The sequence below is a fragment of the Alloacidobacterium dinghuense genome (assembly GCF_014274465.1).
Taxonomy (GTDB): Bacteria; Acidobacteriota; Terriglobia; order Terriglobales; family Acidobacteriaceae; genus Alloacidobacterium; species Alloacidobacterium dinghuense.
Genome location: NZ_CP060394.1, coordinates 4,378,025 through 4,435,695, shown reverse-complemented (window position 1 = coordinate 4,435,695; position 57,671 = coordinate 4,378,025). Strand labels below are relative to the sequence as shown.

Sequence of the window (57,671 nt, the reverse complement as noted above, 5' to 3'; positions counted from 1 at the left end):
GGGTGGATGCCGTAAGCATGCTGCTCTATGACGATTTAGTGATTCAGGAATCGCGCGGCGCCGCGCCTGCGCCCGAAGTGGCTGCCGAATTGCTGGCACAGAAGGCGATCGAAGCGGGGATGGGACGCTTTGTCGATCAAGACAAGCTTGATCTCTTCTTGTCGCGGGTTGAGTTTGCCGGTCTTGAGCCGCCGGATGTACTGCAAACGCTTCGGGAGTTGTGCGTTGGATTGCTGAGCTTTGCGGAACTGAGAACCGCATCACAAACCTTCATCCAAATGCTGGAGCGGAAGGTCGGTGTCCGTCAACTCAATCAGATCGCGCCCGAATCGCTGCGATTGCAGAGTGGACGGCAAGCGAAGATTCACTACGAACGCGGCAAGGCACCCTGGATTGCTTCGCGATTGCAGGACTTCTTCGGCATGCGAGAAACTCTGCGAATCGGGCAAGCCCATACACCGGTGGTCGTTCACCTGCTTGCGCCGAATCATCGACCGGTGCAGACCACCACGGATCTGGCCGGATTTTGGGAAAGGCTCTATCCCCAGGTTCGCCGCGAGCTGATGCGGCGATATCCAAAGCAATCATGGCCTGAGCGACCCTAGAAGCCTGTCGCGCAACGAAGGGATGGTCGGTACGGTATTCTTCTCACGCCGTTTGGCAAGGCCCAGGAGTGAGCATGGAAATATATCGACGCCTGTTCGGTCGCATCGCGCCTGTTTTGATTCTTTGGATTGGCTGCACGGCTCCGCGCGCGGAGGACAGTGCGGGGCGCATGGACCAGGTTGTGCAGTCTTATGTAACGGGCAAGCAGTTTATGGGATCCGTTCTTGTGGCGCGGGATGGACAGATGCTTCTCGACAAAGGCTATGGTTACGCCAATCTGGAGTGGCAAATACCGGACTCACCGGAAGCGAAATTCAGGCTGGGATCCATCACAAAACAGTTCACTGCCGCTTCCATTTTGCTGCTTGAGGAACGCGGCAAGCTGAAAACTGAGGATCCGGTGAAGAAGTACATGCCCGATGCGCCACCGGCTTGGGACAAAATCACGATCTACAACCTGTTGACGCATACTTCCGGAATTCCGAGCTTCACTGGCTTTCCGGACTATCACTCGAGTGAGGCCACGCCGACTACGCCTGAGAAACTGGTCGCCCGTTTTCGCGACAAACCTCTGGAGTTCCAGCCGGGAGAAAAGTGGAACTACAGCAACTCCGGATATGTGCTTCTGGGATACTTAATCGAAAAGATCAGCGGCAAGAGCTACAAGGACTTCGTTGAAGAGAACATCTTCAAGCCGCTGGGCATGAACGATTCCGGGTACGACTCGAATACCGCAATCATTCTGCATCGCGCCTACGGCTACTCCCCTGGAACGAACGGTCCGGAGAAAGCGGGCTACATTGATATGAGCATTCCTTTTTCGGCGGGTGCTCTCTACTCCACGACTCACGATTTGCTGCGCTGGGAAGAAGGGCTGTTCGGGGGTAAGCTTCTTTCTGCTGTGTCATTGAAGAAAATGACCACGCCCTTTAAAGAGAACTATGCATGCGGGCTCATGGTGCGAAGCGTGAACGGGCACAAAGAGATTGACCATGGCGGCGGCATCGAGGGATTCAATACCGAACTCGCTTACTATCCAGATGAGAAATTGACTGTCGTGGTGCTTGGAAATCTTAATGGGGGTGCACCGGGAGATATTGCTGCAAAGCTCGCGGCGGTTGTTCACGGCGAAAAGGTCGTACTGCCTTCGGAGCGCAAAGAAGTCACTGTGCCTTCGGCCGTCCTTGCCAAGTATGTCGGCACCTATGAACTAGCGCCGACGTTCAGCATGGTGATTACCCTCGAAGGCAATCAATTGATGGAGCAGGCTACGAATCAGCCCAAGTTCCCGATCTTCGCAGAATCCGAGACCGAGTTCTTCCTGAAAGTGGTGGATGCACGGATCGAATTTTTCAAGAACGATAAAGGTGAGGTCACACACTTGGTGCTACACCAGGGTGGAAGGGACACTAAGGGTGTGAAGAAATAGCGTGCGGAATACTCTTTATACGCTTAAAAAGGCATTGATTTAGAAGGGCTTGGAGCCGACGACCGGACTTGAACCGGTGACCTGCCGATTACGAATCGGCTGCTCTACCAACTGAGCTACGTCGGCCTGTTCTTTGAATTTTATCGTAAAGCAAGGGATGCGTACACTCACGGGGAGGGTATGCCGCTATGCCTGATCGGATGAATTCTGACGCCGGTAAGCACTGACTAATATCGCAACGGTGATCGCGACATAGAGAACACCCGTGATGCCTTCCAGTGCAGCCAGCATCCGTGCCTCGCTCTGAAGCGGAACCACATCGCCGTAACCGACGGTTGAAAGAGTGATCAGGCTGAAGTACAACAACTCGCTCTGACGATCGGAAACGGTGTTGTTGGGATGCCCAAAGGAGCCGGGGTAGACGACATCCATCGCGCAGTAAACAGCGAACCAGGCCATCCCGAGCAACAGATAAATGCTCATCGCGGTATAGAGATGCTCACTGGTAACGGAACCAGCATTCCTCAGGTATGAGAAGAGCCCTATAACAGCAAGGCAAAAGAATACAGCCAGCAATCCCCATTTGATTCCGAGTAGAGTTCGATTCGGCCAGATCACACTTGCCACGCCCAAGGCCAGGACGCCGAGCATCAAAAGAACCGATACCCTCATCCATCGCTTTGTTTGCGATAACTTCACTGTCGACAGAATGACGGGCACGAACATCAATGCACTGAGGAACATTCTCCGCAGGTCGCCCTGATCCAGGAGGGGATACAGCAGAATAACGAGCAAGAGGGATATCGGGAGCAAGATGTCGGGTCGTGATTGAATTCGTGTGGGCACCTGGACAGTGTCAGTTCGAACGTCAAAAATTGAGGCCTGAGAATGAAAGAAGCCGCCCGGCAACAGGGCGGCTTCCTTCTTTAGGGAGAATAGTTCCAACGGAGGCAAAGCCATCAGAACTTTCTGGCGAAATACTATGGGTGCACCAAAGGGGTGTCAAGGCAAAATCAGGAGCAATATAATCCATTAAAAATGAATAGGTTACAGAACTCGTCCTGTTTCAGTCGGAAATTCACAGAATTTCGCCCTCTGTTCGCCATGAGCGAGGTCTTGATCTGTAACGGGTTTAATTTCTGATACTTAAATTAGTTCTGCACTGCGTTTGGTGCAAATCCGTTCTTCTTCGCATTTATCGCAGCTTCAGGCTGATGAACTCCTCATCGTTCAGGGTGGAAATTGGCTTGCCGCGCAATCGTCGAAGTGCGGCGCGCCCACCCCCGAAGAACAGACCTAAGATGATGGCTGCCGCCCCGAGAATTCCTGTGAGATAGGCGATGCCCAGCAAGAGGCGCGCTGTCTTCGAGGCTTCACTGACGTATCCTTCGGGATGGTTCCAGGTGATGTCGGCGCTGTAATTGATGGAGTTCAGCAGCTTACGTGCTTCGTCGACAGAGAAGCTTCCACTGGTGATGGCGATGAGCGGCCCACTGCGGCGAACCAGCAGGCTCGCTTCATTGCTGTCCGCGAGTGCTTGCGGCCATGCGGCTTGTGGTGAGTTCCCGGTTTTCAGCAGCGTCTGTATCGTCTGCTGCTGATGGATCGCCATCTGCGGCGTGGGATACATGAGAAGCGTCAGCGTGCCATCGCTGCTCTGTGTGGTGTAATTCGCCGTTACCGCTTCGGCTTCTCGGTCGAAGTCAATCACATTTGGGGGCAGGACCCCTCCGCTGCGCGCATACGCCACTGGGCCAACAGCGTAGTGCACCGTATTTGGATTAAGCGATGTGATGGGCAGATATTTTGGAAGTGGCGGCGCGACTGATGTGGGGCCGCTGGTTTTTGGAAGATCGTTTGCCAGTTCACGCAGTTGTGCGGCGGACATGGCGGTCAGGTGATCGAAGGTTGCATCGATCACAATGGTTCCGGTCCAGAAAAGAACGTGGGCACCATCGAATGCTCCATCGCTGCCGATGTCTTCCTTCAACATGCCCGGACGTCGGTAAAAAGTGAAAGCTCCGTATGCGCCGGTTGCATCCTGGAAACGGATGGCGCGCACGTTCAGTTTGTTGTCGGGTTGCGTGTAGTTCGCTGCAGCGAATTCCGCGAAGCCGTATTCGTGCAGCACTGCGGCATTGGCCTGGTCGGCTGCTTCGGGTGCGGTGCTTCGCTGTGGAGCGACTGCCTGGCGCCATCCTGCGAAGTCAGCAGGCAAAATCGGGGGTGGCGGGAGCTTGTCAGGTGGAAACGGGACCCCAGGAGGCCCCGCTGCACAATTACAAGTGGAGACTGCGGCGAGGACTGCGATGGAAAACAAGCGGCGAAACATAACGGCTTGTTGTTGAGACTACCACCGCAAGCGTTTCGTTGCAGAGTCCAGGTGCCGCAGTTTTTTTCACTATCACGGCGCATCATGCGGCTAGCCAGCGAAAGATGGCGGTTCGCCCAATCCAGATCGCGCGAATTCGAGACATAAGCAAGATGCTTTCAAGGCACGTCCGAGGAGGATTCCGTGAAAGCCTTTCGCATATTACTTGCACTAGTATGGTTGATGCCTCTCCAGGCTCTGCAGGCTCAGATCGAGGAGCGCGCGCTCTTGTCCGTCAATATTCCTTTTGCCTTCACTGTTGAAAATACCCACCTGCCTGCCGGGCACTACCTGATTTACGCGGATTTTGCCGTCACGATGGATCAGGCCCAGGCTCGTCCAGGCCGGGCGCGATTGATCTTCAATCGCTATAACACGGAATACGTGCTGCACCAGATCGATAACAGTGCTGGGAGGACCACGGCGACACTGCATGTCACGAAGCGGGAACGACAACTTGCAAACGGCAATGCTCGGCCCGACATGGCAATGGTCTACGCCGAGACCAGGACCCAGCGCGAATAAGTCTCCCAAATGCGAAGAGGCGTCGATCCAACCCTCGACACCCTCTTCGCTCTTTTTTATTTGGTACTTGTTACTGCAGCAGCGTACCGTTTTCCGCTTCCTGCTTGGCTTCTTCCGGCGGAATGACGACCGCCGCCGCCACCTTGTCATCTTCTTCAAGGTTCAGAAGCTTGACGCCTTGCGTGGAGCGTCCGGCTGCGCGGATGGTCTTGGTATCGATGCGGATGATCTTGCCGTACTGACTGATGACCATCAGCTCCGAAGTCTCATCGACTAGTTGGATCGACGAAACCTTGCCGTTGCGCGCCGTCGTTTTGACGTTAATGACGCCCTTGCCGCCACGGGTCTGCAGGCGATATTCGTCTACATCCGTGCGCTTGCCGAAGCCTTGCTCGGTGATGCTGAGGATGAGGCAGTCGCAGTTGGCTCCCACTTCATCTTTGCGGCGCTCACGCGGCGTTACGGCACTACCGACAACATAATCCTTCTTGCCGAGGTCGATGCCACGCACACCGTAAGCCGGACGGCCCATAGAGCGCACATCGTTCTCGTCGAAGCGGATAGCCATGCCTTCATGCGTGGCGAGGAAGACGATCTGGTTGCCATCGGTGATGCGCACGCCGATCAGCTCATCGTCTTCTTCAATGCCGATGGCTATGATGCCGCGTGCCATGACGTTCGAGAAGTCCTTGAGCGGAGTCTTCTTCACAGTTCCGTTGCGCGTGGCGAAGAAGACGAACTTGCCTTCTTCTTCGAGATCGCGCACGGGCAGGATGGTGCGGACAGTTTCGCCTGCCTGCAGGTTAAGCAGGCTCTGCATCGACTTGCCCTTGCCCGCCGCGCCCACGTCGGGGATTTCGTAGACCTTGAGCCAGTAGACGCGGCCCGTGTTGGTGAAGCAGAGCAGATAGGCGTGCGTCGAATCGACAATGAGCTGCGAGACGAAATCTTCCTCGCGTGTCTTCATGCCGGTGCGGCCCTGTCCGCCGCGGCGTTGCTGGCGGTAGGTGGAGATCGGCGTGCGCTTCAGGTAGCCCTGATGCGAGACGGTGACGGCAACCTGCTCGTCGGCGATAAGGTCTTCGAGTTGCAACTCGGCTGTCTCGTCAATGATCTGCGTGCGGCGCTCGTCGCCGTAGTCCTTGCGGATGGCTTCGAGCTCCTTGACGATGACGGCGCGCAGCTTCTTTTCGGAGCCGAGAATCGATTCGTACTCCTCAATGCGGCTGCGCACGTCGGCGAGTTCCTTGAGCAGCTCGTCGATCGAGAGCTGCGTGAGGCGATAGAGCTGCAGTTCGAGGATCGCATCGATCTGGCGGTAGCTGAGCGTCAGCGTCGGCGAGATGAGGGTTGCCGGGTCGATGGCGTAGCGGGCCGGGTCGAGCTTGACGCCAGCGAGCGCCTGATCGCGAACGGTGATTGTTTTTCCGGAGAAGAACTGGAAGAGATTCTCACGGGCATCGGTGCGGGAGGATGATCCGCGGATGATCTTGATGACGTTGTCGAGATGATCGAGCGCAATCTGGTAGCCGAGCAGGATGTGCTCGCGCTCGCGCGCCTTGCGCAGCAGGAAGGCGGTGCGGCGGCGGACGACATCGATGCGGTGATCGAGGAAGTGGCGGATCGCGTCAGGCAGCGCGAGTTCACGCGGCTGACCGTTGACCACGGCCAGGAAGATCATCGAGAAGCTCTCCTGCATCTGGGAGTGCTTGTAGAGCTGGTTGAGAATGATCTGCGGTTCCGCGCCGCGCTTGAGTTCGATGACGATGCGCATGCCGTCGCGGTCGCTCTCGTCGCGAACGTCGGATATGTCGTCGATGACCTTCTCGTTGACCAGCTCGGCGATGCGCTTGATGAGCGTGTTCTTGTTGACCTGATAGGGGATCTCGCTGACAATGATCGCCTGGCGGCCCTGGTTCATGTTTTCGATGGCGCACTTGGCGCGCATGAGGAAGCGCCCGCGGCCTGTCTGGTAGGCATTCCTGATGCCGCTGCGTCCATAGATGAAGCCGCCGGTCGGGAAGTCCGGACCTTGTACGTGCTTGAGCACTTCATCAAGCCCGGCATTCGGGTTGTTGACCATTTCAATGGCGGCGTTGACGACTTCAGTCAGGTTGTGCGGCGGGATGTTTGTCGCCATGCCGACGGCGATGCCGTTCGCACCGTTGATGATGAGGTTCGGCACACGCGCTGGCAGCACTGAGGGCTCAAAGGTGGACTCGTCGTAGTTCGGAGTAAAGTCCACCGTCTCCTGATCGATGTCGGCGAGCAATTCACCTGCGAGCCTAGTCATGCGGGCTTCGGTGTAACGCATGGCCGCGGGCATGTCGCCGTCGACGGAGCCGAAGTTGCCCTGACCGTCGACGAGCACGTAGCGCATACTGAAGGGCTGCGCGAGACGGACCATCGTGTCATAGATCGCCGAATCACCGTGCGGATGGTAGTTGCCCATCACGTGGCCGACAACCTTGGCGCACTTGGTATACTTCTTGTTATGCTGCAGCCCCATGTCGTGCATGCCGTAAAGGATGCGGCGATGCACCGGCTTCAGTCCGTCGCGCACGTCGGGAAGAGCGCGCCCGATGATGACCGACATGGAATAGGCGAGATACGACTGTTTCATCTCCTCTTCAATGTTGATCGGGATAAGGTTGGCTGCGCCGGGTCCGGTGGGTCCGTTTTCACCGCCGCCATTGCCGAGGGGAAGCTGAGGGTTCTGATCGTCTGCCATAAATTAGATTTCGAGTCTCAAACGGCCCGGGTGGAATGCGTGGTGAGGATCGGGCGGAATGAATCTATCTTTATGATACTAAAATAGTTATGCCCCAGCAATGCGGCTTTAGTCTATTGGATTCAGGGGTTTGCAGCCGTTGAAATTCTGGCCTCGGAGAATGTCCGGTACACTGAGGTCAGAACGCCACGAAAAGATGCCGCCTTCGACCGCCCACAGCATCCGTAAATTCCGCTTTAATCGTCCCCAACAGATCGCGGCCGTACTGCTTCTCATGCTGTTGGCGCAGTGTCTCTGGGTTGTGAAACATCAGACGCTCAGTGAAAGTGACTATGAATTTGCGCGCTGCGGACGGGAGATGTGGGAGAAGCCTTCGCCTCTCGCGGGATATTTCACGAGTTGCGGAAATATTCACGACGGAACGCTTGCGTATCGTGCTGCCGGACTGCCGCTGACCATTCAGAGAATCCTGGCCGGGCAAGCTTCTTCGACTTCGACGTGGGAAATGCGGCATGAAGTGAGCTATGTGAAGCTGCTGATGCGGCTTCCATTTATCTTCGCCGGGCTGGCTCTTGGAGCCTGTATCTGGTGGGTCACGCGGCGACTGTACGGCAACACCGGCGGCTACATTGCGCTCTCGCTTTATTGCTTTGCGCCGCCGATCGTGCGTGCCTGTACGTATCCCAATAACGAGATATTGGCGGCCTTCGGCTTGTTTGCTGTTGTGTACACGGCAATTGGTGTGGCACATGCCATGCAGGGTCCGAAGAAAAAGTGGCGGCCTCGGATCGTTCTGCTGACGCTGGCCTTTGGTTTTACGGCTGCGGCGCACGTGTCGGCATTTTTGTTGGGCCTCATTTTGACGATTGCCTTCATGGCCTATGTCGCTGAGGGCCGACGCGCTTATCTTCCTACGCTGGCCATAGTTTGGGTTCTAGGTGCATTATTCTTACTGTTTGCTTCGTATGCGTTTCGTCCCGATGCCTTTAGCTATGTTTTTCGCAGCGAATCGGCGAAGATGTGGTTTTCACTCGGTCAGGCTGGGGCGCTATTTGCATCGCTGATCAACTCCGGGATCACAATCGCTGCGGCGGGTGCGCTCGGGCTGTATCTCGCATTTCGGCGGTCGCGATACTTTGGAAATACCACCCCTTTGCTGGTTGCAGCTTTTCTGCTGTTGCTGGTGACACCTGGAGTGCAGAGCGAGCCGTGGCTGTGGGCGCTTCCATTTCTACTTGCGTTCATCGGTGGCGTCTTTGCCGATGTGCTGGAGACGCGTTATCGCAAGCCGTTTCTCTGGGTAACGGGCGCGATCGTTCTGGCTCAGGTTTCGTTGTGCGTTGCCGGGCTGCCTCTGCTCTGACAGTAAGTCAGTTTGAAGCTGCAGTGAAGTTACGCTTCAACGGGTGTGCCTCAGTATTGAAGACGATGGAATCGAAATCGAGCGTCGACGGCGGCGCAAAGAGCAGATAGAGATATTTCATCGTCTCAGCAAAGAAAAAACTCTCCATGCTGTCAGCCTTCTGCTTGGTGCGGACGTCACTGAGTGCGGCGAAGCCGACGTCGTTGCGGCAATACTTCATCAGTGAGTCAAAAAATGTCTGCCCCATCACGAGATATTTAGGATCGTGTGTGTAGTGATACAGATAGTAGGCCGACTCGATGATCTCCGGCCGTAGCGGATAGTTCGCGTCTTTGATCTGCATGGCCGCGTAGTTCAGTGAGTCAGGCTCTATACCGGCGAGATTCCACATAAGGTAGCTTGAGTCTTGAAGTTTTGCCGCTCGCTCGCGGTCGCCGCCAAGTGCCAGCACTGCGGGAAAGAAAGCATCGAGCGCTCCGTAGTAGGTTGCAATGCGTTTTCCGGTGCCCATATTTGCCTGTCCGTACCACAGACCGTTGGGGCGCTGGTCGGCAAGGTATTTGTTGATTGCTGCCGCGCTCTCGTTCCACATGCGCTCGCAGTCCTTGTCGTTGAAGAGGATGGCGCACTTCAGCAGGTATTCGTAGTAAGAATCGATGCCGCCCATGATTCCTGCCGTGCGGTCTGTCCATTTGCCGGTTTCGACGTTGATGCCAAGGCCGACGAGTCCGATTTTTGACTGACGCTTGTACATCGCGACGACAGCCCGCTTTGCTTTGTCGTAGTAAACCTGCTTGCCGGTGAGCCGTGCCAATGTGCCGTATTCCAAGAGCAGGCTGCCAACTTCCGCAGGATTGCTGTTGGGTCCGCGCACCGCCCCCGTGTGCAGGTTGACGTACTCGTATGGCATGCCGGTCGGCGAATTGAACATGGGGAGCATACGACGGCCAAGATCGTCGGCCAGTTCGAGCAGCCGTTTGTCGCCAGTCAGCTGATAGCTCGAAAGCAGACCGCCCATCATGCGGATGGTGATCTCGAAATCCTTTACGTACATGTCCTGATCGAAATTGAGCTGGGTGTCGATCAGCTTGCGCGCTTCGTCGGCCTGGGGCGTCAAGCCCATCAGGATCATCGTGTCCAGTCCATCGACGGGTGTCATCAGAAGCGAATGCGCATACCAGTCGTGCGGTTTCTTGCTCAGCGGTTTTAATGCGTCGTGTCCCCATGCGTATTGGCGGTAGCCGTCCCACGCGTGCAGGAACTCCTGGCGAACGCGCCGGGCCATCTCCGCCTTTTGCTGATCCGTCATCGAGAGAGGCTGGGGAGCAGCCTGAGCGAATGCGAGCGGCATCGGCGTGGAGAACAGAACACAGCCGAGAAAGACGAGCACAGAAAGGCGACGCATGATACTTACACTTTAATGCAAATGCTCGTCGTGGGAACGATTCCATTGTCGGGTTGCGCATGTGTTTCTGCAAGCTGCTACACTCCGAGTGAATGGCAGGCAAAGACGATCCGGAACGGCTTGTAAGTGCGGCGCGCGCCGAGGATGAGAGCTCTTTTGAACTGAAGTTGCGGCCGCGCTGGCTGAAGGAATTCATCGGCCAGCCAAAGGCCAAGGAGCAGCTGGCGATTGCCCTCGAAGCAGCGAAGAGCCGTGGCGAAGCGCTTGATCACGTTTTGCTTTTTGGGCCTCCGGGGCTAGGTAAAACGACGCTTGCCTCAATCATTGCGAATGAGATGGACGTAGGCTTCCAGCAGACCTCGGGCCCGGCGCTGCAGATTCAGGGTGACTTGACGGCAATTCTGACCAACCTGCGCGAGCGCCAGGTGCTCTTCCTCGACGAGATCCATCGCCTGCAACCGGTGCTCGAAGAAAAGCTCTACACCGCGCTTGAAGACTACAAACTCGACATCATCATCGGGCAGGGCCCGGCTGCACGCACGCACGTGATGGACATCAAGCCCTTTACTTTTGTCGCCGCCACCACACGCCCCGGGCTCCTCTCATCGCCGCTGCGCTCGCGCTTCGGCATCCTGCTGCGGCTGGAGTTTTACACCGATGACGACCTGCGCTTTATCGTCGAGCGGTCCGCGGAAGTTCTCAACGTACCCATCGATGAAGATGGAGCCGCCGAAATCGCCATGCGCTCGCGCGGAACGCCGCGCATCGCCAACCGCCTGCTGCGGCGCGTGCGCGACTTTGCCCAGGTGCGCGGATCGGGAAAGATTGACCGCAGCACCGCAGAGCAGGCGCTGAAGATGCTCGAAGTGGATGCGCATGGCTTCGACGAGCTTGACCGGCGGCTGATGATGACGATCATCGAAAAGTATGACGGCGGTCCCGTAGGCCTGAACACGCTGGCTGCGACACTCGCCGAAGAAGAAGACGCGCTCGAAGAAGTCTACGAGCCGTTCCTGATCCAGATTGGTTTTCTCGACCGCACGCCCCGCGGACGCGTGGCCACGCGGCTGGCCTATGAACATTTCGGGCTGCCGCTGCCACGAAAACAGAATCAGCTTTTCTAAGGAGACACTGCGATGGCCAGAACCGAATCCGCCATGCTTGCTCTGGGCACGCATGCCCCGGAGTTTTCACTGCCCGATGTTGTCAGCGGCGGCATGGTTGATCTGCAATCCGCCTCAGGCCCGAAAGGGCTGCTCGTCATGTTCATCTGCCGTCATTGCCCTTTCGTAAAGCACGTTGAAAAAGAACTGGCAAAACTGGGCCGCGACTACGAAGGCAAAGGCATCGGCATCATCGCCATCAGCAGCAACGACGCAGCTAATTATCCGGATGACGCACCAGCGAGTCTCGCTGAGCAGGCTCGCGCTGTGGGCTTTTCATTTTCCTACCTCTACGACGAAACGCAGGAAGTCGCCCGGGCATACGCCGCCGCCTGCACTCCTGATTTCTTCCTCTTCGATGGGAACTTGAAACTCGCCTATCGGGGGCAACTCGACGACAGCCGTCCGGGAAGCGGTATTCCCGTTACAGGCGAAGATTTGCGCACTGCCATGAACACGGTGTTAGCCGGCGAGCCAGTGCATCCGATCCAGAAGCCGAGCCTCGGTTGCAACATCAAGTGGAAATAAAAAGCCCGGTGTAAGATCCGGGCTTTTTATTTCCATTTAGAACAGATCACAGTACCAGGGACTTCAGATATTCGCGGAACTGCGGCCCCATGTCTTCGCGTTTGAGCGCGAAGTCGACCGTGGCTTTCAGCATGCCGAATTTATCACCAGCGTCGTGGCGAATTCCGTCGAATGTGTAGCCGTAGACCTTCTCGGTCTCAAGCAGGGTCTTGATGCCATCGGTGAGCTGTAGTTCTCCACCAGCACCGAGAGGGGTCCTCTCCAGCAACTCAAAGATTTTCGGCGTGAGAATGTAACGGCCGATAATTGCGTTCTTCGAGGGCGCGTCAGGCGGCTTGGGCTTTTCGACCATGCCCTTCACATTCATTACGCGCGGATTCTTTGCCGGTGTTCCATCGAGCACTCCGTAGGCTGAAATTGCCGGTCCTTCCACGATCTGTGTTGCGAGCACGGATCCCTGCAACTCATCGAAGACGTCGATCATCTGCTTCAGGCATGGCACGGGCGCGTCGATCACATCATCGGGCAGGATGACAGCGAACGGCTCGTCGCCAACCAGATCGCGCGCCATGAGAACTGCGTGGCCAAGTCCGCGCGCTTCCTTCTGACGAACGTAGGCAAGCTCCACCAAGTTGGAGACATTGCGTGTAACAGCAAGCAGTTCTTTCTTGCCGCGACGTTCAAGGGTTGCTTCCAATTCAAAGCTCACATCAAAGTGGTCTTCGATCGCCGACTTTCCCCGGCCGGTGACGATGATGATCTGCTCGACGCCCGCCGCGAGCGCCTCTTCCACGCCGTACTGGATGATCGGCTTGTCGACGAGCGCCAGCATTTCTTTAGGAATGGCCTTGGTGGCTGGAAGAAAACGGGTTCCAAGACCCGCAGCCGGGAATACTGCCTTTCGCACCTTCTTGTTCATTCGCTTCGTTGCTTCTTTCTAATCGAAATGTGCAGTTCGTGGGCGTGGCAAATGCCACCGAAGTATGATGCAGATTTATGCTTCAGAGTGTTGGCGAATTATCGCCCAATAATGCCTGTCGCACAATCTTGATCGGAGCCCCTCCTTGCCGCATAAAGTTGTCATGGAATCTCTGCAGCGAGAAGTCTGAGCCCTGCTTCTTTTCGAGATCGGCGCGCAGTTTCATAATCTGCAGCTTGCCAAGTGTGTAGTAAAGGTAGGTCGGGTCCGCGGTGCCGCGCTTTGTCTCGACCGTTCCCACAGACCTTGACTGATAGCCTTCCTTCACGAAAAAGTCGACGGCCTGATCGAAGGTGATTTCGCCGGTATGCATCTTGATGCCGACGATGAAGCGCGCGTCGCGCAGCAGCGCATCCTGCAACTGGCCCAGCCGAATCAGGTGCGCCTCGCGCTCGTCCTTCGCGCCAGTGCCCGGCTGTCCATAGCCCGCATCCAGCATCATCTGCTCGCAATAATGGGCCCAGCCTTCGATATTCGTGTTAGCGCCGATCAACTTTCGTACCTTGCTCAACGGCGCGTAATTGGTCCAAAGAAACTGCACGTAGTGCCCCGGATAAGCCTCATGCACGGACGTGCTGATGACCGTTCCAACGTTAAAGGCGGCCATGTGCTCAGCGATATGTTCCGCGGTCCAGCCCTTTTCCGGCAATGTAACGTTGAAGTATGCCGTGGTCGAGTGCGTCTCGAATGGTCCCGGCGGATCCATCGACGCCTGCGTCGTCGCCCGCATGAACGGCGGAGTTTCTTCGAGCGTTGGCCGCACATCAGAAGGAATGGTGATGATGCGGTTTGTCTGGATGAATGCGATCAGTCCGCTGAACGTGTCGCGGAAGGTCTGCAGCAGCTGATCGGGAGCCGGATGAATCGACCCGAGTTCCTCCACCACTTCCTGTGGTGTCTTCGAAGGGTCTACCTCTTTGCCTACACGCGCAAACTCTGCCTGGTTTTTGTGCATGTCGTCGTAGGCGATGTCGAGCAGCTTCGACAGCGGCGTATCGACCATCTCGTCATATTCAAGCTTCTTTGAGAAGGTCTCGGCGCCCAGGCGAAAATCGCCATTCGAGCGCGGCAACAGGTCCTGCTTCAGCCATGATTCGTAGCTCTTGAGCGCAGCGATCACTCCGGCATTCGTCTTTTTGAATTCGGCCTTAGTTGCCGGATCGGTTGCGTCCTTGAATGCCTCTGGCACATCGCTTTCGAAGAAGCTGATGATGCCCGGCAGCTGTTCGAGAGCGATCTCTGTGTAGATGTGGGGAGGATTCTTCAGGTTCTGCCGCGCTGCGGCAAAAACTGCGGGCATTTGCTTTTCGCGAGCAATCAGAGATCGGAGTCTTTCGTCCGACGGTGCAAAATTGCGCTCCATCAGAACGAACGCGCTGTTGGTGATGCCGCTTGAATAGTTGTCAGGGTTCTTCTCCCATGGCTTGATGGTCTGCAGCGTGAGCAGCTTGCTGCGAATATCGTCGAGCACCAGTTCGCGGTCGGCCTGAGTAGAAGTATCCATCTGGAACGCCGGCAAATCGTCGAACTTCTTCTCGAAATCCTCAAGCGTTGCAATTTGCGCATCGACCGTGGCATGGCTGTAGTTCTCGAGCTTCGAGTCGTACTGGTGCAGCCCCGCCATCGTGCCGAATGTGGGGTTATAGGCAAAGGTCGCGCGTTCAAAGTACTGATCGGCAAGATCGCGGAATTTGGCATTGACATCCAGCGTCTGTGCTGCAACGGTTGCGGCCATCACGCCTCCAAAAGCTAACGAAAGGAAAACTAGTTTCTTGCTCACTGCAGCCTCATTTCAATTTGTGACTACGAATGATCTCATTTTGCTGCCACCGGTTCCACCATCAGCTCATCCAGCAGCAAACGTATTTCCATCAGCACTTCATCGGGCCTGGTTTGTGACAGCGGATACCGCAAAACTCCCTGCGGCGTAAACTGCGCGCCGCGCTTGGCATTCTTCGCCACCAACTTCATCAGCCGGCCAGGGTCGACGTTGGCTTGCTCAGTAAAGCGAATATGCAGCTGGTCGCGCTTGCGATCAATCTGAGCTACTCCGACGCGCTCGCACTCGGCGCGGAGCAGCGCTGCTTCAAGCAGAAGCTTTACCCCGTCGGGCAGCGGGCCGTAGCGGTCTTCAAGCTCGGCCTGAACGTCGGCCACGGCACCCTCGGTCTGCGCCCCGGCAATGCGCTTGTAGATGCGCAGCCGCTGATTCTCTTCGGTAATGTAACTCTCGTCGATCCGCAGGCTGATACCAAGATTCAGCTGCGTCACTGGAACCTCGACGCGCTCTTCGCCCTTTAGTTTGGCCACGGCTTCCTCGAGCATGCCGGTGTACATTTCAAAGCCGACGGCTTCGATGTGGCCGCTCTGCTCGCCGCCGAGCATGTTGCCAGCGCCGCGCAATTCAAGATCGAGCGCCGCAATCTTGAACCCTGCGCCGAGGTCGGAAAATTCCTTCAAAGCTGCAAGCCGGCGCCGGGCTACATCCGTCAGCTCCTGCTCCGGCGGAATCAGTAGATATGCATAGGCGCGGCGATTCGAGCGGCCGACGCGCCCGCGCAACTGGTACAGCTCAGACAAGCCGTGGCGATCAGCACGGTTGATGATGATCGTGTTCGCCAGCGGGATGTCGAGGCCATTCTCGATGATCGTTGTCGCCACCAGCACGTCGTGCTCGTGATGCATGAACGAGAGCATCACCTTCTCGAGTTCGCTCTCGCCCATCTGTCCGTGGCCGACGGTGATGCGCGCCATCGGCACCAGCTCCTGAATTTTCGCAGCAATCTCGTAGATCGTCTCTACGCGGTTGTGCACGAAATAGATCTGCCCGCCGCGCTCCAGTTCCACTTCGACCGCAGATCGGATCAGCTTCTCGTCAAACTTCGCAACGACTGTCTGAATCGCCATGCGGTCCTTCGGCGGCGTTTCGATCACGCTCATGTCACGCAACCCAACTAACGACATATGCAGCGTGCGTGGGATCGGCGTTGCCGACATTGCCAGGACATCGATCGACTGCCGCATCTGCTTCAGCCGCTCTTTATGGCGCACGCCGAAGCGCTGTTCCTCGTCAACGACCAGCAAACCGAGATCATGGAACTTGATGTCCTTCGAAAGCAGCCGATGCGTGCCGATCAGAATGTCTACCTGACCCACTTCGACTTTTTCAAGAATCTGTTTCTGCTCCTTTGGGGTGCGGAAGCGCGAGATCATCTCGATGGAAATGGGAAAGAGACTGAAACGTTTCTTGAATGTCTCGAAATGCTGAAAGCTGAGGACGGTCGTCGGCGTCAGCACGGCTACCTGCTTGCCATCCTGCACCACCTTGAAGGCCGCCCGCATGGCCACTTCCGTTTTGCCGTAACCAACGTCGCCGCAGAGCAGGCGATCCATCGGCATCTGCGATTCCATGTCACGCTTGATGTCGTTGATCGCCGACATCTGATCGTCGGTCTCGTTGTAGTCGAATGCGTCTTCAAATTCGTGCTGGAATTCGTTGTCTGGCGAGAAGGCGTTTCCTTGCGCGGCCTTACGCTGCGCGTACAGCTTGAGCAGCTCGTCGGCCATGTCCTGCATGGCCTTCTTCACGCGCGCCTTGGTCTTGGCCCATTGCTGCGAGCCGAGTTTGTTGAGCACAGGCGCAGTCCCGGCTTCGCTCGAACGGTATTTTTGAATCAGGTCGAGTCGCGTAAGCGGCACGTATAGCCGCGCCTGCTCCGCGAACTCTAGGATCATGAATTCGATGTTGACGCCGTCCTGCGCAATCTCCTTGAGGCCCATATAGCAGGCAATGCCGTGCTCGACGTGGACAACGTAGTCCCCAACCGCGAGATCGCGAAAATCGGAAACAAAAGCAGCTGTTTTCGATTTCTTTGGCGCGGGCCGAGCGGCAATATCCGCTTCGTCAGAGAAATCATTCGCACCGAAGACGATAAGATTCGCATCCGGCAGGCTTACGCCGTTGGTCAGCAGACTGCGCACCAGAATCGGCGTGCGCAGATCGCCCGCCAGATAGCTCGACTCGTCATAAATCGTCTCGCTGCCCGCGTGCTGGATACGGCTGCCAAGCCGGTAGGGAATCTCGTATTCGCGCAGCAAGCTCGCCAGCCGTTCCACCTCGCCCTGGTTAGGTGCGGCCAGCAGCATGCGCGTCTCCTGTTGCATAAGTGTGCGCACTTGTTCGACGAATGCCGGAATCGATCCGTGAAAACGCAGCGTTGGGCGCGAATGGATTTCTATCTCGCCCAACGTCTCATCTTCTTCGAGCACATCGACGGCGCCGAGTTGATCGATATCGAGACCAGGATGCGAGGCAAGTTGCCCCTGCAACAACTCAGGACGCATGTAAATGTCGTCCGGCTGAATCAGCGAGCCGATGCCGCTGCGGTCGTGCCGCTGCTCCACCTTGTTCCACCAGCGATCAAGCTGATTCTTGATCATCGCCGGCTCTTCCACAAAAAGTGTCGCGCGCGGAAAAAGATCGAGCAGAGTTTTGCCTGCTCCGGCAACCGTTGAGAAAAACTCCCATCCGGGAAAAACAGTAACACCGCTCGCCGCAACTGCTTCGGCCACCAGATTCGGGTCATCCGCCGACTCGAGGTGCGCTCCGCTCAGCCGCGCATGCACCGCTGCCAGCAAGCGCTCAGTAATAGGCGTCTCGGTGAGCGGTAGCAACACCGCTTCATCTAATGGCGTTGAAGACCGCTGCGACTCCGGATCGAACTTGCGGATGGAATCGATCTCATCACCAAAGAACTCGACGCGCACCGGTCGGTCGGCCTCCGGCGAATACACATCGAGAATGCCCCCGCGCCGCGTGAACTGCCCCGGCATCTCCACTATGTCTGCCGCACTGTAACCCACGCTGGTCAGGTGCGTGATCAGTTCATCGATGTCGATCTCTTCGCCACGACGCAATGTGCGCGCCAGATCGGCATAGTACTCCGCCGCAAAAAATCGCATCGCCGACGCTTCAACTGGCGCAATCACAATCGACGCCGCCCCGGTGGCAATCTTCCATAGGGTCGCCGCGCGCTGCTCTTGCACTTCAGGGTGCGGCGAAAGATTTTCGAAAGGCAGCACGTCATGCGCTGGAAGCTTCAAAACGCGCTCGGGAGCGATAGCACCTGTTAATTCGCAGCCGGCGCGCAACGCGATCTGCAGCGTGTCAGCAGCCTTGTTGTCGGCAACAACGACGACAACAGGAACATTCGCCGCCCGCGCGAAGAGCGGAAGATACAAAGAGCGAGCTGTCGAAGTCAGTCCAGAGACACGACGACGCCCACGGGCAAGGGCGAGGTGCCTTCGTGCCTGTTCAAAAGATGAGGAATGCTCCAGATCCGCCAATAACTCGCGGACGAACGGGAGGATCATGCAAATCCAGTTTACCAGCCGAGGACACGCGGGCCGGTGGACCTCCGCACGTGACCCTTCAGTTCTGCCAGTTCACATTCACGTTTCCGGTCCCGCTGCTCGGAACAATCGCCGGCAGCATAAATATGCTACGGCCCGCTTCGATTCTTTTGCTCAATATCTAGTGGCAGCCGGCTTTCCCGCGTTTCAGCCGCTGCTAAAATTGGACTATCTATGGCTACCACAGTGAGCGTGCCACCAGACGTTCTGGCGAAGTACGAACCGGTCATCGGACTTGAAGTGCACGTCCAGTTGCTGACGGCAACTAAAGCCTTCTGCGGCTGCTCGAACCAGTTCGGCGCGCCTCCCAATACGAATGTTTGCCCAGTGTGCCTTGGCCTGCCGGGCGCCCTTCCCGTTTTGAATGAGCGAGCCGTCGAGTTCGCCACACTGGCCGCTCTGGCGCTGAACTGCACAGTGAACGACCGCTCCGTCTTCGCGCGCAAGAACTACTTCTATCCCGACCTGCCCAAGGGCTACCAGATCTCGCAGTTCGACAAGCCGCTCGCCGAGCACGGATGGATCGAAGTTCCGACGCCGAACGGCATCAAGCGCATTGGCATCACGCGGCTGCACATGGAAGAGGACGCAGGCAAGAGCCTGCACGACGGCTTCCCTGACTCCGCTACGCGCACCTATGTCGACCTGAACCGCTGCGGCACGCCGCTCATTGAAATCGTCAGCGAGCCGGACATTCGCACGCCCGACGAAGCCTACGAATACCTCACGCGCCTCAAGGAAATCTTGCTCTACACCGCCGTCAGCGATTGCAACATGGAAGAAGGCTCCCTGCGCTGCGACGCCAACGTGAGTGTGCGCCCGCGCGGACAGGAAAAATTCGGCACCAAGGCCGAAGTCAAGAACGTGAACAGCTTTCGGTTCATCCGCTCCGCGCTCGAATACGAAATCGAGCGCCAGGTGGAAGTCATCGAATCCGGCGGCCGCGTGGTGCAGGAAACACGCCTGTGGAACGCGAACGAAGGCCGCACCTACTCCATGCGCTCGAAGGAACAGGCGCACGACTACCGCTACTTTCCCGAGCCCGATCTTCCGCCGCTGATCCTCACGCCACATCTCAAGGCTGAAGTGGCCAAGCGCATGCCCGAACTCCCGGAAGCGCGCCGCAAGCGAATGATCGCCGAATACGAAATCAGCGAGCAGGACGCCCAGACTTTGACGGCCACGCGTGCTCTCGCCGATCAGTTTGAGGCTGCTGCCAAGGCCGCGAAGAGCCCGAAGCGCGTCGCAAATATTTTTCAGAGCGAGTTGACCAGCCGCCTCAAAGCAAAGGGCCTCGAACTCGAACAGTCGCCGATCACGATGAAGGGCATCTCCCTTGCCGCCGATCTCGCCGAAGACGGCAAGCTCTCCAGTAAGCAGCTCAAGCAGCTCTTCGATACAGCATTCGAGACCGGCGAAGATTTCGGCTTGGTTTATGAACGGGAAAAACCGCAGCAGATCACCGATCCCGCGGCTATCGAGAAGATGATCGACGAAGTCATCGCCGCCAACCCGAAACAGGTAGAGCAGTACCGCGGCGGCAAGAAGACGGTGGCGGCATTCTTCGTTGGTCAGGTGATGAAGCTATCGAAGGGACAGGCAAATCCTGCCCTGCTGAACGAACTGGTAACGAAGAAGCTGGACAGCTAAGCAATCGCCTCGCTGTACCAGATATCCTGTCCCCAGTCCGGCGGATATCCCCCGATTCGCACGAGCGTCCCAATCTGAGCCCAGTGCCGGATGGCGTGTACCAGCACATGCAGGCAGAGCTTGCGCCTGCTTCCGTAACTGACGCGCCCGGTGATGCGCGACTTGAATTCGAGCTGCTCGTCGAGGGACGCCTCAGATGTATTCGCCAGAAACTGCAGTAGCTTCGCCACCGCCGCATCCTTGAGCGCAAAGGCCGAAGCGATATCGCGAACCGTCACCGTTCCTTCAAGGTCTGTCACTTGCTCGCCAAGCAATCTCTGCGCATGCCGGAACGACGCAGCATAGATGTGCCACACCAACTCGCCAATATTCTGCGATTTGGCAATGTCCGTCGGCACTAGCGACGCGCCCGGATTGGCCTCGAAAAATTTTGCCCAGCGAGCAGCAGTTGCTTCGTAATCGGCGAGCAGAGCCTCAAGCGTAACGGCTGAGTGTTCCATCCTGTCCCCTACAAGTAGAGCCGTCGGTGCAGCAGCGAAAGCACCAGCCCCTTGCACTGATACTCAAGTTCCGGATCGTAACGATAGCCCTCGTCGCGCATAAAAGCATGCGCTCCGTTCACTTCCATCCATTGATAATTCGCGCCCACCTCATCCAGCCGCGCTTTAATCTTGATGCGTCCTTCGAGCGGAACATGCGGGTCCTGCCGTCCCCAGATGTGAAACAGCTCGCCCTTGATCTCACCTGCGCGCGCCAGCGAATTATCGTTCTTGCCTTTGCCCAGCGATCCGCTGTGAAGGTCCGTCGCGTAAAAGCATGCAGCAGCGCTGATCTCCGGATTCATCGCAGTACGAAACGCAAGGTGACCACCCAGACAAATGCCAATCGTCCCGAGGCGCCCGTTGCACTGCGCCATCGTCGGCATGTGCTCAATCAGCGCCTTGGCATCGCCGTCATACGAAGACAACTCCTTCGCATACTTGTCCTCGTTGCCCTTGTCCGCGCCTGCCTGATCGTAAGCCAGAACAGTCCCCGCAGTCTCCAGTTCGTGATACACCTCTGGCACCGCGACTAAATATCGATGGCCCGCAATGAACGAAGCAAAGCGCCGGATCGGTGCCGTAAGCTGAAAAATCTCCGAATAGAGAATCACGCCGGGATAGCGTCCCTCCGATGCGGGATGAAAGAAGTACGTCCGCATCGGCCCAGTCGGCGCAGCGACGTCAACAACCAGATCGTCTTTAATGACCATAGTTAACCTTCGACTTCAGCGCCCTGTGCCCGATATCTCGCCGATAATACATGCCCTCAAAGTGAATCCTGCTAATACCCTCATAGGCCAGTCCCAGCGCACTTTCCAGCGAATCGGCCGCAGCCGTAACCCCCAGCACACGCCCGCCGTTCGTCAGATAGCTGCCATCAAGGAGAGAAGTCCCCGCATGAAAGACCTCGACGCCGCCAGTCTTCGCGGCGTCGTCGAGACCAGTGATCACATGGCCGTTCGTATAGCTGCCCGGATATCCCTGCGACGCTGCAACCACGCATGCCGACGCGCCTGGTCGCCAGCGAAACTCCGTATTGCTCAATCGGCCCTCGACGCACGCCTCGATCCCGTCGAGCAGATCGCTTTCAATCCGCACCAGAATTGCCTGCGTCTCCGGATCGCCGAAGCGCGCATTGTATTCAAGCACCATCGGACCGCGCGCCGTCATCATCAGGCCGCAGTAAAGCACGCCGACGAAAGGCGTATCCTCGGCAGCCATACCGTCAATCGTGGGCTGCACGATGTGATGCATGATCCACTCACGCATCTGCGGGTCGAGCATGGTATCGGTCGAATAGACCCCCATGCCCCCGGTATTTGGTCCCGTGTCGCCTTCGCCAATGCGCTTGTGATCCTGCGCCGGCACCAGCGGAACCGCATTGTGGCCATCGCTCAAAACAAGAAACGAAAGCTCCTCGCCCTGGAGGAATTCCTCAATCACCACGCTGGTTTCCACCGAGCCCAGCAGCTTGCCGCTGAACAGTCCGGCAATTGCGTCCTGCGCTTCCTTCTTCGTGTTCGCAATCACCACGCCCTTGCCTGCGGCGAGTCCATCGGCCTTGATCACGACCGGCAGATGGAAAAGCTCCAGCGCCTTCAACGCCTCTTCCTGCGTAGCGCATACAGCGTAGTTTGCCGTTGGAATCTTGTATCGCTGCATGAAGCGCTTGGCGAAGGCCTTGCTCGTTTCCAGCGCCGCCGCCGCCCGTGTCGGGCCGAAAACAGCAAGACTGCGCCGCTGCATCTCGTCCACCAACCCGAGCGCGAGCGGAACTTCCGGCCCTACCACGGTCAAATCCGGATTCTCCGCCACAACCGCGCGCAGCAGATCATTTACGTCTTTCTGGTTGGCATTCACCAGCCGCGCAATTTGCGCGATGCCGCCGTTACCCGGCGCGCAAACCACCTCCCGTACGCGCGGCGACTTACGAATCGCCCACGCAAGCGCGTGCTCCCGCCCCCCGAAGCCGATGACGAGGACTTTCATTCCGGTCTTAACTCTCCCTTTTTCTTAAACAAAGGCTACAGCACGGCTGAAAAGTCGCCAAGTCCGGTTCAAATTGATGAATAATTGTTAATAAAGTTAGTTAACTATAGTTTACTTTCCCGATTTTTCGCCCTATACTCTGGTTCAGGTCAGGCGCGATGGCAACCCCGACAACACAATCCGCAGCGGTGCGAACACGGTCCAAGCTGCCGCGCATGCGCTCGTCCGAGCTGTGGTATTACTTCGGGCCCGCCTTCGTCGCCAGCATCGCCTATATTGACCCCGGCAATTTTGCGACCAATTTCGACGGCGGCGCGCGCTTCGGCTACAAGCTCCTTTGGGTTTTGCTGTGGTCGAACGCCATGGCCATCCTGATTCAATACCTTGCGGCAAAGCTGGGCATCGCGACTGGAAGAACCCTGCCACAGAGCTGCCGTGAGCATTTCTCGCGCCCCACGTCGATCGGCTTATGGGTCGCCGCTGAAATTTCCGCACTGGCCACGGACCTCGCCGAGTTCCTGGGAGCATCGCTGGGCTTTTATCTATTGTTTGGCGGGTGGCTGACGCATTACGGCTGGAGCAAAACAGAAATCCTTCTCGGGGCCGCCGTGGTTTCCGCGGTCTGCGTCTTCGCCATTCTTGCGCTCGAATTGTGGGGTTTCCGCAAGCTTGAGCTGGGAATCGTGGCCTTTGTCTGCATCATCGGCATGTGCTACGCGGTCGAAATGTTTTTCATTCACCCCGACTGGCATGCCATTGCCATCCATACGCTGATCCCCACGATTGACAGTAAGAGTATCTACATTGCGGTGGGCATGCTTGGGGCAACAGTCATGCCGCATGTCATCTATCTGCACTCTGCCCTTGTGCAGCCGCGTGTACAAAGCGAAATCGCCGACACGCCCCGCCGCCAATATCTGGCGCGAGCGCGGCATCTGCGCTTTGAGACGATCGACGTCTTCGCAGCGATGAACGGTGCGTGGCTCGTCAACTCCGCGATGATTATCGTCGCTGCCGCTGCTTTCGCCGGGCGCCAATGGCAGAATGGAATGTCGATTGAAGAGGCGCATCAAACCCTCGGTCCGCTGCTCGGCGGTACGTCGGCTGCGGTCTTTGCAATTGCGTTACTGTGCTCTGGGCTCTCCTCGTCGACAGTTGGCACCATGGCCGGGCAGGTGATTCTTGAAGGCTTTCTCGACATTAAATTCAGCATCTTTTTGCGCCGCCTGCTAACGCTTATTCCCGCGATCGTCGTCATCGCGACAGGTCTCGATCCATTGAAGATACTGATCCTCTCGCAGGTGGCGCTCAGCTTCACGCTGCCGTTTGCGCTGGTGCCGCTTCTACTGCTCACAAGCAGGCAGCAGGTTATGGGCGCATTCGTCAATCGCAGGCCAACACGTTTTCTGGGCTGGCTTACGGTTGCCGTCATCGTCTCACTGAATCTCTTTCTTCTCTGGCAAACACTTTCGTCGCACAGTTAGGGCAAGCTCTCTATTGCCGGTGGTATGCTTTCCACCGCTCGCTGATTACCAAAAGGAGAGGCCCCTATGCGCTTTTGTCCCCGCTTGGCGCAGTCCGCAACAATCGCATCCACCGTCCTGCTGGCTCTTGGTCTTGCAGGCCCAACCTCTAGCTCGGCGCAGTCCACAACTTCAAATCAATTCAGTATCGGTTCATCGCTTGAAGCAACGGCAGACCCGCCGGTGCCACGTCCTCACACGAAGCATTGCGAAGTGACGCTTCTGACCGACAAGGCATTTGCTGACTTCAACAACAAGAATTTCAGCTTTACACCGCCAGCCGATTGCCCTGGTCCCTGGTCCAAGGTCATCTTTACCGGAGACTTCTCCATTCAGCCAGGCGTCCAGTTTGACCGCACCGGGCTGGTTTTCTTTGGGAATGTGAACATTTACTTTGGCACGACAGCCGAACCTCTACAAAGCCAGACTGACACCTGGCACGTGGAACGCGACCTGACTGACTACAGTTCGCTCTTCAAGACACCGCAAACCGGCTTCGCCAGCCTCGGCAACATCGTCGGCGTGGACGGGCTCACCTCGACCATCTTCGGCACATTCAAGATCGAGTTCTATCAAGCTGATTTCATCAATCCAGCCCCTAGAACGGCCGACCTGGTATTGCCTTTGCCGGACAACGGGAACGGCGCCGTTGGCCTCAACAACACAACTCCCGAATTCACTCAAACCTTCACTCTGCCGAAAAATATCGAGAGCGCATATATCGACGTACTCGCAGAGAGTCAGAGCAGTGAGGAGCAATGGTTCCTGTGCCTGCCCAGCAATGTTGCAAGTGACGTAGGCGTCTGCGGCAATACAGCCTTCCGCCAAGTAAACATCAGCATTGACGGCAAACCTGCCGGTGTTGCGCCGATCTTTCCATGGATTTACACAGGCGGCGTGGATCCCGGACTCTGGATCCCGATCCCCGGGGTGCAGACCCTGAATTTTCTTCCCTATCGCGTAGACCTGACGCCCTTCGCCGGCGTTTTGAGCAATGGCCAGCAACACACGGTCGGGGTAACCGTCTTTAACGCCTTCAACTTCTTCAGCACGCTTGCAACCCTTCTGGTGTATCAGGACCACGGAAGCAATCAGGTAACCGGAGCGTTGACAGAGGACACCCTAACGGATCCTGACCCGGCAGTCGTGAGCAATGTCGCGTTCGATTCACACGGCAATGGTGGAGGCACCGCGACCGTAACCAGCAAGCAAAACTTTACCATCGCTGGTTTTGTGAATACCTCGCACGGGCGGGTGAACACGAAAGTTGACGGCAATGTGAACTTCAGCAACGTCCAGACCGTCACTTCCACCGCAAACACGTTCGGACAGGGCGTCGTCCAAACCTCTACGGTCAACCAGAAGACAACCACGCAAGACGGTTTCCTCTTCACTACGAAAGAGAACGACGTCTCGTATCCCTTCAACATCAACTATCTTGAAACGCTCGAAAGCAATGGCGATATTGGCCAAGTCACGACCGTCGATCAGAACTTTCAGCGCAACGAGACCGATACACTCGAAGGATTTCCAATTTTCCGTTCAAGCGTAAGCAACGAAGTGAGCTCAGGAGACACAGCAACGTTCGTTGCCTCCCCCACGGGCTTCTCGCTTGGTCCCAACAGCGGGCAGAGCAGCAAGCAAACCTACGTCTACCACGACACGCTGGGCAATTGCTACAGCCGCACACTCACGGCTGCCAACAATAAACTTACAGGCGTAAAAGATGGAGCGTCTTGTCCGCACGGCATTCGCTGGTAAACAATAAAGGCCCGGCATAACCACCGGGCCTTCGCTTATCGAAGCGAGACTGTCTCTTGGAAACCGCTTACTCCTTAGCGGCGCCCGTGCTTTCCGAGCCCCCCGAGATTACTGGCTCACGAGCGATCTGCGGCTGAGCAGCGGGAAGGCGTAGTCCTGCGTTCACCGCCTTCAGTAGTTGCGCATCGATTGAGTCCTCACCGAGCTCCCAGACCATCACTCCGCCCAGACCATGCTCTTGCGCGTATTCGCCCTTGAATCGCGCCGACGCCGGGTCTTCATAGGTCCAGAAAGTATTGCCGTCATACAGCCATGGCGCCTGCGCCGCCGGGTCGCGATACACCGTCGACGAGGCGATCAAAGTCTGAATATAGCGGTAAGGGCGATCTTGATGAACAGCCTCTCCCGGCTGGAAGAGTCCGTGATTCTCCTCGCCCACGGAGTTCCAGGAGTATCCATAGAAGGGAACTCCGAGCAGCAGCTTTTCTGGGGGCGCTCCCGCATCTTCGTAATCTTGAACTGTGCGGTCGGCGCTGCCGCCGTTCTCACTGTAGAGCGGCGCGTGGAAACCCGTCACTTTACGCCACGGCCCGCTGTAGTCGTAATTCATCAACCCAATCTCATCCACGACCTTTGCCACTTCGCCAAAATCCACGCCATGATACATGTGCGGGCTCGGACCTGCAGCAATGGTCAGCTTGAGCCCCGGACGGACCGCATCCAGCTGTTTTCTGAACTCCTGGAGAAGTGCCAGATAGTTGGCCGCATCTTCCGGCTCCGGATATTCCCAATCCACATCAAAACCATCGAAGATTCCGCGTGCATGGATCTGCGGAGCAAAGTGCCCGCGCATGAACGTGTCAATGCACGAAGAGACAAAGGCCGCGCGATTCTCAGGCTTCGCCGCTTCTGCAAAGGAATGCGCCTTGCCTTCTAGCGAAATCAGGATCTTTATGCGTGGATAGCGTTTCTTGAACTCTTGTAGTTGATGAAAGCTCCCGCGCAACTGTGATGAAGCGCTGTCCGCCTTGCCGTTCACGCTGTTGGCTTTCGTGTAGGCCAGGCTCAGGTCTGCGTTCGGGTCGGCAACGGCGCAGCGAGCATTTACGATGAAGCCCTGCGCATAGTTCAGTTGATCGAGCAGCGTAGCAGACCCGCTCGTGATCAGGTCTTTCACAAAGTATGGGGGATCGTTGTAAATACCCCATTGGGGGAAATAGCCAACCAACAGCGGTTTTGCCGGGTTCGCCGTCTCGCCAAAGAGATTCAAACCGGACAGCAGAATGCTCAGAAGCAAAAGCGAAGAAAAAGTAAATCGTCGCATGATCGTAGCAGGTTTCCTCGAAAAAGATTTTGCGTACCAGGGAACTCTCTGCAGTACATTGCCGCAAAGATGCTTTGCTTAACAGACGCGGAAGTTCTAAGAGCGGTTGCAAAAACCGGCCTTCAGCGATTTTTCTGACGCCCTTGATCCTGGATTGGCATGACTCTGATGACACCCGCGTTAAAATAACAGCAGGACCATGAACAGTCTCGTCCCGCCCCACCTCAAGCGCTTCCATCGCGGCCACCCGGACCGTGGACGAATCCACCGCATCTGATTAAGCTTTTCTGTTGATTGCATCCGCGCGCTCAGCTCACAGCCTGTGCGGAAAGAAGATTCGCGCCACATCGATGGCCTCAGCCAAAAGGAAGGATTCTCCACATGAGCCAGGTTAAAACCCAACTCGGAAACAGTTTTGGCAGCTTGTCGCAATTGAAGATCGGCAACCGCACTTACGAAATCTTCCGCCTCGACGGGCTCGAGAAAAAAGGCATCGCGCTCTCGCGCCTCCCCTTCAGCCTCCGCATCCTTCTCGAAAATCTCCTTCGCCAGGAAGACGGCAAGAGCGTCACCGCCGAGGACATCGAATTCCTCGCCAAATGGGACCCGAAGGCCGAGCCTTCGCGCGAAATCGCCTACATGCCCGCGCGCGTTCTCATGCAGGACTTCACCGGCGTGCCCGCCATCGTCGATCTTGCCGCCATGCGCGATGCCATGAAGCAACTCGGCGGCAACCCGGAAAAGATCAACCCGCTGCAACCCGCCGAGCTGGTGATCGATCACTCCGTGCAGGTCGATGAATACGGCACAACCAATTCGTATTCGCTCAACGCAATGCTCGAATTCCAGCGCAACCGCGAGCGCTACGCCTTCCTCAAATGGGGACAGTCGGCCTTCCGCAACTTCTCCGCCGTACCTCCGGGCATGGGTATCTGCCACCAAGTCAACCTCGAATACCTCGCCCGCGTCGTCTTCACCACAGACGGCGAAAATCCGCGCGCCTATCCTGACACGCTCGTCGGAACCGACTCGCACACCACCATGATCAACGGCCTCGGCGTTCTCGGATGGGGCGTTGGCGGCATTGAAGCCGAAGCCGCCATGCTAGGCCAGCCCGTTTCGATGCTCGTGCCGCAGGTGGTCGGCTTCAAGCTCACTGGCAAGCTGCGCGAGGGCGCAACCGCAACAGACTTGGTCCTGACCGTCACCGAAATGCTGCGGAAGCTCGGCGTCGTCGGCAAATTTGTCGAGTTCTACGGCTCGGGCATCGCCGAACTGCCTCTTGCTGACCGTGCCACCATCGGCAACATGGCCCCGGAATACGGCGCCACCTGCGGTATCTTCCCTGTCGATGCGGAAACGCTTCGCTATCTGCGCCTCACCGGCCGCAGCGAAGAGCAGATCAAGCTCGTCGAGACATACTACAAAGAGCAAGGCCTCTTCCACATCGTCGATTCACCCGAAGCCGAGTACACGCAGACCATCTCACTCGACCTCGCAACCGTTGAGCCAAGCGTTGCGGGCCCCAAGCGTCCGCAGGACCGTGTGCTGCTCAAGGAAGCCGGAGCCAGCTTCAAAAAGCAGCTTCCGAATCTCCTCGGTCCCAATGCTGACAAGAATGGTGTGCGCCAGGTTGTCCGCTGGGAGGGTGAAGGCGGCCATTTCGCCGACACGCCCGAATCGGCGCACGGCGTGCACGAATCCGGCCCGATCTCAACAGTAAAGGAGCGGTTCGGAGTCGAGGTTGATCAATACCTCGACCACGGCTCGGTGGTCATCGCCGCCATCACCAGCTGCACCAATACATCGAATCCATCGGTGATGGTCGCCGCCGGTATCCTGGCCAAGAAAGCCGTCGAAAAAGGCCTAACCGTCCCGCCGTGGGTTAAGACTTCGCTGGCCCCTGGCTCACGCGTCGTCACCGATTACTACGAGAAATCGGGCCTTCAGCCTTACCTCGACAAGCTGCGCTTCAACGTCGTCGGATACGGCTGCACCACCTGCATTGGGAACTCCGGCCCGCTGCCAACAGACGTCTCAAAGTCCATTGAAGACCATGGCCTCGTCGCCGTCTCCGTGCTCAGCGGCAATCGCAACTTTGAGGGCCGCATTAATTCGGACGTGCGCGCCAACTACCTCATGTCGCCGCCGCTCGTCGTCGCCTACGCGCTTGCGGGTCGCATCGATCACGACCTCGAAAGCGATCCGATCGGCAAGGGAAAAGATGGCAAACCCGTCTATCTCAAGGACATCTGGCCGACCCAGAAAGAAGTCTCCGACGTCATTGCCTCATCCATCAACTCCGAAATCTTCCGCAAAGAATACGCGACCGTAGCCGACGGCGACAGCAACTGGCAGGGCCTCAAGTTCCCTACGGGCGACGTCTATCAGTGGGAAGCCGACTCCACTTACATCCGCAAGGCTCCGTACTTCGACGGCATGCCCTCGAAGCCGACTCCGGTCGAGGAAATCCAGAACGCCCGCGTCCTCGCCGTCCTGGGCGACAGCGTAACCACCGACCACATCTCGCCAGCTGGTTCGATCAAACTGAATGGCCCAGCGGGTAAATATCTCACCGAACATGGCGTTAAGCCTGCCGACTTCAACTCCTACGGCTCGCGCCGTGGCAACCATGAAGTTATGGTGCGCGGGACCTTTGCCAACGTCCGCCTGCGCAACAAGCTGGCTCCGGGAACCGAGGGTGGCGTCACTCGCCTGCTCCCCGAAAGCGAGCAGATGAGCATCTTCGACGCCAGCGTGAAATACGCCGAACGCAAGACACCGCTTATCATCCTGGCCGGAAAGGAATACGGCTCCGGCTCCTCACGCGACTGGGCCGCCAAAGGCCCGCGTCTACTGGGAGTGCGCGCCGTCATTGCCGAGAGCTACGAGCGCATTCACCGCTCGAATCTCGTCGGCATGGGAATTCTGCCACTGCAGTTCGAAGCCGGTAAGAACGTCGAGTCACTCGGCCTGACAGGCGAAGAGACCTACACCATCCTCGGCCTCAAGGAACGGCTTGATTCCAAATTCGCGATCGGCCGCACGGTTGCAGTAGAGGCGACCGCACCAGATGGTAAGAGGAAGGTTTTCGAGGCCCGCGTTCGCATCGATACGCCGCAGGAAATCCTCTATTACGAAAATGGCGGAATTCTACAGTACGTCCTGCGCCAACTCGCAGCAAAGTAAGCAGATAGCCGCGATGCTCCCAAAATGACAAGGCTCCAGGAAGACCTGGAGCTTTTGTCGTTGTCAGCCTATACAATCGCTGACTGAACGTCTTAATCGCCGCAAGCTTGGTGGCTAGATCCCCATCCCGTATGCGTCGGATTGCATCTGATCGCCCGCATGCGAGTACACGTCGTAGGGCGTGCGGCGGTTAAACTTATACCGCTGGCGCAGCTCGCGGCCCACGTACAGACCCAAGGCAACAACACCCACAGCGACCGAGCTCCAGCCGATCGCTTTCAGCGCAACCGTAGACTCGTTTTCCTTCTTTAGACCTGGCAGAACAATCACTTCAGCCTTCTTTCTTGACCGAAAAAGCCGACGCTTTAGAAGCGGCCTCATGCGGACATAATAGCGCAAATCGCTTGCAGCCTGCCCATAGCACATCGGTCACTTCGCTCCCTCTCTTTAGACAGTTCCCTCGATTTGATGTAACCAGCGGACTTTTTGTTCCGGTGGAAGAAAACTGGCCTCAATCGAATTCGATGCTAGTTCTCTAAGCTGCTCCTGGGTAAAGCCAAACTCGTTGCGCGCCAGCAAAAACTCGCCTTCCAGATCGCTTCCGAACATCGTCGGATCGTCGGAATTGAGCGTTACCATTAAACCTTCATCGAAATACCGTCGCACCGGATGGTCCTCGAGCCGCGCACAACATCCCGTCTTGACGTTTGATGTCACGCAAATCTCCAGCGGAACCTGGCGCTCGGAAAGCAGATGCATCAGCTCCGGGTCGTGAATCGCCATCAGCGCATGCCCAAGCCGTTCCGCGCCAATATTCAAAGCCCCCCAGATACTTTCCGGCCCAACCGCCTCGCCCGCATGCACGGTCAGGCGCAAACCCGCATCCCGGGCCTCGCTGTATGCGTCGCGAAACAGCTCCGCTGCACCGTTGCGCTCATCGCCGCCAATACCGATGCCGACGATGCTGGGGTATTCGTCCTTCATCGCAGCAGCCTTGCGAAAGACCCGGGCCGCTGGTTCGACTCCGAAATGCCGAACCGCATCGAAAATCCAGTAGAGACTGATCCCGAAGTCTTTTTGAGCCTGTTCTCGCGCCCGCTCCACCGCAGCGAAGATCGGCTCAAACTCGCTGCGTCCCCAGTAATAGACAAGCCCAACTGCGATATATGCCTCGGCGTGAACTACGCCTTGTGCGGCAAGTCTTTGCAGCATCTTGTAGGTGATCAGTTTATAATCTTCGGCCGTGCGGAGGCGTTCGGTCACCGCTTTAAATGCCATCAGGAAGCCGAAGAAGTCGGTGTATTGATACAGCGCCCGCGCCTGGTCCAGGGTCAGAGGCTGAGCGTCGTGCCTGCGGCTCAATTCCGCCAGCGTCTCAGGAGAGATCGTGCCTTCCAGATGCAGATGGAGTTCAGCCTTTGGGAGACGACGGAGGAAGTCTTTCGGTCTTGAGGCCATAGCAATTGTGTATCGTGGCTTAGCCATAGGATTCAAAGCTCGCCCCAGTAAACGAGGACTATTTGCAGCAGGCAGCAATCGCGGGCGGTTCGCCGCACTCCGCGTAAATTATCGTGCTCTATGCGGCGGGCAGAACTCACTCCGTCTGCAGCTATAAAAGAAGTAAATGCACAGCCCGATCGCGAGCCAGACGAAGAAGCGCAGCCAGGTCATGATCGGCAACCCAGCCATCAGCAGCACACAAAAGAAGATGCTGAGCACTGGAAACACCGGCCCTCCTGGACAGCGGAAGCTGCGATGCCGATGAGGATCCTTGTAGCGTAGAATCAGCACTCCCGCCGACACCAGCACGAAAGCAAAGAGCGTCCCGATATTCGACAAGTCCGAGAAGGTACCGATATCCAGTAATCCCGCCGGAAGTCCAACAACAAACCCAGCCACCCACGTGGAAACCGCCGGTGTCCGATACTTGGGATGCACCTTGGAAAAAACAGAAGGCAGCAACCGGTCGCGCGACATGGCGAACCACACCCGCGCCTGTCCGATCTGGAAGACGAGGATGGATGAAATCATCCCCAGCAGGGCGCCAATCAGGATCACCAGCCGCACCCAATGCAGCGATTCGCTGCCCGATGTCAGCGAAAGCTTCCGGAGCGTGTTCACCACCGGTGCAGCATCGCCGATCAGCAGGTTCCACTTGATCAGCCCCGTTAGCACCACCGCAACACCGATATAGAGCGTCGTGCAGATCACAAGAGTCGCGAGAATGCCAATCGGCACGTCGCGCTGCGGGTTCTTACATTCCTCGGCCGCCGTTGAGACAGAATCAAACCCGATATACGTGAAGAAAATAATCGAGCCACCCGTCAGCAGCCCCGACCAGCCATTCGGATAAAAGGGATGCCAGTTCGATGGATGAATAAAATGCGCACCGAAGGCCACGAAAATCAGGATCGCCGTGATCTTCAGCAGCACCATGATGTTGTTCGTCTCCGCCGACTCGCGGATGCCGCGCACCAGCACCACCGTCAGGAGCATGACGATCAAAAACGCAGGCCAGTTGAAGCCGAAATGCCAGCCCGCCGCATAGAGCGTATTGCCGTGAAAGTCCTGCAATCCGCTAGGCAGATAGGCAGGAGAAATCCATCGCGCCGACGGATGAATCCCCAGCCAGTCCATCAAATCGACAATGTGCGCCGCGAACCCAACGCACACCGCCATATTGGAAAAGGCATATTCGAGAATCAGATCCCAGCCGATAATCCACGCAATCAGCTCACCCAGCGTTGCATACGTATAGGTGTATGCCGACCCCGCAATTGGAATCATCGAAGCGAGTTCTGCGTAGCAAAGACCCGTAAAGGCGCAGACAATCGCCACCAGCACCAACGACAATGCCAGCGCGGGCCCCGCTCCGGGTCGCCCGACCAGCGCCGTGTGGTGAATCAGATAATCAAGAACGGGAGTATTGAGAATGGACGAGGTATCAAACTGTTCGCCGGCAATCGCCGTTCCGATCACGGTAAAGATGCCCGAGCCAATCACCGCGCCAATGCCAAGCGCCGTCAGCGACCAGGGGCCAAGCGTCTTTTTGAGGCTGTGCTCCGGATTTTCCGAGTCGCTAATGAGTTTGTCGATTGATTTTCTGGCGAAGACTTGTGTCGGCAGAACCTGGCTCCTGCAGTCTTAATGAGGGGAGTGTAGCTGTTGGAGGGCTGGCGCGCGAAGAAAAATCCGTGCGCCAGCCCTTCGGATCACCCTTTAGCGCTTGTTTTGCCCGCGGACCAGTTTCCTGACCTTCTTCTTATTCGAGCCGCGCGGAGTCGTCCGCTTGGCCTTCGGTGTCGCCTTCTTGCGCGCCGTGCGCTTTATCTTCTTGCGTTCTTCCGTGCTTTCAATCTTTTTGGTATTTGCCATTCTTCTCCTTCAATTTCCTGCCCGTCCCCGAATCATCCGCACAATCACAGTTGTCATCCTGAGCGGAGCGCCATCAGGCGCGTAGTCGAAGGACCTGCTTTTCATCTCATTCGCGATATCGGATGCCCCAACCTTAGCCTCTGGCTAAGATTGGTCTTCGGTTTCACGAATAGCCTTATATGCGTTCCAGCTGCGCAAACTTCTCCACCAGCTTTTTCACACCGAACTTGGTAAATTGTACCGTGATCTTGGCGTCCTCACCGTCTCCCTCGCGCCGGAACACAACGCCTTCACCATACTTCGGATGCCGGACGCGCTGCCCGCTCTTGAATCCTACCGCACCCTTCGGTTCCGCAACTTCAATCTTCGGGCGTGACACGCTCCCGCCGCGCCCGCTGAAAAACTGTGCAATGTTATCCAGCGATTCGCCGCCGCTCTTCTTTACCGCATTGCGAGTCGTCGAACCGCTGCCATTGCGCGGCCGCATCGGCCTCTGGTCTTCATCCTCATAGTTGTAGTGATGGCTCCCGTCGAAGCCATCGTCGTACCCGCGATTCTCGCGACGCCGCATCCAAGAAGGCTGCTGCGACGCAGCCGCGGCATATCCGCCCCAGCTCGACGCCCTGTGCTGGATGCCGCTCAAATCCTCAAGCAGCGACGGCGGCACTTCCTCCAGAAACCGCGAAGGCATCGACGCCTCCGGCATGTCGTTCCCGTAGCGCCTCCGATAACGCGCCCGCGTCAGCACCAGCGCATCCATTGCCCGCGTCATGCCCACATAAGCCAGCCGGCGCTCTTCTTCCATCTGGTCCGGCTCGTTCAGCGTGCGCGAATGCGGAAACAGCCCCTCTTCCATGCCCGCAAGCAGCACCAGGGGAAACTCCAGTCCCTTCGCCGAATGCAGCGTCATCAGCGTCACGCGAGAGTCCGGCTTGTACTGGTCCGTATCGCTCACCAGCGCCGCATGGTCGAGAAACTCATCCAGCGTCTCGCCGCGTTCCTGCGCATCCTGAGCCGCATTCGCCAATTCCTTCAAGTTCTCAATCCGCGAGAAAGCCTCCGGCGTCCCCTCTTCCTCAAGCGCGCGAATATACCCGCTGCGGTCGATGATGAAGCGAATCAACTCCGGCAGCGTCGCCGCATCCCCGGGCGCGCGGAATCCTGGCACAGCTTCCTCGGTCTTTTCAGGCTCGACGCCCTTCTCGGCTTCTTCTGCAAATGGATTGAACTCCGAAGCCTCGAAGGCAACATCGTCATCACCAAATGCAAACCCATGCTGCACGTCATCGCCAAAGTCAAAGCTCGTATCTTCGTTTTCCGATGCGTCAGCAGCAGCTATATCAAACGAAGCATCCCCACCTTCGGTCGCAACATCCGCCGTCAGCTTCTCGGCGAATCCCGGAGACAGCATCGCCCGCGCATCTTCGATCAGCTTACGGAACGTATCGAGAGCGATGCACGCCCGCGTCGGCAGCAGTCTCTCGCTGAGCACTTTTTCGGTAGCAGTCCACGTGCTCGCGCCGGTTTCCAGCGCAATCCGCTCCAGCGTTTCAAGCGTCGCCTTGCCAATCCCGCGGGTCGGAACATTGATCACCCGCTGCAAGGCAATCGCATCATGCGGATTCTGAACTAATTTTAGATAGCTCAACAGGTCCTTGATCTCAGCCCGCTCATAAAACGAGAAGCCGCCGACCATCGTATAGCTGATCCCGTACCGGCGCAGCCCCTCTTCAACCAAACGCGATTGCGAGTTCGTCCGGTAAAGCACTGCCACGCGCACGTCTTGGTGTTCCTGCCCTGCCTTACGCAGATACTTCTGGATATAGTCCGCAATGAACAGCGCCTCGTTCTCGCCATCCGGAGCCTCGTAGTATCCGATCAATGCACCGCCTTCGCGCTCCGTCCACAGATGCTTGCCCTTGCGCTGCGAATTCCGCGCCACCACCGCGCCCGCCGCCTCCAGAATCACCTGCGTCGAGCGGTAATTCTGCTCCAGGCGAATCACCTTAGCGTTGGGAAAATCCTTCTCAAACTCCAGAATGTTGCGAATATCCGCACCGCGCCACGAGTAGATGCTCTGGTCCTCATCGCCGACCACGCAGACATTCTTTTCCTCACCCGCAAGCAGCTTCATCAGCTCATACTGTGGACGGTTCGTGTCCTGATACTCATCGATCAGCAAATAACGATAGCGCCGGTTGTACTTCTCCCGGACCTCGGCAGAAGACTTCAGCAGCCGCACCGCTTCCAGCAACAGATCATCAAAGTCCAGCGCATTGTTCTTGCGTAGCTCCTTGCGATACGCCTCGAAGATGTGCGCCACCCTCTCACTCAACGGATCGGCCGATTGCAGGTAATACTCCTGCGGATCGATCATGTGGTTCTTCGCCCACGAAATCTTCGACAGCACCACCCGCGGCGTAAACTGCTTGTCATCGATTCCCATGCGCCGCATAATCTGCTTCACCAGCGCCTGCTGGTCGCTCTCGTCGTAGATGGCGAAAGTCTTCGTCAGCCCTTCATTTCCAATCCGCAAAGCCTCGATATCGCGCCGCAACATGCGCACGCAGAACGAGTGGAAGGTCGCAATCAGCGGCTTCGCCAGCGTCGTATGCCCGATCAGTTTATCGACGCGCTCGCCCATTTCGGCCGCAGCCTTGTTGGTAAACGTCACCGCCAGAATGGAGTCCGGTGCAACCCCGCGCTCCTGAATCAGATACGCAATCCGGTGCGTAATGACGCGCGTCTTCCCCGACCCGGCACCGGCCAGAAGCAAAACCGGCCCGTCAACGGATTCAACCCCAGCCCGCTGTGGCGGGTTCAACTTGTCCAGTAAATGCGGCAAAACAGATGTCTCGGAAACTTTCTCGGCGGGTGTTCTTCTATCAGTGTATCGCTGTTCCACTCCCTTCGCCTGTCATCCTGAGCGCAGCGAGGATCCATACAAAGGCAGAATCTGTCATAACAACTAGATAGCTTTCGGGTAGAAGCACCGGCCTTCAGGCCGATTACAATGAGGCTTTAGCTCGGAGAACTTTCATGGCAGATTCAGTGAAGAAAACAGATTCAGTTCAGACCTTGAAAGGTATCATCCCAAAACCGCTATTCCCTGTTTCCATTGAGGACATGAATCGGGCAATCGCCGAGGCTGGAGAAGAGGCGGCCCGGACTTCTATGAAACGTTGCGAACGGTCTGAGACCCCAATCAAGCTCAAGTAAACTTCTCTCGATGCCCACCTCCACCAATCCACGCATCTGCGTCTTCTGCGGATCAGCCGACGGAGCCGATCCCATCTACGCCCAGACCGCAAAAGAATTAGGCCAGCGCATGGCCGCAGCCGGCATCGGCCTCATCTACGGAGGAGCCACCGTCGGCCTCATGGGCATCCTCGCTGACGCCGTCATCGCCGGAGGCGCGGAAGTCGTCGGCGTCATGCCCGACGTGCTCATGGACCGCGAAATCGCGCACCGCAACGTCACGCACTTCCACGTCGTCAAGACCATGCACGAGCGCAAAGCCCTCATGTACGACCACGCCGACGCCTTCATCGCGCTCCCCGGCGGCTACGGCACGCTCGACGAGTTCATCGAGATCGTCACCTGGGCCCAACTCAAGCTCCACCAGAAGCCCTGCATCCTCATCAACGCAAATGGCTACTACGACGGCTTCCTCACCTTCCTCGACCACGCCATGTCGCAAGGCTTCCTCAAACCCGAAAACCGCAAGCTGATTCAGGTAGCCAAAAACGCGGCATCCGCGTTAGGCATCGCGCACAACCATTGGAAGACACAAAGAACTACACCACTGCATGATGAAAAGCTCGATGAGCTGATCGGAAGATAAGAGACTTTGGGTGCCCCATCCTTCGCATAGCGAAGGGTGGGATACATATTCCTAAGTTCTATCAGTCACACCCATGTGACTTCTAACCAAGATAATATTTGCGACTGAGAGCCAAAGAAGTCCCACGATTGCCACTGGCCCAAACGTATAGCCCAATTTGTAAAAAGCCATCAAACTGGCAAGGATAATTACATTTGTAGAGATGAATCGGAATTTGCTGCCAACGCTCAGCACCTCCCGCGATGGCCGACGCCAAGGCTGTAAGGCACCAAACGCCGCATAAGCAGCAATCGGATAGATAGCGATACCCGCTAGTATTGCCACCATGAAGATAGAGAGCCCCGCCATTGAATCCGGTTCAGTCGGGTGTTTCAAGTGATGAGCGATTTCTACTTTAATCCCAATGAAAAAGAAGAGCACAGCAAGAAGAAAAGCAGGAATCAGTGCACTGACTAGAGCAATCAATAGCGCCAATCCGGCATGCAAATTACATCGTCGCTGTATATCCATATGAAAAATTGCAACAGCTATGGTGCTGTGGCACACTCGGCACACCCACAATGCCGTCGTAAATAATCCCAGGAATAAATCCCGCTCTGGTGCCCGTCATTCCAGTGAAAGCTGATCGCATACCGCCCCACCGGCGTCACCGACTCAGGCCGCGGTGGAGCCTGGTACATCGGCAACAGCGTCTGCGGTTTCGCCTTCGCCTCACCCGGCCTGCGTCCCGATTTCTCCCGCTCATCATGGCAAGTCGCGCATGGGCAGGCATCGCGCAGCCATCCAAAGGTCCAGCGGCTCGTATGCCCGTCTTTCCATTCGATCTCCATACCGGTGCCTCCGGTCTTGTCCACGCGCACCTTGGCCGGAGTCTTCGCCTCGACCGACAACTCGCTCTCTGCGGCCTGCGCACGGCGTGCCTCTTCCTCAGTGATGAAGCGGATTCCCTCGTGACTCATCTCTTCCAGTCTATCGCTCTGCGACTATCAGCGCCCCTGTCACTCATAGCGGAAACTTGAGCACAAGAATTGCCAAAGCAAGGCCAAGCGTGACTGAGTTGGCCAGAATCATCGGAACAGAATGAATCAGCAGGCCATGCACCAGCCACATCAGGAATCCAAACGAGAACAGCAGAAAACGTGTGCAGCGAGATGTCGCGAGCACTTTTCAGTCCCCCACACTAGAACAAGCTGGGGCACAAACGCCAGCTTCGTCGAAAAAGCTGCAATCGAACCAACAACACTTGCCGCCAGTTTCATAAGTCAGCTTTGCTTCCAGAAAAAATACGCAGCCATGCCCAAACCCAGACAAACCACAGCCGATCGCATCAGCACAGGATTGAGCTTGCGCGAAAAGCGCGCGCCGAAGTAGCCGCCCATTGCAGCGGTCAGCATCATCAGCAGGCAATGCTGCCACAACACCTGCTTCTCTACGACGAAAACCAGCACGGCCACGCCATTCGCCAGCGTCGTCGTCACAACTTTGAGCGCATTGATCTGATTGATATTCTCAATCCCAAAAATCGCCAGTAGTGAGATGATCAGAAACCCCGCGCCCGCTCCAAAATAACCAATATAGAAACAGACCACCATCATCCCGATAAAAAGTGGCAGATGCGATGGATGGCTGGAGCCCGGTGCTTTCCCTCGGCTGCGCCTTTGCAGCCAGCGGGAAATAGGCGTGCTTGCCGCAAAAAGAAGCGCAGCCACGAGCAGCAGCCACGGAACCAGATGCAGAAAAGTTTTCTGGGCAGTGTGCAGAAGCACAATGCCGCCCGCCACGCCACCAATGGCTGCTGAGACGCATAGCGGCAGCACGAGGCGCAGATTGTGCTTCAGGTCCTCAAAATATGCCGCGATCGACGTAAGTTGTCCGGGCCACAGCGCGACCGTGTTCGTCGCATTCGCCTGAATCTGCAACACGCCTACCTGCAACAACGCCGGAAAAGAGAGAAACGAACCGCCGCCCGCCACGGCGTTCAAACCGCCCGCAATCAGCGAGGCAACAACAAGCCAAATATGATTTCCATCCCATCTCACGTGCATTTCTTTTAGATTCTGTTAAGAGCCGGCAGGTCGCTATGCCATTCGCAGCTCCGGAGTTGCCTGGATCAGCGCCTTGGTATAGTCCTGCTGCGGAGCGTCGCAGATCGCATCGCGCGTGCCGAATTCAACCAGCCGGCCGCGTCGCAGTACCGCAATATTGGTTGACAGATAGCGCACCAGCGGCATCGAATGCGAGATGAAGAGATATGTAAGCTGAAACTCCCGCTGCAGATCGCGCAGCAGATTCACAATCTGCGCGCCGACACTCACATCCAGCGCCGAAACCGGCTCATCGAGCACGAGCAACTCGGGCGGCAGCGCAAGCGCTCGAGCAATATTGATCCTCTGACGCTGCCCTCCGGAAAACTCATGCGGATATCGAGCGAGTACCGATTCATCCAACCCCACGGCCCGCAACAACTCCACGCATCTTGGTCGAAGTTCTTTCCGAGGTGATGCGCCATGAATCACCAGTGGCTCAGCAATGATCTCGGCTACACGCATCCGCGGATTCAGCGCTGCAAACGGGTCCTGAAAGACAGGCTGAACACGCCGCCGCATCGCGCGCAACCTGCTTTGTGGAGCGCCGTTTACCCGCTGTCCGTCGAAGGTCACACTGCCCGAAGTTGACTCAATCAGGCCAAGTACCATGCGAGCTATCGTGCTCTTGCCGGAACCTGATTCACCGACCAGCCCCAGCGTCTCTCCGCGATGAATGTCGAACGAAACGTCATCCACCACAAGCGCATGTTCGGCGCGCAAACCACTGTGTCGTGAATAGCTCTTCGAGAGATGCTCAACTTCAACAAGAGGCATAGGTCATTCCTGCATTAAAGCTTGGGGTGCTCTTTCTCAAATCCCGTCGCATCCTGATATGCCTTCGCAAAAGAACACAGTTTTGCATCGTCGTAGTGGCCGCTGAGAAACGTAATGCTCACAGGAGTTCCCGGTCCGCCAATCGAATCGTCTTCTCCCGTGTCTACCTTCGGCGGCACCGGCGCGTCATCTCCGCGAATGCCATTCGGCAGAATGACTGCAGGATGCCCGGTAAGATTCGTAGCTACCAACTGCTCACTGTTCGTCGAAGTAACAATTACGTCCACATTCTCGAATAGCCTCGACACCTCGCGAATCGCCAGCGAGCGCGCGCGGTTGGCCTGGACGTACTCCACTGCAGGATAAAAGCGGGCGGTACGAAAAATATTCGGCCAGTCGTCTTCGCTCTGCTCAGTCAGTAGTTTGTCGCGCCCCGTCATCGTCAGATTATCGAAAGCGGCAGCGGCCTCCGCTTCCAATAAGGGAGTCATCGCACCGTAAGGAAGATCGGGCAACTCTAGCGGAACCAAATTCACGCCCATGCTGCGCAGCTTGTCCAGCGCAGCAAGATCATACTTGCGGTCGTAGTCGCGTCGCGCCCGGGCCGCAGCAGCAGCTTGCCGGCGATGTTCCGCCTTCTTCTTTTCCTGCTCGGTCAGGGAAGCTGTTTGCTTCTCTTCGTGCGGCTGCTCCTTTTCCGGCGCAAATTCCTTGTGGAGATACCCGACGCGTAGCGACTTCCAATGCAGCTCCGCGTTCCAGTTGAACGCTGCATCGCGTGTGGACAGATCTTCGCCATCCGGGCCGTAGATCGCCTGCATCACAATCGCGCAGTCCTCCACAGCGCGGCAAATCGGACCGAGCTTGTCCATCGTCCAACTCAACGCCATTGCGCCCGTGCGCGGAACAAACCCGAACGTGGGCCGCAACCCCGTCGTGCCGCAGCGTGTCGACGGCGAGGAGATCGATCCCAGCGTTTCTGAGCCAATGGCGAACGCGACGCACCCGGCCGCCGTTGCCGATGCCGATCCCGCCGACGAACCGCTCGATCCCTGTTTCGGATTCCACGGATTGCGCGTGCGCCCTCCAAACCACTTGTCGCCCAGAGCCAGCGCGCCAAGCGTCGTCTTCGCAATCAGGACTGCGCCTGCGGCATCCAGTCGCTTGACGACCGTCGCATCCTCATCGAAACTCTGCTTCTCAAATCCACCTGCGCCCCATGTCGTGGGATAGCCTTTCACCGCAAGCAGATCCTTGGCACCCCACGGCAGCCCATGCAATGGTCCACGATATTTCCCCGCCGCAATTTCTGCATCCGCCTCTTTCGCCTTCGCCAGCGCCCGCTCTTCCGTGATCGTGACGACGAAATGCAGCGTCGGATCGTAGCGTTTGATTCGCGCAATATACATTTCCGTCAGGTTCGTCGACGATACCTTTTTCCTCCGCACCAGGTCGCCGAGATCTACAACTGACGCAAAGGCAAGCTCTTCCAGATTGGCAGGCAATGTGCCCATTGCGGGCGCCGTGCTGTAGCGCGGCTCGTGTCTTTCTGCGTTGACTTTTGCACCTGGCGGCAACGGATCGAAGATGTAAGCCGGAGGCACGCTGTTCGGCAGATGCAGTTTGCGAATCGCATCGTAGGCTTCGTGCTGCTGGTTCAATCCGTCGAGCATCATCTGCTTCTGCTCGGCGGTGATCGTCACGCCAGCAAGCGCCGCAGCCGCATGGATCATCTCCGGCGTGATCTTCGTCTTCTCATCCGAACCGGTCTTCTCCTGTGCGGCCAGCGTGTATAAAGCGCCGGGGAAAAGCGTAGATGCCAAGCCAAATCGGCTGCAGGTAGACAAAAAAGCCCGACGGTCCAAAGCCATAGTGGACGGTAGCCTCCAAAAAAGATCGCGAAAGGGAAGTATACCGACCGAGCCTCACAGACAAGAGCATTTCGTGAGGCTGGTGAATTCAAGTTGTCAGCCGATTGGATGAGATAGGCTGTATTCGCCACAGAAATGCATCGGAGACGGCGCTGCCGGGATCGGTGATCGTCAGCATCGTGTGTTCGCGGTCAAGATCGTAGAGACGGCTCGTGTGAGCAAGCTTGTCATTCACAAAGAGTTCGAGAACTGAGCCGTCCAGATACAGGGACACCCGCATCTGTCCCTGAGGCAGAACTGTTCCAACCGTCTGCGCGTTGTATGTAAGCGTGCCATGCGTCGCGTCGAGATGGAAATGAACCGCTGGCGTGGCCTCGGTTCCGATCGTCAAATGAACGGGCCCACGCAACGGCTGCACCCACAACTCCGCTTCGGCGCTCAGGTCCAGCAGTGGCCACACGGTGCGATCCTCGCCGCTCTGAGGCTGCACAGGGTCGCCGCTGCGCAAATCCTGAACGCGGGGCAGCACCTTCATCTCCAGCTGACCATTTGCATCAAGCGTCAGGACGCGAGGCAGAGACATCATCCCCGCCCAGCCCGCGCGCGAATACTCCGCTTCTGGCCGCGTCTCCGGAATCCAGCCCCACAGAATGCGGTTTCCATTCTTATCCAGCATGGTCTTCGGAGCGTAGTAGGCACGCGGGCCGTAATCGAGTACACCTTTTTGTTGCGAAGTAAAGCGATGCTCCATCGCGTCATACTCGCCCGCCATCCAAAAGACCTTGCGCTCGGTCGAATAGAGCAGCACATGCTTTTGACCCAGTCGAAAGAAATCCGGGCACTCCCACATCTCTCCGCTGTCTACTGGATCGCCGGCCGCCTTGCCGTTCCATTCACCGCTCACCAGCGGATGCAGATATTCCCACCGCCGCAAATCAGCCGATCGGTAAAGCAATACGCAACCACCCTGGTTACGAATACCGGAGCCGATGCCCATGTACCAGGCATCATCTTCCTGCCAAAGACAAGGGTCACGAAAGCCTGTGATCTTCATCCCCGCCGGGGGCGAAGGCAAAACCGGTTGTGGTAGCTTCTGCCATGTCCTCAGGTCCGCATCGCTTGAAGTCGCCAGGCACTGCGTCTCGCGGAAATTGTGATGTCCATCGCTTAGCGTAGCCTCGTTTGCGCTGACACTCTTGACTCCCGTGTAGAGAAAAGTGGGCACACCGTTGAGGACGACAGCGCTTCCGCTGAAACAACCCTCCTCATCCGGCCCTCCCTTGGTCGGAGCCAACGCCATCGGCAGATGCTGCCAGTGAACCATGTCCGGGCTCATCGAGTGCGCCCAGTGCATGTCTCCCCACATGGCGGCGTGCGGGTTGTACTGGAAGAACATGTGATACTTGCCCTTCCAGAAGATCGGTCCGTTTGGATCGTTCATCCAGTTGGCCGCAGGCAGCAGATGAAATTGCGGACGATTGGAATCGTGCGCAAGATCGACAGCAGCCAATGCATTTCCCCGCAGAAGGGACGCGACGGCTACTCCCGCACATCCCTGAACAAATCCTCGCCGTGAAATCTCACCCGTCATCGAGAAAAGTATAATCGTCAGTCACGGCGGCAGGGTCTGCGGGCCGGGCTCAGATCTCAACTAAGGCGTAGGGCCCGTGTGGACAACGAAGGCAACTGCATTCGACTTGGAGCCGTTTGGCCCCGGGTTTACAACAACTAAGGAAGCAACATTGGGAGTGGCAACATCAGTAGCCTCAATGTTCGCGATCAGGTGGGAGCTATCCTGAAACATCGTAGACCGCGGCATGCCGTTCCATTGCAGAATTGATCCCGGAACAAAGCCGATTCCACGCACAGTTAGCTTGAACGCTCCGACCCCGGACGTAATGTTGTCCGGGTCCAGTCGCAGGCTGATCTGGGGTGCCTGCTCTTTTCCTTTCACCGCCAGAAATCCGTGGTCCACGCTGTCCTCGTCCACGTATTGACCAACAACCTCCGCCGAATCATTGAACGCGAAGCCGAAGGTAGAAAGCGCTCCCGGGTAGTTGATGTGAACGTTCCCGCTATTGATGAATCCATGATTCTTGTTGTGATCGCTGAAGCTGCCAACAATCTGGCCTGACTCGTTGACGCCGTATGGGTTCGTGCGCTGAGCTCCAGGGAAATCAAAACTGGTGAGCACACCGGCCTTGTCCACAAATCCGTGGATCGTTCCACTATCATCGGAGTAGTTCCCGACGATCACACCCGCATTGTTGATGCCAAATGCCTCTGTCCGGGCTGCGTTGGGATAATCGATCGAAGTGAACTTACCCCCTTGATTCAGATACCCATGGGTAACATTTTTTTCGTCCTGATAAGAACCTACGATCTGCCCCGACGCATTCAGTCCGTATGCGCGGGTGGCCACCGCGTTGGGATAGTTCAACGCACTAAAATTCTCCGCATCGTGCAAAAAACCATGAATCTTGTTGTCCGGATCGATGTAGTACCCGACAATCCACGCAGCCTCGTTGATGCCGAAACCGAAGGTGCGACTGGCTTTCGGAAAATCGAGGCTGGTGAATTTCCCCGATGTACAGATGAACGCGTGCGCCACTCCGTCATTGCCGAAGTACGTGCCTGACGTCTGCCCGCTCTTGTTAATGCCAAACACTCCCGTATTGAAGGCTGCGGGATAGTCGATTGTCGTGTAACTATAACCAGACTGCGCTGTGGCAGAAACAGCGCTCATGATCAAAGCCAGCATGATCAGAACGAAGGTGTGGCGAACACGCATAGTTTCCTCTCGTGCGCAGGTTCTGCTCCATCGGGCAAGCCTAAACCTGGTCCCGAGTTGAAACCCGCAAAGTTATCCTCGTGAACTCTGGGGTAGTTCAAGGCCGGGACTCTCTCCATGCTGGTCCGGCGTGGGAAATTGTGCACTTTTTCCTGCAGAGGAAACAAGCTAATTTTTTGCAAAGGCCGGGAACGCGCCCGTACCGGCGGTGTTGAAGACCAGTCGCAACTGTTTGCGATCTTTCGGGAAAGGGTGAGTGTGCAATGAATTGCAGACCTTGAAATCGGATTGCTGTCCCGGACAGAAGTTAGAAACCCTTCTGCCCGCTCCCCTTAGGAAAACGTTCGCCCTGTGTTCACCACAGAGGTACAGTATTCTACGTTCCGCCCTGAATGCTGTTTTAGTGCTCGGGGCAGCGTAGTGCGTGTAGTTCGCCGGAGGGATCGTGAATCAAAATACGAATCTGACTTCTCGCCCTTTTCTGCTCATGGAGGGCGGCCCGCTGTTCAATATTCAAAGACGCGTGGGACTCGTTAAACAAAATGCTCCTCTCTTGAAAAGAAGAGCCCTCCTGAGCGCCATCATCACATGGCTTCCACTGTTGATTTTGTCGGTGATCCAGGGGAGAGCCTTTGGGCATTCCGTGCCCATTTCCTTTGTAGACGATTTCAGCGCCCACACCCGCTTTCTTCTTGCCGTTCCCCTGCTCCTTCTGGCCGAGGGCGTGGTTGGCCCGCGCGTGGCGGGAGCCGCTTCGCATTTTGTCAGTTCCGGGGTTGTGATCGAAAAGGACTTCGATCGATTCAACAACATTGTCGATCGCACTCTGCGGGCGCGCGATTCGATCGTAGCGGAAATTGTGATTCTGGTTCTGGCCTGGTTTTTTTCTATCGTCGCCTTTCGAGAGACCGCAGTGAATGTCTCCAGTTGGTACGCAACGAGCACAGATGGCGGCGAGTCGGTTACATGGGCAGGCATGTGGCTGGTCGGAATCAGCGTGCCTCTTTACCAATTCCTCTGCTTTCGATGGCTCTGGCGACTCTTCCTCTGGTTTCAGTTTCTCGCCCGTGTTCGCAGGCTCGACATCCAGCTTTTTGCAACTCATCCGGATCAGGCCGGAGGGTTAGGCTTTGTGGGCGACGCCCAGCGCTTTTACGGAATTATTCTCTTCGCATTCTCGGTCGGATCTACGGGCGTCCTCGCGAGGGACGTTGTGTATGGCAAGACACCGCTGGTGAACTTCGCCCCGGCGATTGCCACATATGTAGTCGTTGCTTTGCTCATCGTGTTAGGTCCGCTTGTTCTCTTTACTGGAACCTTGCTCAGAACAAAGCGCATCGGGCTTCATCAATATGGGACGCTGGCGACGACCTACACGGGCTTGTTCCACAAGAAATGGATTGAGCACCAGAATCCTGAGAACGAGCCACTGCTGGGAACGGGGGACATTCAGTCGCTGGCGGATCTCGGCAACAGTTTTAGCGTGGTAGAGAAGATGAAGCCCATACCGCTTGACCCGCGTACCATCATCCATCTCGTGGTTGCGAGCCTTCTTCCGATGACTCCTCTACTGCTGACCGTTATGCCGCTCAAGGATGTTCTGAAACTGTTGCTGAAGGTGCTGATGTAAGGATTGGCGGCATGGGCAGACACGAAGCAGTTGCTGCGAGGAGCCGCCGTGCCTAAACAAAGAATGAAGATCAAATATCCAGGTTCTTTACATCCAGCGCATTGTCTTCGATGAACTTGCGGCGAGCCTCAACGTCTTCACCCATCAACGTAGTGAAAATCGTTTCCGTCTCGGCAATGTCCTCAAGCTTGACGGTAAGCAGCGTGCGGTGCTCGGGATCCATGGTTGTCTCCCACAGCTGCGCTGCTGTCATTTCGCCAAGACCTTTGTAACGCTGCACCTGGTATTCGCGCCGACCCTGTTCGATGACGTATTCGAATAGCTCGTGTGGCGTCTGCTTTTCGACCGGTTCATGCGAGGCGCGGCCAATGCGCTTTGGCGCCGGCTTGCCGGCTTCGATCTCGCCCGTGGTCTCGCCTTCGGTTTCTTCGGGATCCGGCTCAGCGGCAGTCGCGGCCTTCGACGCATATTCGATCAGGAACGGCGGTTCAAGCAGGTCCTTGATTTGTGAATATTTCGCAAGCATCTGCCGCGTCTCGGGCGCCGATGCAAAGGTCCAGTCAATCTTCCGTTCCGCGCCTTGCGCGTCGTGGAAAATGAGCGACCAGGTCTGATGCTCTTCGTCGTGCACCGGCTTATCCAGACCCTTGAACTGATAGTTTTTCTCGATCTTCTTGAGTTCGTTGTAGAACTCCGTGAGTTTGGCTGGGACGGTTGATGCGTCGCCCTCGAAGTCAGTGCGCTTCGCTGGCTCCTTGCCTTCATGCGCAAAAAGCTTCGCGAACAAGCCGGTAACTTCGTCATTGCGCAGGCGCTTGTTCACCTTGTCGAAGAAGCCGAGATACTCGTTCAGCTGCCCCATGAACTTGGTGAGCGCAGGGCCCTCAAGCTTCGTAGCATTCTCGCCATGACGAACAATCATGCCATCGGACGCGCGCTTGACCATCACCTTCACGAACTCGCGGTCATCCTTGATGTACTGCTCAAACTTGCCCTTCTTGATGCGATAGAGAGGTGGCTGAGCGATGTACACGTGATTGCGCTTGATCAGCTCCTGCATGTGGCGGAAGAAGAAGGTCAGCAGCAGCGTGCGAATGTGCGAACCGTCGACGTCCGCGTCGGTCATCAGAATGATCTTGCCGTAACGCAGCTTCGCTGGATCGAAGTCTTCCTTGCCAATGCCAGTGCCCAGCGCCGTGATCATGGCGCGGATTTCTTCGTGCCCCAGCATTTTGTCGTAGCGGGCCTTCTCAACGTTGAGAATCTTGCCCTTGAGCGGCAGAATCGCCTGGAAGCGGCGGTCGCGCCCCTGCTTGGCTGTTCCCCCTGCTGATTCGCCCTCGACCAGATAAAGCTCACAGCGTTCCGGCTGGCGCTCACTGCAATCGGCGAGTTTGCCCGGCAGTCCACCACCGTCGAGCGCGCCCTTGCGCCGCGTCAGATCGCGTGCCTTTCGCGCAGCTTCACGTGCGCGGGCCGCATCGATTGCCTTGTTGATGATCTTGCGAGCGACCGGCGGATTCTGTTCGAGAAACATGCCAAGCTTTTCGTTGACGAGCGCCTGGACGGTTCCGGCAATGTCTGAATTGAGCTTACCCTTGGTCTGGCCTTCAAATTGCGGCTGCGGCAGCTTCACGCTGATGACGGCAACCAGTCCCTCGCGCACGTCGTCGCCGGAGAGGTTTTCCTTTACGTCCTTGAAGAGGCCCATCTGCTGACCGATCGCATTGATCGTGCGCGTCAGCGCCGTCTTGAAGCCGGAGAGATGCGAGCCGCCGTCGACCGTGTTGATGTTGTTCGCAAAGGTAAAGACCGTGTCTGAGTAGCCGTCGTTGTACTGGAGCGCAATTTCCATGTCGACGCCGTCGCGCTCGGCTTCCATCACAATCGGCTTGTCATGCAGAATCTGCTTGCCCCGGTTGATGTGCTTGATGAACTCGGCAATGCCGCCGGCATATCGAAACTCCGCGCGCTTGGCCTCTCCCGTTTTCGGATCGGTAGTGCGCTCGTCGGTAAGCGTGATCTCAAGGCCCTTGTTCAAGAAGGCGAGTTCGCGCAGACGCTGCGCCAGCGTGTCGTAGTTGTATTCCGTGACGGTAAAAATCGTCTTGTCGGGCAGAAAGTGAACTTTGGTCCCGCGCTTCTTTGATGTCCCCGTCTGTCGCAGCTTTGAGACCGGATGACCGCGCTCGTAATCCTGCTCATATGTGTGATTGTCGCGCCAGATCTCTACATCGAACTCTTCGCTCAGCGCGTTGACGCACGATACGCCCACACCATGCAGACCACCCGATACTTTGTAGGTCGAGGAATCGAACTTACCACCCGCGTGCAGCTTGGTTAGAACAACTTGCACGGCAGGCATCTTCTCGCCGTTGTCGAGAGTCTTTTCATCTACAGGAATGCCACGGCCATCATCAATGACCGTTATTGAGTTATCAACGTGAATCACTACCTCGATCTTCTTCGCATACCCAGCCAGGGCTTCATCAACCGAGTTATCGACCACCTCATAGACCAGGTGGTGCAGTCCCATCTCACCCGTCGAGCCGATATACATTGCCGGACGCAGGCGCACCGCCTCAAGGCCCTCAAGCACCTTGATATTGTCGCTTGTATAAGCGCCGTCCTGACCGTTCATCTTCTTCTGGCCATTCTGTTTTACGGAAGCAAGTTCAAGTTCGTCGGGGGAAACTGTTGAAACGGAAAGCTCTTTGGTGGACATGAAACTCCGGCAAGGCAAAGCCTTCGATCGCCTCACAGCCGGACCGGCTGGAATTGGACTAACAGATTGAAAGCGAAGAGGTTTTTGCCTCGATTATTCCTTAATTATAGCACGCGGAGCGGGCTTTTTTTGCGGTTGGGGATGGGTGGAAAACACGGCTACAAATCGACGCCTATACCGCCGTCAACGGCTTCGTACAAGCTTGCTCAACTGGATGGATTACTAGCGGGAATACCGCAATTTCAAGCTATGTATCAAGCTTGAAGTGGTAGGGGAAATCGCGCCATCTTACCGGCAATAAAATGTTGTTGGTACGCCATTTAACGCCATTCTTTGAGCACGTGAGAAGCAACATTCAGCTCCGACTTGGCGTCGTAGACAGTTGCTCGCTTTTGCTTCTATCCGTCAGACAATACGAGCTTTAGTAACTTTTTCAAGGTTACTACTTAGTAGAAAGTCAGTCTTGTTCCCCCCGGGCATACGGTCTATCGTCAATTACATTGGCTTGGAATACAGCATGGCGTTAGCTCCCATCTCGAGCATGCTCACTTACGCTGACCCCTGTCTCTGGGCGGCGGCGTTCCTGGCCTTCATGCGTGTAAGAAAACACGCTGCTTTGTCCGCGTTCGGAGCCTTCCTGGGCATCCGCATGGCCAGCACACTCATCATGTTGGGACTGTCGCGCGCCCATATATCAGACAGCCCGCTACTGCATTCCACCTATTTCTATACTCACTGGATAACCTACTTGGCTGGCTGCGTCGCATTGTTCTTCGCGCTCCAGGAGATCTTCATCAACATGATGGCGCCGCTTCCCGGACTCAGGCATCTCGGGCTGGCGGGTTTCCGGTGGGCAGCAGTCGTGTCCTTGGTTCTTTCACTTTCATCCGTCGTAACGCTTGCCTCGGCCAGTTCCATACACGACCACTTGGCTGCGATCTTCACGGAAATCGCGGTCTGCTTCAGCGTACTGGCGCTCTGCCTGCTAGCGTTCCTTGTCGTCTCAATTCACGCACTTGGACTTTCCTATCGCAATCGGGTCTTCGGCATCTGCGTTGGGCTCATCCTGCTCTCGGCCACGGATCTGATGGTGAACGCTTTCCATTTCTCCAGTATCGGAAACTGGGCTGTGCAGATATCTGGAATCGTGACTGTTGTGGCTCTGCTTACTTGGGTTGCTTTCCTGGGCTTCCACGAACATCTCGAACAGCCGACCGCCACGTCGGTTTCATCGTCCGCGCTTCTCTGGAACGATCTAGCCCACGAGCTCGGGCCGAACGCTCCGAAACCTGCTCCCCAGAGTGGCTTCCTGCAAAACGTCGAAAGCGTGGTCGACCGCGTACTCGCGAAGAACTCGCTTACCGGTTAGCGAAGAGTTTTGGAAACGAAAAGAGCTTCGAAAAAGCTTCGAGGCTCTTTTCTTGCCTTTACGACACATCCCACCCACAGGCATTCACCTGGATGCAGTTCGTAATTGCCGATCAACGGAAAAAGGCCGGAGCACGATGCTCCAGCCTTTTCCAATTAAGCGAAACGAGCTTACTCAGCTGCTACCGGTTCAACCGCTACAAAGCGGCCCATGCGCCCGCGGTCGACAAACTTTACCTTGCCGGTGATCTTGGCAAAGAGTGTGTCGTCGCTGCCGCGGCCGACGTTGAGGCCGGGTTTCAGACGCGTGCCGCGCTGCCGGACGATGATCGATCCGCCGGTGACCAACTCGCCGCCAAAAGCCTTTACGCCCAGCCGCTGCGCGTTAGAGTCGCGTCCGTTATTAGAACTTCCGCCGCCTTTTTTATGTGCCATTTCTTAATCCTTGCGCCGGCCTGACCGGCTTCTAAAAATTTGCCGCACAGCTTACTTCTGCGCGCTGTAGGTCGCGCCGTCGACCTGAATCTCGTTGATGCGAACTTCGGTGAAAGCCTGACGGTGTCCTTGCAACTTCTTGTACTGCTTCTTCCGCTTGTAGTGGAAGACCAGGATCTTGTCGCCGCGTCCCTCGCCGAGGACCGTGGCAATCACCTTGGCCGAACCCGGTTTCGCAACCGAACCGGCATCGCCGGAAACGGCCAGCACATCACTGAACTCAACCGTGCCGTTTTCGTCTGCGGCTGCCTTCTCAATCTTCACCACGTCGCCCGGAGCGACACGATACTGCTTACCACCAGTGCGGATCACCGCGTACATAGAACCTCCAGCGCCCATGTTCCGGGTCGCGTAAACTTATGAAAGCTGGGCAGATACATGCTTGCCTGGGGCGCAAATGCTCAAACCAAAGACTTCAGTGAGCCGAGTGCACCGCTAAAGAGCAACGGGCAGGATCGCCAAACTTAATTAGTGTACTTGTTATCGGGGTTGGGGTCAATTACTTGGGAGCTTTTCCTGAGCGCCCGATCTCTCAATCGAAAGCCTTACTCCATCGCATAAAAGGCCGACATCAAGCGGTAAAAGCTCCATAAATCCACCTTCGACGACATCTCATACGGCGCATGCATTGAGAGAAGCGGAATCCCTACGTCGAGAACCTCCATATTGCGCAGCGAAAGAAAGCCGCCAATCGTGCCTCCGCCGCCCACCTCAACTCTCGGCGTCTGCGTCTGCCATGCGATGTGGTTCTGGTCAAGTACGCGAAGAATCCGCGCGGTGAATTCCGAGTTTGGGTCGAAACCTGCACCATATCTTTTGATCGCTACGCCATAGCCCACAACCGCAGCATTTGACGCCTCTGAATTCTGCGGGAAGAGCGGGTTCACTCCATCGTTGCAATCGGCTGAAAGAACGTCCGCGTTGCGCAGAGCGTTGCGAACAGCCAGATCCGTGGCCGGGGGCTTCTGCGCGTCGACGAGTTCAGTGAACAGCGTATCCAGAAACTGCGACCCCGCGCCGGTATTGTTCGGCGATCCCACTTCTTCGAAGTTCGTAATGTAAGCCAGAGCGGTCTTACGCGGTGTGCCCTTCAGGTCAAGAATGGCGCGACTGGCGACATAGGAAGAGAGCTTGTCATCTTGACCCCATGATCCGGTCAGTCCGAGGTCAAGACCCACATCGGCTGGCTGTGTGGCCGGCACCAGTTCGAGTTCGGCAGAAACCAGATCCTCGTCGTGGATGTTGAAGCGCTGCCGCAGCGTCTCCATCACCTGCTGCGCAACGGTGGAGTGATCGCCGGGAATAGAACCGGCGACGGGATTCATTTCTTCGCCTCCAAGCACCTGCGTGTAGGTCCGGGTCCGCAACTGGCTGTCGGAGTGCGGTGCGCTGTCAGCAATCACGAAGACGGGATCTCCGGGCGCGAAACCGATGTTCACCTGAAGATGCCGCCCGTCCACCGTATCGATGCGGCCAACGAGCGCCAGAGGAAGATTCGACCACTGATATTTCTTGAGTCCGCCATAGAGTGTAGTTTTGAAGAGCGCGACTGAACCGGGCGCTTGTATCACCGGACGAGACTTGAGATTGATATGCGGCGAATCTTCATGCGCCGCAATGACGCGCGAGCCGGTTTCGATCGGGTCGGACCCAATGACGACGAATGCAATGGCTCGATCGCGATTGTTGATGATGAGCCGGGCGCCGGACTTGACCTGCGAGGGCGAAGTAAATGGAGTGAAGCCGCTCTGTTGCGCGAGTGCCGCCAACGTGGCTGCGGAAAGCGCAGCGGACTTGGCGTGGCGCAGATAGTCCTTGTAAGGTTCCGCGAAGCGCATGACTTCGGTCTTCTGTTCAGGCGTCAGCTCGAGCCACGCCGATTTCGCCGCAACCGTGCCGGTATCGCTGGGAATCGCTTCCTGTGCGAAAAGCGCGAGAGGGAGGCAGAGGAGCAGAACAGATGCAAGAGTCTTGCTGGTCGACATAGCGGAAGGATACAGCAGACCAGAACGAATGCTCGCCCCTGAAATATCAGCATCACGCTTGAGAGGCCCTTCATCAAAACATCGACATGAGCAACGAACTGGTACTCGTCACCGGCGGATCAGGCTTCATCGGCGCCCATTGCATCCTGCATCTCCTCGAAGTGGGCTATCACGTCCGCACAACCGTGCGCTCGCTCAAGCGCGAGTTAGAGGTACGCGCAATGCTAAAAGTCGGCGGCTCTAATCCCGGCGATCGCCTGTCCTTCTTCGCCGCCGATCTTACCGCCGAAGCAGGCTGGCCGGAAGCGGTCGCCGGTTGCGACTTCGTGCTGCACGTCGCCTCGCCCCTTCCGCCAAGCCTGCCAAAGAACGAGAACGAGATCATCATCCCCGCGCGCGAGGGCACTCTTCGCGTTTTGCGCGCCGCTCGTGACACCGGCGTAAAGCGCGTCGTGCTGACATCGTCTTTCGCCGCCATCGGCTACGGCCAAAAACCACGGAACGGGCCGTTCAACGAGACCGATTGGACAGATCCCAACGGGGACGACCTGATGGCCTACACGAAGTCGAAGACTTTGGCCGAGCGCGCCGCCTGGGACTTCATCGCTAAAGAAGGCGGCCGCCTCGAGCTTTCAACGGTCAATCCGGTGGGCGTTTTTGGCCCTGTTCTCGGCCCTGATTATTCCGCGTCCATTCTCTTGATCCAGCGCCTCATGGACGGCGCGCTTCCCGGCTGCCCGAAGCTTAACTTCGGCGTTGTTGACGTGCGCGACGTTGCCAGCCTGCACCTTCTCGCCATGACTCACCCTGCCGCCAAAGGCGAACGCTTCCTTGCCACCGCGGGCGACTTCATGTGGATTCGCGAGATGGCCGAGGTTCTCAAAGACCGGATGGGCGAGCCAGCGAGAAGAGCGCCCACCAAGGAACTCCCGAACTGGCTTTTGCGTCTCGCTTCGCTGAGGGACCCGGCAATCAAGTTGATCCTCCCAGAACTCGGCAAAGTGAAGAACGCCACCAACGCAAAAGCTGTGCGTATGCTGGGCTGGACACCGCGTTCCAGAGAAGACGCTCTCGTCGCGACTGCCGAAAGCCTTGTCCGGCTCAGGCTTCTCAAAGACAGTTCTAAAGCCTCTTGAAGAGATTGACCCGCCGCCGAGCCTTCGGTCACACTCAAAAGAGAGGGTTCTCAGCCCATGTGCCGGAACATCAAAAACCTCTTCAACTTCGACCCGCCCGTCAGCGACGAAGAGATTCGCGCCGCCTCGCTGCAGTTCGTTCGCAAGATCAGCGGCTTCAACAAGCCATCGAAGGCGAACGAAGCAGCCTTCGACGCCGCCATCGAGGAGGTAGCCTCTGCCTCAGCCCGTCTCCTTCACGCGCTTGAAACCACGGCGCTCCCCAAGAACCGCGAAGAAGAAGCCGCGAAGGCACGGGCTCGCTCCGCCGAAAGATTCCCCGCTACGCCAAACTAGATTCCGCCAGCAGCCCGGCAGTTTGCTCAGAGTCTCTGCGAATGTCATTCTTAAAGGATGAAGCTGGAAGGACGACTCTGCGTGATCGCGGGATGGATGCTGGCCTGTTGCGCCGCAGTCACGGCACAGGAATTAGGATATTGGCGGGCTGCCGGTTCGTCAGCGCAGACAGTTACAGGCGATGTTGGATTCTCTGACGCCAAGATAGCCATCAACTTTTACACTTTCCCCATCGTCCGCGCGCGCGATCTCGAACCGGGAGAGGTAAGCTCCGTCTTCGACGCTGACAGCAACTCCGGCCACAAGGGCCATCTCTACAAACTGAACATCCCCGCCACAAGAAAGTTTATGCACAAGAACACTCTCTGCGGGGCCGAAGACACGCAATGGCTGGCAACGTACGTTGAAGGGAATTCGCTGAACCTCGCATTTTTCTCTGGAGAAAAGGCACCGGTCTTCACCCTCGATGCGATCTCGAATTCATCGCACCTTTGCGGGACCTACACCTACGCACGTTGAACGATGCAGCGGGCTCACGAGCGCGCAAACCATCGTACCCGCCAGCTCTTTTCTGCCGCCTGAAACAGATATACGCTCAGAATCGCAATCAAGGGCTCGAGCGGATGCCGGAACCGCGCACCGGGAGTGACGAAGTAATAGCTGATTGGCAGCAGCAGAAATGCCCAAAGAAACAATCCGGTTGCAGGAATGCGTCTCCGCCACGAAAGCCATGCACCCAGCAGGCCCGAAAAGGTCAGGAAGGAAAAATTAATCTCGCGGACATATTCCCCAGCCGGGTGCGCCTGATCAGGATGCGGCACCCCGATCCAGTAAAAATAGACTCGCTTCAGGCTGATCTTCACAAAATGCGCCGGATGCGAGCGGATATAGGCCTTCGCCATCTCGTCACGCATCTTTACGAAACGCACTTCTCCCATGCTCCGATACTCGGCGATCCTCGGCCCGCCATCGACAATTGGCAGCGTGCCGCCCCATGGGAAACCCGTTGAACCTGGACCGTTGCCGGCATACAGTTCAGCTCCCAGGTTTCCCCGGATCGGAATGAAGGCGTGAAAAACGCGCCAATTGCGGATAGCCCACGGCGTCAGACACGAAAAGAAAACAACAGCTGCCAGAACTGCTCCCCTGAATGCGGCAACTCTGTCCTTCGACCCAAATAAAATCCACAGTCCGCAAACCGGTAGGAACAACAGGGGCGACGGATTCGAAAGCGCGACTCCGCCCCACAGTAATCCAAACAGAAGCCAGTACTTCAAAGTGTTCCTGGCATCTCCATCCACGCCACGCATGCGGAGGGCAATCACCAGCACCCACGCGAAGAGCAGCGTCGTGAGCGTCATCTCCCACACCCAGCGCACCGCATACTGCATGGCAGCTGGATACAGCGCCCACAGCCATCCTGACCACTGTGCAACGCTCGCGCCGTTACGCTCCCGCCCATAGCAACGCCGGGCAATTTCATAAATCGCGGGAATCGTCGCCGCCGAAAAAACACTGTTGATCGAGAGAATGACCCAACCGGAAAGCGTCGTGTAGGCACCGAAAAGCTTGAACACTCCCGCGAGAATCAACGGATAGAGCGGAGGGTTCCACGCCGTAGGGCCGGTGTTGTCGACAAAGGGATCAGCGTAACCGCGCCCGAGCGCCAGCGCGCGCGCGATGCGCCCCATCTCCCAGCCAAACTCGAAGTGATCCGCAAAGGCACGGAAGTGATAACTGCGTGCAATCGTGATGTACAGGACCCGCACCAGGAGGCCAACCCAGAACATCGTCCAGGGCGAGCGCCAGTCGATGCGGCGCTCGTGGGAAATTTCGTGGTTTGGATTCGTTTCTATGACAGCCATTTCAAAATTCGGATCGCGCCCATCGATGCCGGCTTCGAGTGTGCCGAAGCGTCTGTGCGCGCATAAATCTCATCTTTCCTTTCCGCATAGTATTTGTAGGCGCGGGTCAGCATCTCCTCATTCGTCAGCGTCGGCTTCCATCCCAGAAGCGTCTGCGCCTTCGTAGTGTCGAAAAGAAAGTCCTCCGCAATCATCTGGTAGTGATACGGTCCCAACGGGGAAATTCTCAGCTTGTGCGCCAGCTTCATCGCCGCAAGAGTCGGCTCTTTCGGCAGCGATCGCACCCGTGACTTGCTTCCCGCATTGCGAATCACCGCCTCATACACCTCACGCAGAGTCTTCACCTGATCCGAGCCGACATGAAAGATATCCGAACCCTTGAAATCAAGCGCCCGAATGCATGCAGACGCCAAGTCCTGCGCGTAGATGAATTGGTAGCGGTTGTCGCCTTTACCCACAACCCAGATCGTGTTGCCGTCATTCATGAACTCAAAGAGGATCGCGAGCAATCCCAGTCGTCCACTGTCGATAATGGTTGGGCAGCGCAGCATGACAATATCTAGATCGCCGGTGTACTTCGCCAGCGCCTTTTCCGCGGCGAGCTTCGATTGCCCGTAAATCTCAATAGGATTCGGCGTCTCAGCCTCCGTAACCGGATGCCCGAGGTTACTCGCCCACAGACAGTTCGTAGAGATGAACACCATCTTAGGAACGCCGTTCTCGCGACATTCCTTCGCCAGATTTATAGTTCCATCGACGTTCGAGGTCCAGAGCGTGTCGCGCTCGATCTTTCCGTGGGCCAGCATCGCCGCGCAATGAATCACAGCATCGAAGCGCTGCTCCTGAAAAACTTTTGCGAGAAGCGCAGTATCCCGCAGATCACCCTGGATGCTTTCGAG

The 57,671-nt window shown here is 56.9% G+C and carries 46 protein-coding genes and 1 tRNA gene (2 of these 47 running past the window's edge); 16 read left to right on the top strand and 31 right to left on the bottom strand.

Annotation, left to right across the window (positions count from 1 at the left end; genetic code table 11):
- A protein-coding gene (hrpB, locus tag H7849_RS18310) for an ATP-dependent helicase HrpB (RefSeq protein ID WP_186741362.1) crosses the window boundary here: on the top strand, positions 1-605 show its 3' end. 1,732 nt of this gene lie to the left of the window's left edge; the window shows 605 of its 2,337 coding nt (coding positions 1,733-2,337); its start codon lies beyond the left edge, outside the window; the stop codon is at positions 603-605.
- A gap of 74 nt (positions 606-679) precedes the next feature.
- Positions 680-2,035, top strand: a complete 1,356-nt coding sequence (locus tag H7849_RS18305) for a serine hydrolase (protein WP_186741360.1) — start codon at positions 680-682, stop codon at positions 2,033-2,035.
- A 50-nt stretch (positions 2,036-2,085) separates the two neighbouring features.
- Here the strand turns inward: H7849_RS18305 and H7849_RS18300 are convergent.
- The 3 genes from H7849_RS18300 to H7849_RS18290 form a co-directional block, all read right to left on the bottom strand.
- A tRNA-Thr gene (locus H7849_RS18300) sits at positions 2,086-2,161 on the bottom strand.
- A 60-nt stretch (positions 2,162-2,221) separates the two neighbouring features.
- Complete coding sequence (locus H7849_RS18295) at positions 2,222-2,779, bottom strand: potassium channel family protein (protein ID WP_186741358.1); 558 nt, start codon at positions 2,777-2,779, stop codon at positions 2,222-2,224.
- 451 nt (positions 2,780-3,230) lie between these two features.
- The gene (locus tag H7849_RS18290) at positions 3,231-4,367 is read right to left on the bottom strand and encodes a DUF6599 family protein (RefSeq protein WP_186741356.1); all 1,137 of its coding nucleotides are present in this window, start codon (positions 4,365-4,367) and stop codon (positions 3,231-3,233) included.
- Between the two features lie 183 nt (positions 4,368-4,550).
- Between H7849_RS18290 and H7849_RS18285 the strand changes: the two genes are divergently transcribed.
- Complete coding sequence (locus tag H7849_RS18285; protein WP_186741355.1) at positions 4,551-4,931, top strand: hypothetical protein; 381 nt, start codon at positions 4,551-4,553, stop codon at positions 4,929-4,931.
- A 70-nt stretch (positions 4,932-5,001) separates the two neighbouring features.
- Here H7849_RS18285 and gyrA read toward each other — a convergent pair whose 3' ends face one another.
- Entirely contained in the window at positions 5,002-7,662 is a 2,661-nt protein-coding gene (gene gyrA, locus H7849_RS18280) for a DNA gyrase subunit A (RefSeq protein ID WP_186741353.1), read from the bottom strand.
- Positions 7,663-7,822: 160 nt separating this feature from the next.
- Between gyrA and H7849_RS18275 the strand changes: the two genes are divergently transcribed.
- Positions 7,823-9,025: a hypothetical protein gene (locus tag H7849_RS18275; RefSeq protein ID WP_251106347.1), complete on the top strand. Its 1,203-nt coding sequence runs from the start codon at positions 7,823-7,825 to the stop codon at positions 9,023-9,025.
- A gap of 7 nt (positions 9,026-9,032) precedes the next feature.
- Here H7849_RS18275 and H7849_RS18270 read toward each other — a convergent pair whose 3' ends face one another.
- Positions 9,033-10,430 (bottom strand): glycoside hydrolase family 47 protein, encoded by a 1,398-nt coding sequence (locus H7849_RS18270; RefSeq protein ID WP_186741351.1) that lies wholly within the window; start codon positions 10,428-10,430, stop codon positions 9,033-9,035.
- Positions 10,431-10,522: 92 nt separating this feature from the next.
- Between H7849_RS18270 and ruvB the strand changes: the two genes are divergently transcribed.
- Together ruvB and H7849_RS18260 are read left to right on the top strand one after the other, a co-directional pair.
- Complete coding sequence (ruvB, locus tag H7849_RS18265) at positions 10,523-11,554, top strand: Holliday junction branch migration DNA helicase RuvB (RefSeq protein WP_186741349.1); 1,032 nt, start codon at positions 10,523-10,525, stop codon at positions 11,552-11,554.
- Between the two features lie 12 nt (positions 11,555-11,566).
- Positions 11,567-12,121, top strand: a complete 555-nt coding sequence (locus H7849_RS18260; RefSeq protein ID WP_186741347.1) for a thioredoxin family protein — start codon at positions 11,567-11,569, stop codon at positions 12,119-12,121.
- Positions 12,122-12,167: 46 nt separating this feature from the next.
- On the opposite strand, the gene galU is transcribed toward H7849_RS18260, so the two are convergent.
- The 3 genes from galU to mfd all read right to left on the bottom strand — a co-directional run bounded on the left by galU (position 12,168) and on the right by mfd (position 18,473).
- The gene (gene galU / locus H7849_RS18255) at positions 12,168-13,040 is read right to left on the bottom strand and encodes a UTP--glucose-1-phosphate uridylyltransferase GalU (RefSeq protein WP_186741345.1); all 873 of its coding nucleotides are present in this window, start codon (positions 13,038-13,040) and stop codon (positions 12,168-12,170) included.
- 82 nt (positions 13,041-13,122) lie between these two features.
- Positions 13,123-14,835 carry a DUF885 domain-containing protein gene (locus H7849_RS18250; RefSeq protein ID WP_186741343.1) on the bottom strand — a complete coding sequence of 571 codons (1,713 nt, stop codon included), beginning with the start codon at positions 14,833-14,835 and terminating at the stop codon, positions 13,123-13,125.
- 80 nt (positions 14,836-14,915) lie between these two features.
- Positions 14,916-18,473: a transcription-repair coupling factor gene (gene mfd, locus H7849_RS18245; RefSeq protein ID WP_186741341.1), complete on the bottom strand. Its 3,558-nt coding sequence runs from the start codon at positions 18,471-18,473 to the stop codon at positions 14,916-14,918.
- 213 nt (positions 18,474-18,686) lie between these two features.
- Here mfd and gatB point away from each other — a divergent pair, with 213 nt between their 5' ends.
- The gene (gene gatB / locus H7849_RS18240; protein ID WP_186741339.1) at positions 18,687-20,162 is read left to right on the top strand and encodes an Asp-tRNA(Asn)/Glu-tRNA(Gln) amidotransferase subunit GatB; all 1,476 of its coding nucleotides are present in this window, start codon (positions 18,687-18,689) and stop codon (positions 20,160-20,162) included.
- On the opposite strand, the gene H7849_RS18235 is transcribed toward gatB, so the two are convergent.
- The 3 genes from H7849_RS18235 to purD are packed head-to-tail and all read right to left on the bottom strand — an operon-like array spanning position 20,159 to position 22,693.
- On the bottom strand, positions 20,159-20,662 hold the full coding sequence (locus tag H7849_RS18235) for a DinB family protein (RefSeq protein ID WP_186741337.1): 504 nt from the start codon (positions 20,660-20,662) through the stop codon (positions 20,159-20,161). The genes gatB and H7849_RS18235 overlap by 4 nt on opposite strands.
- 8 nt (positions 20,663-20,670) lie before the next feature.
- On the bottom strand, positions 20,671-21,414 hold the full coding sequence (locus H7849_RS18230) for a dienelactone hydrolase family protein (protein ID WP_186741335.1): 744 nt from the start codon (positions 21,412-21,414) through the stop codon (positions 20,671-20,673).
- Positions 21,404-22,693: a phosphoribosylamine--glycine ligase gene (purD, locus tag H7849_RS18225; RefSeq protein ID WP_186741333.1), complete on the bottom strand. Its 1,290-nt coding sequence runs from the start codon at positions 22,691-22,693 to the stop codon at positions 21,404-21,406. Before purD ends, H7849_RS18230 begins: the two co-directional genes overlap by 11 nt.
- Before the next feature lie 158 nt (positions 22,694-22,851).
- Here purD and H7849_RS18220 point away from each other — a divergent pair, with 158 nt between their 5' ends.
- Together H7849_RS18220 and H7849_RS18215 are read left to right on the top strand one after the other, a co-directional pair.
- Positions 22,852-24,177, top strand: a complete 1,326-nt coding sequence (locus H7849_RS18220) for an Nramp family divalent metal transporter (protein WP_186741331.1) — start codon at positions 22,852-22,854, stop codon at positions 24,175-24,177.
- Positions 24,178-24,243: 66 nt separating this feature from the next.
- On the top strand, positions 24,244-25,977 hold the full coding sequence (locus H7849_RS18215; protein WP_186741329.1) for a peptide-N4-asparagine amidase: 1,734 nt from the start codon (positions 24,244-24,246) through the stop codon (positions 25,975-25,977).
- Between the two features lie 67 nt (positions 25,978-26,044).
- On the opposite strand, the gene H7849_RS18210 is transcribed toward H7849_RS18215, so the two are convergent.
- A complete protein-coding gene (locus tag H7849_RS18210) occupies positions 26,045-27,301 on the bottom strand; it encodes a glycoside hydrolase family 18 protein (RefSeq protein WP_186741327.1) in 1,257 nt (418 codons plus the stop codon).
- A 381-nt stretch (positions 27,302-27,682) separates the two neighbouring features.
- Here H7849_RS18210 and acnA point away from each other — a divergent pair, with 381 nt between their 5' ends.
- Complete coding sequence (gene acnA, locus H7849_RS18205) at positions 27,683-30,490, top strand: aconitate hydratase AcnA (protein ID WP_186741325.1); 2,808 nt, start codon at positions 27,683-27,685, stop codon at positions 30,488-30,490.
- 114 nt (positions 30,491-30,604) lie between these two features.
- Here the strand turns inward: acnA and H7849_RS18200 are convergent, their stop codons facing one another.
- From H7849_RS18200 to H7849_RS18180, 5 genes are all read right to left on the bottom strand, one after another.
- Positions 30,605-30,820, bottom strand: coding sequence for a hypothetical protein (locus tag H7849_RS18200; protein WP_251106346.1), 216 nt, complete (start codon positions 30,818-30,820; stop codon positions 30,605-30,607).
- Between the two features lie 117 nt (positions 30,821-30,937).
- Positions 30,938-31,975 (bottom strand): adenosine deaminase, encoded by a 1,038-nt coding sequence (add, locus tag H7849_RS18195; RefSeq protein ID WP_251106345.1) that lies wholly within the window; start codon positions 31,973-31,975, stop codon positions 30,938-30,940.
- Positions 31,976-32,056: 81 nt separating this feature from the next.
- Complete coding sequence (locus H7849_RS18190) at positions 32,057-33,574, bottom strand: amino acid permease (RefSeq protein WP_251106824.1); 1,518 nt, start codon at positions 33,572-33,574, stop codon at positions 32,057-32,059.
- 135 nt (positions 33,575-33,709) lie between these two features.
- Complete coding sequence (locus H7849_RS18185; RefSeq protein ID WP_186741323.1) at positions 33,710-33,865, bottom strand: hypothetical protein; 156 nt, start codon at positions 33,863-33,865, stop codon at positions 33,710-33,712.
- Positions 33,866-34,040: 175 nt separating this feature from the next.
- Positions 34,041-36,710, bottom strand: coding sequence for an ATP-dependent helicase (locus H7849_RS18180; RefSeq protein ID WP_186741322.1), 2,670 nt, complete (start codon positions 36,708-36,710; stop codon positions 34,041-34,043).
- A gap of 384 nt (positions 36,711-37,094) precedes the next feature.
- Here H7849_RS18180 and H7849_RS18175 point away from each other — a divergent pair, with 384 nt between their 5' ends.
- Positions 37,095-37,709, top strand: coding sequence for an LOG family protein (locus H7849_RS18175; protein WP_186741321.1), 615 nt, complete (start codon positions 37,095-37,097; stop codon positions 37,707-37,709).
- A 51-nt stretch (positions 37,710-37,760) separates the two neighbouring features.
- On the opposite strand, the gene H7849_RS18170 is transcribed toward H7849_RS18175, so the two are convergent.
- The 8 genes from H7849_RS18170 to H7849_RS18135 all read right to left on the bottom strand — a co-directional run bounded on the left by H7849_RS18170 (position 37,761) and on the right by H7849_RS18135 (position 45,232).
- Positions 37,761-38,183 carry a hypothetical protein gene (locus H7849_RS18170; RefSeq protein WP_186741320.1) on the bottom strand — a complete coding sequence of 141 codons (423 nt, stop codon included), beginning with the start codon at positions 38,181-38,183 and terminating at the stop codon, positions 37,761-37,763.
- A gap of 53 nt (positions 38,184-38,236) precedes the next feature.
- Entirely contained in the window at positions 38,237-38,668 is a 432-nt protein-coding gene (locus H7849_RS18165) for a DUF971 domain-containing protein (protein ID WP_186741319.1), read from the bottom strand.
- Between the two features lie 43 nt (positions 38,669-38,711).
- Positions 38,712-38,873, bottom strand: a complete 162-nt coding sequence (locus H7849_RS26935; RefSeq protein WP_251106344.1) for a PQ-loop repeat-containing protein — start codon at positions 38,871-38,873, stop codon at positions 38,712-38,714.
- 98 nt (positions 38,874-38,971) lie between these two features.
- Positions 38,972-39,754 carry a sulfite exporter TauE/SafE family protein gene (locus H7849_RS18155; protein WP_186741317.1) on the bottom strand — a complete coding sequence of 261 codons (783 nt, stop codon included), beginning with the start codon at positions 39,752-39,754 and terminating at the stop codon, positions 38,972-38,974.
- Positions 39,755-39,787: 33 nt separating this feature from the next.
- The gene (locus H7849_RS18150) at positions 39,788-40,570 is read right to left on the bottom strand and encodes an ATP-binding cassette domain-containing protein (RefSeq protein WP_186741316.1); all 783 of its coding nucleotides are present in this window, start codon (positions 40,568-40,570) and stop codon (positions 39,788-39,790) included.
- Between the two features lie 14 nt (positions 40,571-40,584).
- On the bottom strand, positions 40,585-42,393 hold the full coding sequence (locus H7849_RS18145; protein WP_349627431.1) for an amidase: 1,809 nt from the start codon (positions 42,391-42,393) through the stop codon (positions 40,585-40,587).
- A gap of 136 nt (positions 42,394-42,529) precedes the next feature.
- Entirely contained in the window at positions 42,530-44,032 is a 1,503-nt protein-coding gene (locus tag H7849_RS18140; RefSeq protein WP_186741312.1) for a glycoside hydrolase family 32 protein, read from the bottom strand.
- Positions 44,033-44,092: 60 nt separating this feature from the next.
- Positions 44,093-45,232, bottom strand: a complete 1,140-nt coding sequence (locus H7849_RS18135; protein ID WP_186741310.1) for a choice-of-anchor Z repeating domain-containing protein — start codon at positions 45,230-45,232, stop codon at positions 44,093-44,095.
- A 553-nt stretch (positions 45,233-45,785) separates the two neighbouring features.
- Here H7849_RS18135 and H7849_RS18130 point away from each other — a divergent pair.
- A complete protein-coding gene (locus H7849_RS18130) occupies positions 45,786-46,862 on the top strand; it encodes a hypothetical protein (protein WP_186741308.1) in 1,077 nt (358 codons plus the stop codon).
- A gap of 70 nt (positions 46,863-46,932) precedes the next feature.
- Here the strand turns inward: H7849_RS18130 and gyrB are convergent, their stop codons facing one another.
- Positions 46,933-49,587 (bottom strand): DNA topoisomerase (ATP-hydrolyzing) subunit B, encoded by a 2,655-nt coding sequence (gyrB, locus tag H7849_RS18125; protein WP_186741306.1) that lies wholly within the window; start codon positions 49,585-49,587, stop codon positions 46,933-46,935.
- A gap of 517 nt (positions 49,588-50,104) precedes the next feature.
- Here gyrB and H7849_RS18120 point away from each other — a divergent pair.
- Positions 50,105-50,956: a hypothetical protein gene (locus tag H7849_RS18120; RefSeq protein ID WP_186741304.1), complete on the top strand. Its 852-nt coding sequence runs from the start codon at positions 50,105-50,107 to the stop codon at positions 50,954-50,956.
- Between the two features lie 170 nt (positions 50,957-51,126).
- Here the strand turns inward: H7849_RS18120 and rpmA are convergent, their stop codons facing one another.
- The 3 genes from rpmA to H7849_RS18105 form a co-directional block, all read right to left on the bottom strand.
- Entirely contained in the window at positions 51,127-51,390 is a 264-nt protein-coding gene (gene rpmA / locus H7849_RS18115) for a 50S ribosomal protein L27 (protein ID WP_186741302.1), read from the bottom strand.
- 51 nt (positions 51,391-51,441) lie between these two features.
- Positions 51,442-51,771 (bottom strand): 50S ribosomal protein L21, encoded by a 330-nt coding sequence (gene rplU / locus H7849_RS18110; protein ID WP_186741301.1) that lies wholly within the window; start codon positions 51,769-51,771, stop codon positions 51,442-51,444.
- Positions 51,772-51,995: 224 nt separating this feature from the next.
- Complete coding sequence (locus H7849_RS18105) at positions 51,996-53,435, bottom strand: zinc-binding metallopeptidase family protein (RefSeq protein WP_186741299.1); 1,440 nt, start codon at positions 53,433-53,435, stop codon at positions 51,996-51,998.
- An 86-nt stretch (positions 53,436-53,521) separates the two neighbouring features.
- Between H7849_RS18105 and H7849_RS18100 the strand changes: the two genes are divergently transcribed.
- From H7849_RS18100 to H7849_RS18090, 3 genes are read left to right on the top strand one after another with little or no spacing between them, the layout of a single operon-like run.
- Positions 53,522-54,571, top strand: a complete 1,050-nt coding sequence (locus H7849_RS18100) for an SDR family oxidoreductase (protein WP_186741297.1) — start codon at positions 53,522-53,524, stop codon at positions 54,569-54,571.
- A 57-nt stretch (positions 54,572-54,628) separates the two neighbouring features.
- On the top strand, positions 54,629-54,907 hold the full coding sequence (locus H7849_RS18095; protein WP_186741296.1) for a DUF2277 domain-containing protein: 279 nt from the start codon (positions 54,629-54,631) through the stop codon (positions 54,905-54,907).
- Positions 54,908-54,964: 57 nt separating this feature from the next.
- Positions 54,965-55,426: a hypothetical protein gene (locus tag H7849_RS18090; protein ID WP_251106343.1), complete on the top strand. Its 462-nt coding sequence runs from the start codon at positions 54,965-54,967 to the stop codon at positions 55,424-55,426.
- Positions 55,427-55,440: 14 nt separating this feature from the next.
- Here the strand turns inward: H7849_RS18090 and H7849_RS18085 are convergent, their stop codons facing one another.
- Entirely contained in the window at positions 55,441-56,772 is a 1,332-nt protein-coding gene (locus H7849_RS18085; protein ID WP_251106342.1) for a glycosyltransferase family 39 protein, read from the bottom strand.
- On the bottom strand, positions 56,760-57,671 hold the 3' portion of the coding sequence (locus H7849_RS18080) for an NAD-dependent epimerase/dehydratase family protein (protein ID WP_186741294.1). The gene runs 126 nt beyond the window's last position; only the last 912 of its 1,038 coding nucleotides appear in the window; its start codon lies beyond the right edge, outside the window; the stop codon is at positions 56,760-56,762. Before H7849_RS18080 ends, H7849_RS18085 begins: the two co-directional genes overlap by 13 nt.

Coding starts and splice junctions, on each gene's coding strand:
- purD (WP_186741333.1), bottom strand. CDS start 22,693: ATGAAAGTCCTCGTCATCGGCTTCGGGGGGCGGGAGCACGCGCTTGCG.
- H7849_RS18135 (WP_186741310.1), bottom strand. CDS start 45,232: ATGCGTGTTCGCCACACCTTCGTTCTGATCATGCTGGCTTTGATCATG.
- H7849_RS18215 (WP_186741329.1), top strand. CDS start 24,244: ATGCGCTTTTGTCCCCGCTTGGCGCAGTCCGCAACAATCGCATCCACC.
- H7849_RS18270 (WP_186741351.1), bottom strand. CDS start 10,430: ATGCGTCGCCTTTCTGTGCTCGTCTTTCTCGGCTGTGTTCTGTTCTCC.
- H7849_RS18175 (WP_186741321.1), top strand. CDS start 37,095: ATGCCCACCTCCACCAATCCACGCATCTGCGTCTTCTGCGGATCAGCC.
- H7849_RS18260 (WP_186741347.1), top strand. CDS start 11,567: ATGGCCAGAACCGAATCCGCCATGCTTGCTCTGGGCACGCATGCCCCG.
- H7849_RS18220 (WP_186741331.1), top strand. CDS start 22,852: ATGGCAACCCCGACAACACAATCCGCAGCGGTGCGAACACGGTCCAAG.
- H7849_RS18090 (WP_251106343.1), top strand. CDS start 54,965: ATGAAGCTGGAAGGACGACTCTGCGTGATCGCGGGATGGATGCTGGCC.
- H7849_RS18230 (WP_186741335.1), bottom strand. CDS start 21,414: ATGGTCATTAAAGACGATCTGGTTGTTGACGTCGCTGCGCCGACTGGG.
- gyrB (WP_186741306.1), bottom strand. CDS start 49,587: ATGTCCACCAAAGAGCTTTCCGTTTCAACAGTTTCCCCCGACGAACTT.
- H7849_RS18085 (WP_251106342.1), bottom strand. CDS start 56,772: ATGGCTGTCATAGAAACGAATCCAAACCACGAAATTTCCCACGAGCGC.
- H7849_RS18100 (WP_186741297.1), top strand. CDS start 53,522: ATGAGCAACGAACTGGTACTCGTCACCGGCGGATCAGGCTTCATCGGC.
- H7849_RS18165 (WP_186741319.1), bottom strand. CDS start 38,668: ATGAGTCACGAGGGAATCCGCTTCATCACTGAGGAAGAGGCACGCCGT.
- ruvB (WP_186741349.1), top strand. CDS start 10,523: ATGGCAGGCAAAGACGATCCGGAACGGCTTGTAAGTGCGGCGCGCGCC.
- H7849_RS18185 (WP_186741323.1), bottom strand. CDS start 33,865: ATGGCAAATACCAAAAAGATTGAAAGCACGGAAGAACGCAAGAAGATA.
- mfd (WP_186741341.1), bottom strand. CDS start 18,473: ATGATCCTCCCGTTCGTCCGCGAGTTATTGGCGGATCTGGAGCATTCC.
- H7849_RS18235 (WP_186741337.1), bottom strand. CDS start 20,662: ATGGAACACTCAGCCGTTACGCTTGAGGCTCTGCTCGCCGATTACGAA.
- H7849_RS18105 (WP_186741299.1), bottom strand. CDS start 53,435: ATGTCGACCAGCAAGACTCTTGCATCTGTTCTGCTCCTCTGCCTCCCT.
- acnA (WP_186741325.1), top strand. CDS start 27,683: ATGAGCCAGGTTAAAACCCAACTCGGAAACAGTTTTGGCAGCTTGTCG.
- H7849_RS18275 (WP_251106347.1), top strand. CDS start 7,823: ATGTCCGGTACACTGAGGTCAGAACGCCACGAAAAGATGCCGCCTTCG.
- H7849_RS18305 (WP_186741360.1), top strand. CDS start 680: ATGGAAATATATCGACGCCTGTTCGGTCGCATCGCGCCTGTTTTGATT.
- add (WP_251106345.1), bottom strand. CDS start 31,975: ATGGCTAAGCCACGATACACAATTGCTATGGCCTCAAGACCGAAAGAC.
- gyrA (WP_186741353.1), bottom strand. CDS start 7,662: ATGGCAGACGATCAGAACCCTCAGCTTCCCCTCGGCAATGGCGGCGGT.
- galU (WP_186741345.1), bottom strand. CDS start 13,040: ATGAACAAGAAGGTGCGAAAGGCAGTATTCCCGGCTGCGGGTCTTGGA.
- H7849_RS18155 (WP_186741317.1), bottom strand. CDS start 39,754: ATGCACGTGAGATGGGATGGAAATCATATTTGGCTTGTTGTTGCCTCG.
- gatB (WP_186741339.1), top strand. CDS start 18,687: ATGGCTACCACAGTGAGCGTGCCACCAGACGTTCTGGCGAAGTACGAA.
- H7849_RS18250 (WP_186741343.1), bottom strand. CDS start 14,835: ATGGCCGCAACCGTTGCAGCACAGACGCTGGATGTCAATGCCAAATTC.
- H7849_RS18290 (WP_186741356.1), bottom strand. CDS start 4,367: ATGTTTCGCCGCTTGTTTTCCATCGCAGTCCTCGCCGCAGTCTCCACT.
- H7849_RS18210 (WP_186741327.1), bottom strand. CDS start 27,301: ATGCGACGATTTACTTTTTCTTCGCTTTTGCTTCTGAGCATTCTGCTG.
- rpmA (WP_186741302.1), bottom strand. CDS start 51,390: ATGGCACATAAAAAAGGCGGCGGAAGTTCTAATAACGGACGCGACTCT.
- H7849_RS18295 (WP_186741358.1), bottom strand. CDS start 2,779: ATGTTCCTCAGTGCATTGATGTTCGTGCCCGTCATTCTGTCGACAGTG.
- H7849_RS18095 (WP_186741296.1), top strand. CDS start 54,629: ATGTGCCGGAACATCAAAAACCTCTTCAACTTCGACCCGCCCGTCAGC.
- rplU (WP_186741301.1), bottom strand. CDS start 51,771: ATGTACGCGGTGATCCGCACTGGTGGTAAGCAGTATCGTGTCGCTCCG.
- H7849_RS18140 (WP_186741312.1), bottom strand. CDS start 44,032: ATGACGGGTGAGATTTCACGGCGAGGATTTGTTCAGGGATGTGCGGGA.
- H7849_RS18120 (WP_186741304.1), top strand. CDS start 50,105: ATGGCGTTAGCTCCCATCTCGAGCATGCTCACTTACGCTGACCCCTGT.
- H7849_RS18150 (WP_186741316.1), bottom strand. CDS start 40,570: ATGCCTCTTGTTGAAGTTGAGCATCTCTCGAAGAGCTATTCACGACAC.